The sequence below is a fragment of the Paracoccus sp. NBH48 genome, assembly GCF_015390265.1.
Taxonomy (GTDB): Bacteria; Pseudomonadota; Alphaproteobacteria; order Rhodobacterales; family Rhodobacteraceae; genus Paracoccus; species Paracoccus marcusii.
In genome coordinates this window covers 113,321-169,506 of the sequence record NZ_VUOJ01000004.1, presented here as the reverse complement: position 1 = coordinate 169,506, position 56,186 = coordinate 113,321, and the positions used below count along the sequence as shown (strand labels likewise).

Below are 56,186 nucleotides of genomic sequence, written 5' to 3'. Positions count from 1 at the left end.
GGGGCAGGACCGCGCGCACCGCGTCCAGATCGAAGGGGGCGGCGGAATAGATCACGCGCGCGCCCTGCGCCTGCGCCGCGCGGGCGGCGGCGACCTGGCCGTTCGTCTCGTTCTGGATCAGCAGCGTATCAGTGGGGGTCAGCGCGGACAGGGCCTGCGTCAGGGCATCCTCGTCGATCGCGCGGTTCGCGCCGGGATGGATGACGATGGCGTTTTCCGCATCGGCATCCAGCAGGATGATCGCGTGGCCCGTCGCCTGATCCGCAAGCCGGGCGACATGGCCCATGTCCACGCCCGCCTGCGCCAGCCGGTCGCGCACCCAGTCATCGCCCGTGCCCATCGCGCCCAGGTGATGCGTGACCGCGCCCGCGCGCGCCGCGGCGACCGACTGGTTCGCGCCCTTGCCGCCCAGACCCTGCGCATAACCGCGCGAGGCCAGCGTCTCTCCGGGCTTGGGCAGGCTCTCCAGCCGATAGACATGGTCGATGTTGATCGAGCCCAGGTTCCAGATTGCCATGCATGCCTCCGCCGTTTGGCGGCCATGTGACCGGGCGGGCCGGGCCTTGTCCAGATGTGAAAAGACGCGCCCGTTGCGGGGCGCGTCCTGTCATGTCGACCTGTCGTGCAGGATCAGGCGGGCAACTTGCCCTTGTGGGGCGCCCACAGCCGCTTGTTCACGACATAGAGCAGCGCGCTGAGCAGCACCAGGAACAGCACCGCGACCAGGCCCACGGACTTGCGGTCCATCATCTTGGGCTCGGCGGTCCACATCAGGAAGGCCGCGATGTCCATCGCCATCTGGTCGACGGTCGCCTCGGTGCCGTCCTCGTAGGTGACCTGACCGTCGGACAGCGGAGCCGCCATGCTGATCCAGCCGCCGGGGAAGGCGGTGTTGCCGTGCAGCAGCGTGCCGGCCTGTTCCTGGTCCTCGCCGGTATAGCTGGTCAGCAGGGCGTGGATGTATTCCGGACCGCCCATGCCGTTGACCAGCTGGCTGAGGCCGGTGCCGAAGGGGCCGTGAAAGCCCGCGCGGGCCTTGGCCATCAGCGACAGGTCCGGGCCCATGCCGTCACCCGAGGTCGCCGGGAAGTGATCGGTGATGGTGCGCGGACGCTCCTCTCCGATCGCGTCGTCGAAGACCGGCAGCAGTTCGGCCGCATAGGCGCGGACCTGATCCTCGGGCAGGCCAGGGCCGCCTTCATCCGCCAGGGTGCGGATGGCGACGTATTTCAGGCCGTGGCAGGCCGAGCAGACCTCGGTATAGACCTGCAACCCGCGCTGCAGTTGGAACTGGTCGTATGCGCCGAACGGACCCTCGTGCGGGAAGGCGACATCCTCGATGTGCCCGCCTTCGCCTGCGGCCATCGCCGGTCCGGACAGGCCAACGGCCGTGACGGCGGCGATCGCTAGTGCTTTCAGCATGATCCTTGGTCCTCTCATTCGGCCGGCTGCGTCAGGCTGGTTCCACCAACCTTGGGCGCGTAGTGTTCGTTGAAATCTTCCTCGATCGTGGCGGGCATGGGCTCCGGCTTCTCGATCACGCCCAGCAGCGGCAGGATCACCAGGAAGTAGCCAAACCAGTAGGCCGCGGCAGCCAGCGCGATGTAGGGATAGGGCCCCTCGGTGGGCATGGCACCGACCCAGGTCAGCACGACGAAGTCGACCGCCAGCAGCCAGAACCACCACTTGAACTGCGGACGATAGCGGCCCGAGCGCACGCGGCTGGTGTCCAGCCAGGGCGCCAGGCCCATCACCACGATGGCGCCGAACATCGCCAGCACGCCGAAGAACTTGGCGTCGACGATGCCGAAGGTCACGAACTGGACCAGCTGGACCAGCCACACCTCGGCGTCGAAGGCGCGCAGGATCGCGTAGAAGGGCAGGAAGTACCATTCGGGCACGATATGCGCGGGCGTGGCCAGCGCGTTGGCCTCGATGTAGTTGTCCGGGTGGCCCAGGTAGTTGGGCATGAAGCCCACGATCGCGAAGAACACGGCCAGGATGACGGCCAGCGCGAACAGGTCCTTGATGACGAAGTAGGGCCAGAAGGGCAGGGTGTCCTTGGCGGCCTCCTCCTTGCTGGTGCGACGCACCTCGATGCCGGTCGGGTTGTTGTTGCCCGTGGTGTGGAAGGCCCACACGTGGACGATGACCAGGCCCGCGATGATGAAGGGCAGCAGGTAGTGCAGCGAGAAGAAGCGGTTCAGCGTCGCGTTGCCGACCGCGGGTCCGCCCAGCAGCCAGGTCTGCAGCGTTTCACCCACGCCCGGAATGGCGCCGAACAGGCCGGTGATCACGGTCGCGCCCCAGAAGGACATCTGACCCCAGGGCAGCACGTAGCCCATGAAGGCGGTGGCCATCATCAGCAGGTAGATCAGCATGCCGATGATCCAGGTGACCTCGCGCGGGGCCTTGTAGCTGCCGTAGTAGAGGCCGCGGAAGATGTGCAGGTACACGGCCACGAAGAACAGCGACGCGCCGTTCATGTGGATGTAGCGCAGCATGTAGCCGCCGTTGACGTTGCGCATGATGTGCTCGACGCTGGCGAAGGCCATGTCGACATGCGGGGTATAGTGCATCACCAGGACGATGCCCGTGACGATCTGCAGCACCAGGCAGAAGACCAGCACGATCCCCCAGATCCACATCCAGTTCAGGTTCTTGGGCGTGGGGATCATCAGCGTGTCGTAAAGCACGCCGGCGACGGGCAGGCGGCGGTGAAGCCAGCGTTCGAAGCCCGACTTGGGCTCGTAATGGTCGTGCGGAATTCCGGCCATGATAACCCTCCTTAACCCAGCTGAATGGTGGTGTCGTTCACGAACGACGCCAGCGGAATATGCATGTTCTGCGGCGCGGGCCCGCGACGGATGCGGCCTGCGGTGTCGTAATGGCTGCCGTGGCAGGGGCAGAACCAGCCCCCGAAATCGCCCGCGCCGTCACCGATGGGCACGCAGCCCAGGTGGGTGCAGACGCCGATCTGGACCAGCCATTCGCCGGTCTCGTCCAGCGCGCGGTTCGCGTCGGTGGCGGGCGATCCGTCGGCCAGATTGGGGTTCTGGGCGTTCTGGTCGGGCAGCTCGCTCAGCTCGACCGCACGTCCGGCCTCGATCTCCTCGGGGGTCCGGCGGCGGATGAACACGGGCTTGCCCAGGAACAGCACGGTGATCTGCGACCCGGCGGCGACGCCGCTGACATCGACCTGGATCGAGGCCAGCGCCTGCACGTCGGCCGAGGGGTTCATCTGATTCACAAGGGTCCAGGCGGCGGCACCGGCGGCCACCGTGCCTGCGCCCGCCGTGGCATAATAGAGGAAATCCCTCCGGGTGCCTACGTGGTCATCTGCGTGGGACACGGGTCATACTCCAATTCGGGCCGTCAATGCAGGCCGATACGACATTCCGGGCCGCGTCCGAAACGCAGCCTTCGCGGGGCGGTTCTAGCCCTCAATTCCTCGTCAGTCCAGATGATAAGCCGTCGCGGCCCGTTGCAATTCGACGCATCGGGCACAAATGCTGCACCCCCCGCGGGGATCAGAGCAGGCCCTCGGACCGGAACGACAGTTCGCGCGACTTGCCGATGATCAGGTGGTCGTGGATGGTGATTCCCATGCTTTCCGCGGCCTGCCCGATGCGTGCCGTCATGGCGATGTCGCTGTCCGAGGGCGTCGGATCGCCCGAGGGATGGTTGTGCACCAGGATCAGCGCCGAGGCGTTCAACTCCAGCGCGCGGCGGATGATCTCGCGCGGATAGACGGGGACGTGGTCCACCGTGCCGCGCGACTGCTCCTCATCCGCGATCAGGACGTTCTTTCGGTCCAGGTACAGCACGCGGAACTGCTCGATCTCGCGATGCGCCATCGCGGTGTGGCAGTAATCCAGCAGCGACTGCCAGCTGGACAGGACCGGGCGGTGCATGATGCGGGCGCGGGCCATGCGCTGCGCCGCGGCCTCGACGATCTTCAGTTCGGTAACGACGGCGGGTCCAACACCGTCGACCGCCTGCAGGCGGGCGGGCGGCGCGGTGACCACGCGGTTGAAATCGCCGAAGGTCTCGATCAGGCGGCGGGCCAGCGGTTTGACGTCCTGGCGCGGGATGGCGCGGAACAGCACCAGCTCCAAAAGCTCGTAATCGGGCATCGCGGTCGCGCCGCCCTGCAGGAACCGTTCGCGCAGCCTTGCCCGATGATCGGCCAGATAGGAGGGTGCAGCCTTGCCGGCCGGCACCACGTCATCCGCGGCCGGGCTGAACAAAGGCAGGGGCATTTCGCCAAAGGAACGATTCGGGTCCATGTGCGGAACATGAACCCGAATCGGTAAAGGAACGGTTAACCCTTAACGGGTCATCCCTTCCCAGAACCCCTTTACCTTGTCGAAGAAGCTGTCCGATTGCGGGCTGTTGTCGGCCTTCTCGGCCTCGAACTCTCGCAGCAGCTCCCGCTGGCGGGGCGTCAGGTTGACCGGCGTCTCGACGGTCAGCTCGATCAGCATGTCGCCGAAATCGCCCTGCGCGCCGGGGCCGTGGCGCAGGGGCGGCATGCCCTTGCCGCGCAGGCGCATCTGCCGACCCGTCTGGCTGCCGGCGGCGACCTTGACGCGGGCGCGCCCGCCGTCGATGGTCGGCACCTCGACCTCGCCGCCCAGGGCGGCGGTGGCCATGCTGACCGGCACCTGGCAGGCCAGCGTCTTGCCGTCGCGCAGGAAGATCGCGTGGTCTTGGACCTCGATGAAGATGTACAGATCCCCGGCCGGACCGCCACGCAGCCCCGCCTCGCCCTCTCCGGCCAGCCGGATGCGGGTGCCGGTCTCGACACCGGCGGGAATGTTCACCGACAGCGCGCGGTCTCGTTCCATCCGGCCCGCACCGTGGCAGGCCTTGCACGGGTTCTTGACGATCTGGCCCGCGCCGCCGCAGGTCGGGCAGGTGCGCTCGACGGTGAAGAAGCCCTGCTGGGCGCGGACCTTGCCCATGCCTGCGCAGGTCGGACAGGCGGCGGGCTGGGACGCGCCCTCGGCCCCGGTCCCGTCGCATTCGCCGCAGGCGACCGAGCCGCGCACGGTGATCGGCTTTTGCACGCCGACATAGGCGTCCTCAAGGCTGACGCGCAGGTTGTAGCGCAGGTCCTGCCCGCGCTGCGCCCGGGCACGCCCGCCACCGCCACCGCCGCGACGGCCCATCATGTCGCCGAACAGATCCTCGAACACGTCGGCGAACGCCGCGCCGAAATCGCCCGGATGCTGGCCACGGCCACCGCCGCCGCCGCCCATGCCACCCTCGAAGGCGGCATGGCCGAAGCGGTCATAGGCGGCCTTCTTGGTGTCGTCCTTCAGGCAGTCATAGGCCTCGTTCGCTTCCTTGAAGCGGGCCTCGGCTGTCGCATCGTCCTGGTTGCGGTCGGGATGCAGCTCTTTGGCCTTGGTGCGGTAGGCCTTCTTGATCTCGTCGGTCGAGGCCCCGCGCGTGACCCCGAGCACTTCGTAGTAACAACGCTTGCTCATGTGTCGTCCTGTTCAGCTGTCCCCATGAAACAGGCCGGCCCGCGGGAAAGGCGGGCCGGCCCGGTCAGGGGATGCGGCCCCGATCAGCCGCGCTTCTTGTCGTCGCCCAGATCTTCGAAATCGGCGTCCACGATGTCGTCGTCGACATCACGCGGAGTGTCGCGGTCCGACGGATCGGAGTCCTCGGCGCTCTGCTGGTTCTTGTAGATCGCCTCGCCCAGGCGCATGGACGCGTCCATGACGTTCTGGATGCCCGACCGGATCTTGCCCGGGTCCTCGGACTTCAGCGATTCCTCCAGCGCGCCGATGGCCAGCTCGATCGCCTCGACAGTCGAGGCGTCGACCTTGTCGCCATGCTCGGACAGCGACTTGTTGGTCGAGTGGATCAGGCTTTCAGCCTGGTTCTTCGCCTCGACCAGCTCGCGGCGGGTCTTGTCGGATTCGGCGTTCGCCTCGGCATCCTTGACCATCCGCTCGATGTCCTCGTCGGACAGACCGCCCGAGGCCGCGATGGTGATGGTCTGCTCCTTGCCGGTGCCCTTGTCTTTGGCGGCCACCGACACGATGCCGTTGGCGTCGATGTCGAAGGTCACCTCGATCTGCGGCATGCCGCGCGGCGCGGGCGGGATGTGCTCCAGGTTGAACTGGCCCAGCATCTTGTTGTCCGCGGCCATCTCTCGCTCGCCTTGGAACACGCGGATCGTCACGGCGCCCTGGTTGTCCTCGGCGGTCGAGAAGATCTGGCTCTTCTTGGTCGGGATGGTCGTGTTGCGGTCGATCAGGCGGGTGAACACGCCACCCAGCGTCTCGATGCCCAGCGACAGCGGCGTCACGTCCAGCAGCACGACGTCCTTGACGTCACCCTGCAGCACGCCGGCCTGGATGGCGGCGCCAAGGGCCACGACCTCGTCGGGGTTCACGCCCTTGTGGGGCTCCTTGCCGAAGAACTCGGTGACCTCGGCCACGACCTTGGGCATGCGAGTCATGCCGCCGACCAGGACGACCTCGTCGATGTCGCCCTTGGAGCAGCCGGCATCCTTCAGCGCGTCTTGGACGGGCTTCATGGTGCGTTTGATCAGGTCAGCGACCAGGCTTTCCAGCTTGGAGCGGGTCAGCTTGACGACCAGGTGCAGCGGGGTGCCGCTGTTCTTGTCCATCGAGATGAACGGCTGGTTGATCTCGGTCTGACTGGAGGAGGACAGCTCGATCTTGGCCTTTTCCGCGGCTTCCTTTAGGCGCTGCAGGGCCATCTTGTCCTTGGACAGATCGACGCCGTGTTCCTTTTTGAACTCGTCGGCCAGATAGTTCACGATCCGCATGTCGAAGTCTTCGCCACCCAGGAAGGTGTCGCCGTTCGTGGACTTCACCTCGAACAGGCCGTCGTCGATCTCCAGGATGGTGATGTCGAAGGTACCGCCGCCAAGGTCATAGACCGCGATCGTCTTGGTTTCCTTCTTGTCCAGACCATAGGCCAGCGCGGCCGCGGTCGGCTCGTTGATGATGCGCAGCACTTCCAGGCCGGCGATCTTGCCGGCGTCCTTGGTGGCCTGGCGCTGGGCGTCGTTGAAATAGGCCGGAACGGTGATCACGGCTTGGGTCACGGTCTCGCCCAGATAGGATTCGGCGGTCTCCTTCATCTTCTGAAGGATCATCGCGCTGACCTGCGCGGGGGAGTACTTCTCACCCTGCACCTCGACCCAGGCGTCGCCGTTGCCACCATCCGCGATGGTGTAGGGGACCATCTTGCGGTCCTTCTCGACGGCCTCGTCGCCCATGCGGCGCCCGATCAGGCGTTTCACGGCAAAGACGGTGTTGGTCGGGTTGGTCACGGCCTGGCGCTTGGCAGGCTGGCCGACCAGGCGTTCACCGTCCTTGAAACCCACGATCGAGGGCGTGGTGCGCGCGCCTTCGCTGTTCTCGATGACCTTCGGCTGGCTGCCGTCCATGATGGCGACGCAGCTGTTGGTGGTGCCGAGGTCGATGCCGATGACTTTTGACATATGTGTTTAACCTTCTCTTGCGGCGATATCTTGGACTGCGGGTCCGTTGCGGCCCCCGAGGCCCGATCCCTTGACGAACGGGCCGGAACCTCCGGACCGCTTCGGGGGTGTATATAGGGATGCAATTCAGCCCCGCAAGCACTGCCGCAGCGCAAAATCGGTGGTTTGGGCCCGCGAAACCGGGGCCATGACGCTACTGCGCGGCGCTCCAGCTGATGGATTCGTACTTGCGGGTCGTGAAGTTGATCAGCAGCCCCACCATCAGCGCCGCGATCGCGAACCACAGGGGGTAGAACAGCATCGTGCGATGGGGCGAATAGTTGATGAACAGGAAGCCGCGTTCCTGGTCGATCAGGTGGAACAGCGGGTTCCACGCGAACCACGGCAGGATGAAGCTGGGAATCATGTTGGCGACGAAGAACTTGCCCGACGCGAACATGTTCACGCGCTGATAGACCATCGTCAGCACCTTGCAGGCCTGCGGGGACCAGGGGCGGATTCCCAGAAAGATCAGCCCGATCGCGCAGCCGGTGAACCAGGACACCACGAACAGCGACCCGGCGCCGACAGGGTCCTCGATCGTGATCGGCTGGAAGACCATGTGGTAGACCGACAGGATCACCAGACAGCTGATCGTCTGGCGGTACAGCACCGCCAGCGCCGCCCCCGAGATCAGCACCGCCGCGTTCAGAGGTTCGTGCTTGATGATGCCCGACGACACCGAATGGCTGCCCGCGACCGCGCCCACGGCCTGCACGTGCAGCATGAAGATGAAGATCCCCGACATGATGTACAGCAGGAAATCCCCGCGGATCTGCGACCCGCCGATGCCGATCAGCGTGTACATGCCCAGAAACACCACGACGAAGACGACGCTTTGCATCATGGTCATGACCAGGCCCAGCACCGCGTTGCGGTGTTCGGTGCGCAGGTTGTACACCGTCTGGTGATAGATCAGCGCGAAGGTGGTGAAGGCGGCCTGGAACAGGTTCCGGTTCTGGCGCTGCTTGAACAAGGGCGGTGCTCCGTCACTGGCGGCCCGGCGCTTGCCGATGGACCCGCCGCACATCATAAGAGGCGCAGCACCCCCGCACAATCGGGCAGCGGCCGCAGGCCTCTGGCAGGGAAAGGAAAGTGAATGCAATTCGACCGACTGATCACCGAAATGCGGCGCCTGGCCCTGCAGGCCGGCGACCGGATCATGCAGATCTATGAGGCCGACGATTTCGATGTCCGCGCCAAATCCGATGATTCGCCCGTCACCGCCGCGGACGAGGCCGCCGATGCGCTGATCTCGGCCGGGCTGCGCGAGGCGTTCCCGGACACGCCCCTGGTGACCGAGGAGCAGGCCGACACCCACGGCCAGAGCCTGCGCACCTTCCTGATCGTGGACCCGCTGGACGGGACCAAGGAGTTCGTCCAGCGCCGCGGCGATTTCACCGTCAACATCGCCTATGTCCAGGACGGCGTGCCGGTGCGCGGCATCGTCTACGCCCCCGCCAAGGGGCGGCTGTTCTACACCACCGCCGACGGGCGGTCCGTCGAGGAGACGGGCCCCTTCGGGGACGCGCCCGGAGAGGTCCGCCCGATCGGCGTGAATCCGATGCCCGACAACCGCGGCCTGATGGTGGTCGCCTCCAAGTCGCATCGCGACGCGGCGACCGACGCCTATATCGACCGCTACGGCGTGCGCGACATGACCAGCGCGGGCAGCTCGCTGAAGTTCTGCCTGGTCGCCACGGGCGAGGCTGACCTGTATCCGCGCCTGGGCCGGACGATGGAATGGGACACCGCCGCAGGCGACGCCGTCCTGCGCGGCGCCGGCGGAGAGGTCGTGCGGTTCGACGACCACAGCCCCCTGGCCTATGGCAAGCCGGGGTTCGAGAACCCGTTCTTCATCGCCTACGCGCCGGGCGTCCTGCTGGTGAAGGAGTGACCATGTCGGTCGTCATCGTCATCCCCGCCCGTTTCGCCTCGACCCGCTATCCGGGCAAGCCGCTGGTCGAGCTGCGCGGCGCGGGGGGACAGGCGCGCAGCCTGATCCGGCGCAGCTGGGACGCGGCCGTCGGCGTGCGCGGGATCGACCGCGTGATCGTTGCCACCGACGACGACCGCATCCGCGACCACGCCCTGGCCTTCGGCGCGGAGGTGGCGATGACCAGCCCCGACTGCCGCAACGGCACCGAGCGCTGCGCCGAGGCGGTGGCGACCTTGGGCCTGACCCCCGAGATCGTGGTGAACCTGCAGGGTGACGCGCCGCTGACGCCTGCCTGGTTCGTCGAGGATCTGGTCGCCGGCCTGCGTGCCGATCCCGACGCGCAGGTGGCGACGCCTGTCCTGCGCTGCACCGGGGCGATGCGGGCCGACCTGATCGCCGACCGCCATGCGGGGCGCGTGGGCGGGACGACGGCGGTTTTCGGCCATGAGGGCCGTGCGCTGTACTTTTCCAAGGAGGTCATCCCCTTTGTTCCGGGCGACGTGGCCCCCGACGCGCCAAGCCCGGTCTTTCATCACGTGGGCGTCTATGCCTATCGCCCGGCGGCGCTGGCCGAATACGCCACCTGGCCCGAAGGCGCCCTGGAACGGCTGGAGGGGTTGGAACAGCTGCGTTTTCTGGAACGCGGCCGCCATGTGCGCTGCGTCGAGGTCGAGGCACGCGGTCGGCAATTCTGGGAACTAAACAACCCTCAGGATGTTCCGCGTCTGGAGCAGATGATGCAGGACATGGCGATGATGTGATCGCCTGCCCCGCAGCGTTTGATCTTTGTGAATTTGCAGCGAATTCTCGACATTTGCTTGGCGACAAGCTGCCGAGAGCCTAACCTGCCCATTGAAGTCAATGTCGCTGCTGCACTAGGCATCGACGCCATTGCGGCGGGGACTGGTCCCGCCGAGCCATACAAAAGGTATCCGTCATGGGTCGCAAGGTTACAAAAGCCATCTTTCCGGTCGCTGGACTGGGAACACGATTCCTGCCCACCACCAAGAGCATCCCCAAGGAAATGCTGTCGCTGGTCGACAAGCCGCTGATTCAATACGCCATCGACGAGGCGCGCGCGGCAGGCATCAAGGAATTCATCTTCGTGACCTCGCGCGGGAAGGGCTCGCTTGAGGACTATTTCGACCACGCGCACGAGCTGGAATCCAGCCTGAAGAAGGCCGGCAAGACCGAGCTGCTGGAGATTCTGCGCGCGACGAACATGGATTCGGGCGCCATCGCCTATATCCGCCAGCACAAGGCCCTGGGCCTGGGCCATGCGGTCTGGTGCGCACGTCGCCTGCTGTCGGATGACGAGCCCTTTGCGGTCGTGCTGACGGATGACGTCATCCAGGGCGAGCCCCCCTGCCTGCAGCAGATGATCGAGGCTTATGGCGAGACCGGCGGCAGCATGGTCGCCACGATGGAGGTCGCGCCGGAAAAGGCCAAGGCCTATGGCGTTCTGGACGTGGCCGAGGACATGGGCGCGATCGTGCGCGCCAAGGGCATGGTCGAAAAGCCCGCCACCGGCACGCAGCCGTCGAACCTGGCGGTGATCGGCCGCTATATCCTGGCGCCGACGGTCATGAAGAACCTCAACAAGCTGAAGCAGGGCGCCGGTGGCGAGATCCAGTTGACCGACGCCATCGCCGAGGAGATCCAGGCGGGCCGCGACGTGTTCGGCCTGCGCTTCCGCGGCCAGCGTTTCGATTGTGGTTCCAAGGCAGGCTTCCTGCAGGCGACCGTGGCCTTTGGCCTGGAGCGCGACGAGCTGAAGGACGAGTTCGCCGAGTACCTGCACGAGGTGATGTCCATGCGCCGGGCGGCCGAATAATCCATGTCGGATACGGTTCTGGTGACGGGCGGCGCGGGCTATATCGGCTCGCACGCCTGCAAGGCACTGGCGGCGGCGGGGTTCACCCCCGTCACGCTGGACAATTTCTCCACCGGCTGGCGCGATGCGGTCAAGTTCGGTCCGGTGGTCGAGGCCGACCTGATGGACCGTGCCGCCCTTGACGCGGCCTTCGCCGAACATCGGCCCGTGGCGGTGCTGCATTTCGCGGCCCTGTCCCAGGTCGGAGAGGCTATGGCCGAACCGGGCCTCTACTGGCGCAACAACGTCGCGGGTTCGCTGAACCTGATCGAGGCCGCGGTGGCCGCGGGCTGTCTGGATTTCGTCTTCAGCTCGACCTGCGCGACCTATGGTGACCGCGACGGCGAGATCCTGGACGAGGACACCCCGCAGGCGCCGCTCAATGCCTATGGTGCCTCCAAGCGCGCGATCGAGGACATGCTGACGGATTTCGGCGCGGCCCACGGCCTGCGTTCTGTGATCTTCCGGTATTTCAACGTCGCGGGCGCCGATCCCGACGGGCAGGTCGGCGAATTCCACCGCCCCGAAACGCATCTGATCCCGCTGATCCTGGATGCGGTCGATGGCAAGCGCGCGGCGCTGACCATCCACGGCACTGACTATCCCACCGCCGACGGCACCTGCATCCGCGACTATGTTCATGTAATGGACCTGGTCGACGCGCATGTGAAGGGTCTGGAATGGCTGCGGGCGGGACGCGAAAGCCGGGTTTTCTGCCTGGGTACCGGTGACGGATTCTCGGTCCGCGAGGTGGTGGACGCGACGCGCTCGATCACCAACCGCGAGGTGCCGATGCTGGACGGCCCGCGCCGGGGCGGCGACGCGGTCAAGCTGGTCTGCGGCAGCACGCGTGCCAAGGCCGAACTGGGCTGGTCGCCCGACCGATCGACCATGCCCCAGATGATCGCGGATGCCTGGCGCTGGCACCAGACGGGCGATTACAGGCAGTGATACCGCGCGCGGCGTGGCAGGCCTATCGCCTGCGCTGGAAACGCCGCGAACTGATCTGGCGCGCCCTCAGGGCGCGCCATCTGCTGCAGCCGGTCGCCGACCGTACCGCTGCCATCCGCCCCGCCGACATCCTAGCCGTAACCACCCTGCGCAACGAGATCGCGCACCTGCCGGGGTTTCTGGACCATTATCGCCGCTTGGGCGTCGCGCATTTCCTGATCGTCGACAATGCCGGCACGGACGGGTCGGACCGGTTTCTGGCCGCCCAGCCCGACGTGTCGCTGTGGCGTTGCGACGCCAGCTATCGCGAGGCGCGGTTCGGGCTGGATTGGGCAGGCGCGCTGCTGTGGCGGTTCGGGCGGGGGCATTGGTGCGCGACCGTCGATGCCGATGAGCTGCTGGTCTATCCCCATCACGACACCCGGCCGCTGCCCGATCTGACGGCCCATCTGGACCGGATCGGGCAGCCGGGGCTGGGGGCGGTGATGCTGGACTTGTATCCGTCGGGGCCACTGGGCACCGCCGACGCCCCGCCGGAGGCGCCGCTGACACGGCGTCTGCCGTGGTTCGACGCGGGGCCATGGCGGTCCAGCCGGGCGGTGCCGCGCCAAAACCTGTGGTTGCAGGGCGGTGTCCGCGACCGGGTGTTCTTTGCCGATGCCCCGCGGCGCGCGCCCACGATGAACAAGCTGCCGCTGATGCGCTGGACCGGGCGGGCCGTCTATGTCAACTCGACCCATTCGATCCTGCCGCCCCGGCTGAACCTGATCTATGACGGGCCGGGCGATGCGCGGCTGTCGGGCGCGCTGCTGCACGGCAAGTTCCTGCCCGACATTGTCGCCAAGTCGCATGAGGAACTGGGCCGGCGCCAGCATTTCGCGGACCCCGATGCCTATGCCGCCTATCACCGCGCGGTGGCGGCCGGGCCGCGGCTGCACGGGCCGGAATCGGTGCGATTCACGGGGTGGCGGCAGCTTGTCGACCTTGGCCTGATGGGCACAGGCGACTGGCCGCGTTGACCAAAGCGCTGAATGGGCTTGCCAAAACGGGGTGTCCTGCACATTGCTAGGGCATGACGTCGCGCCGCACATCTTCTGCCGATCGCCGGTCCGCGTGATGCGCATGGGCCGGTTCCCGATCCCCGATCGCCTGCGGCGCAGGGCCGAACGGCAGTACCTGATCGCGCGCGCGTTCAACCGGCGGCGGGCCCTGCGGCCCGTGGTCAACCGCACTGCCCAGATCCGCAAGAATGACATCCTGGCCCTGGTGACGATGCGCAACGAACGGGTGCGGCTGCCATTCTTTCTGAACTATTACCGCAACCTGGGCGTGAATCATTTTCTGTTCGTGAACAACGACAGCGATGACGGCAGCGGCAATTATCTGGCCGAACAGCCCGACGTGTCGCTGTGGTGGACCAATGCCGGCTACAAGCGGTCGCGGTTCGGGATGGACTGGATCAACAGGCTTCTGGCGAAGTACGGCCACGGGCATTGGTGCCTGACCGTCGATCCGGACGAGTTCCTGATCTATCCGCATTGCGATTCGCGCCCGCTGCCCGCCCTGACTGACTGGCTGGAGGCTTCGGGGCGGCGCAGCTTTCCGGCCATGCTGCTGGACATGTACCCCCGCGGCCATATCGAGGACGAACCTTATGCCGAGGGGACGGACCCGTTCACCATCGCCCGATGGTTCGATCCGGCGAACTACACGATCAGCAAGAACCCCTATTACGGCAACCTGTGGATCCAGGGCGGTCCGCGCACGCGCAAGTTCTTCACTGCCGAACCCCTGTCCGGCCCGGCGCTGAACAAGACCCCGCTGGTCAGGTGGGACTGGCGCTATGCCTATGTCAGTTCGACCCACATGCTGCTGCCCCGCCATCTTAACATGGTCTATGACGAGGCCGGCGGAGAGATGGCATCGGGCTGCCTGCTGCACGCCAAGTTCCTGTCCACCTTCGCCGACAAGTCCGCCGAGGAGCTGGACCGTCGCCAGCATTATGCCAACAGCAAGGAATACAAGGCGTATCACGCTGGGCTGCGCGGAGGCACCGACCTGTGGTGCAGCGAATCGCGCGAATACGCCGACTGGCGCCAGCTGGAGGATCTGGGGCTGATCTCCCGGGGGAACTGGGCATGACGGACCCGGTGGAGGTGCGCCGCGTCAGGCTGGGGGTGGTGCTTCTGTGCCATGCGCGCCTGGACGTGGCGGCCCACATGGCGCGGATCTGGGTCCAGGGCGGGGCACGGGTGGCGATCCATGTCGATGCCAAGGCCTCGGCCCGGTCGGTGGCGCGGATGCAGGTCGAACTGTCCGACCTTCCCGGCATCGTCTGGTCGCGGCGCCACACCTGCGACTGGGGCCGCTTCAGCCTGGTGCGCGCCACCCAGGATGCGGCGCGGCTGCTGCTGGACAGCTTTTCCGACGTCACCCATGTCTATCTGGCATCCGGGGGCCTGCCTGCCGCTGCGCCCGGTGCGTGACCTGACGGCGTTCCTGGCGCAGGACCCCGACCGCGACCATATCGAAAGCGTCAGTGCGCTGGACGTCGGCTGGACCGTCGGCGGGCTGAACGAGGAACGCTTTACCCTGTTCTATCCGCTGGACTGGCGCAGGCGGCGCTGGCTGTTCGACCGCCTGACCGAGTGGCAGCGCCGTCTGGGCATCCGCCGCAGGCTGCCCAAGGGGCTGACCCCGCATCTGGGCGCGCAATGGTGGTGCCTGACGGTGACGACGTTGCGCGCGATCTTGGACGATCCGCGCCGGGCCGAGTTCGACCGCTATTTCCGCATGGTCTGGATCCCGGACGAAAGCTATTTCCAGACGCTGGCGCGGCGCCACGCGACCCGCATCGAAAGCCATTCGCTGACCCTGGCCAAGTTCGACCATGACGGCAGGCCCTATCAGCTGTACGACGACCACGCCCTGATGCTGGAGGAGTCGCGCTGCTTCGTGGCGCGCAAGGTCTGGCCCGAGGCCGCGCATCTTCTGGCGCATTTCCCGCGTCCGGCCGGTGCCCGCCCCGATCTGTCCGCGCCCCAGCCCCAACGGATCGAACGTCTGATCAACCGGACGGTCCGCCGCCGCCTGCTGGGGCGGCCCGGCCTCTACATGCAGTCGCGCTTTCCGCGCAAGGATGCCGAGAACGGCAAGACTTCGGCCCCCTATGCGATGTTCCAGGGCTTTTCCGACATCTTTCCCGGCTTCGAGGGGTGGCTGTCCGCGCAGGTCGATGCCGATGTCCACGGCCACCTGCTGGGCCCCGAGACGGTGGAATTCGGCGGCCGCCCGCAGATCGGACCGGGGGCGATCTCGTCCAGCACGCTGATCCGCGACCGCGACCCGCACGGGTTCCTGACCGCGCTGATCCGCATCACCACGCGGATGCAGGTGTTCCAGTTCAGCCCGCGCGACAACCAGGCGCTGAACTGGTTCATCGCCACGGACCCGAACGCCCATATCCATGTGGTCACCGGGGCCTGGATGCTGCCGCTGCTGCGATCGGACATGCCCTTCGACGACATCCGCCGGGTCACGGCCCTGCTGCAGCGGGCCGAGATCGCGCAGATGGACGTGCTGAATTCGGTCTGGGTCAAGGCGCGCGTGCATGTCCATGAACTGTCCGATTTCCTGGCCCGCCCCCAGGAGATGCTGTTCCAGTCCCTGGCCCAGCTGCCGCGCCTGGCGGACGCGCCCACCGACATGCCGCAGATGCGCGACCTGCACGGGCTGCCCGAGCTGCTGCGGCGGCTGCGCAATTCCGGGCTGCGTCCGCGCATGTTCGGCGACGGCCTGCCCATGCCGGACATCCCCCTTCCCGAAAGGACCGCCGCCGAATGACCGTTCCGTTCCGCCGCTTCGTCATCTTCGCCGAGATGCGCACGGGCTCGAACCTGCTGGAGGCGACGCTGAACGCGCTGCGGGGCGTCACCTGCTTTGGCGAGGCGTTCAACCCCTACATGATGGGCTGGCCCGACAAGGATGAATTGCAGGGCGTCACCCGCGCCCAGCGCGAGGCCGACCCGATGGTCCTGCTGGACAGGCTGTTCGACCGGCCCGGACACCTGCCGGGCTTCCGCTATTTCCACGATCACGATCCGCGGGTCTTCGACGCGATCATGCATGACCCCGAATGCGCCAAGATCGTGCTGACCCGCAACCCGCTGGACAGCTATGTCTCGACCCAGCTTGCGCGTGAGACGAACCAGTGGAAGCTGAACGAGACAGAGACTCCGATCCCCGCCGCGATCACCTATGACGGGCCAGAGTTCCGCGACACCATCGCGGCTGTCGAACGGTTCCAGCTGCGCGTGATGCACCGGTTGCAGGTGACCGGGCAGACCGCCTTCTGGCTGGGATACGAGGACCTGCGCGACCCCGAGGTGATGACCGGGCTGGCCCACTGGCTGGGCCGCACCGACATCGCACGGGTCGAACCCGCCAGCGACCAGGTGCCCCAGAACCCCCGCGAACTGGCCGACAAGGTCCGCAATTTCGACGAGATGCAGGCGGACCTGGCGCAGATCGACCCGTTCATGTTGCGCCGCATCCCGAATTTCGAACCGCGTCGTGGCCCCTCCGTGCCCAGCTTTTCCGCGGTCGAGGCGGGGCAGGGGCTGATCTTCATGCCGGTCCGCTGCGGGCCGGGGGATGCGGTGCGCGACTGGATGGCGACACTGGGCGCGGTGTCGGGCGATTTCACCCAGACCAGCCTGCGCCAATGGAAACGCCAGCATCCCGGCCATCGCAGCTTTGCGGTGCTGCGCCACCCGCTGCACCGGGCCTGGACGGCGTTCCGGCAGCTGCTGACCGACAGCCGCCCCGAACTGCGTCAGCTGATGCGCGACGTCCATCGCGTGGCGCTGCCGCCGGACGCGGCATTGGCGGGGATGGATCGTCAGGCGCAGCTGGAGCTGTTCGCACAGTTCCTGGCCTTCCTGAAACGCAACCTGAACGGCCAGACCACGCTGCCCACCCATGCCGGTTGGGCCAGCCAATCCGAGGTGATCGCCGGGTTCAGCCGCGTGGCCAGCCCCGACATGCTGATCCGCGAGGACCGCATCGCCGACGAACTGCCCACGCTGGCCCGCGCGGCAGGGATCGACGAGGCGCGCCTGGCGGGGCTGAAGGTTCAGCCGATGCCCGATTTTCTGCGCGACAAGGCCCTGCTGCAGGCCGCGCGTCAGGCGTACCTGCGCGACTACATCGCCTTCGGGTTTTCGGACTAGGAGGCGGGCCTTTCGGCCCGCCTGCCCGTCACGCCTTGAGCAGCGCCGCCAGTTCGGCCTGCTTTTCGCGCACCAGCGCCGCGTCGCCGTCGGATTCGACGTTCAGGCGCACCACCGGTTCGGTGTTCGACTTGCGCAGGTTGAACCGCCACTTGCCAAAGTTCAGCGACACCCCGTCCAGGTCGTCCCGGCTGTCGGCCTGCGGCTCGTAGGTTTCGATCAGGCGCGCGATGGCCGCATCCGGGTCCGAGATGGTGTAGTTCGTCTCTCCGGACGACGGATAGAGGCGCATCCGCTCCTCCAGCATCTCGGCCAGGGTCATGCCCTTGCGCGACAGCAGTTCGATCATCAGCAGCCACGGGATCATGCCGCTGTCGCAATAGTAGAAGTCGCGGAAATAATGATGCGCCGACATCTCTCCGCCATAGATCGCGCTGACATCGCGCATCTTGCGCTTGATGAAGGCATGGCCGGTCTTGGACACCACGGCCTCGCCGCCGGCCTCTTCGATCATGGCACGGGTGTTCATGATCACGCGGGGGTCATGGACGATCTTCTCGCCGGGCGACTTCTCCAGGAATGCCGCGCCCAGCAGGCCCACGATGTATTCCCCGGGAATGAAGCGCCCGTTCTCGTCGAAGAAGAAGCAGCGGTCGAAATCGCCATCCCAGGCCACGCCCAGGTCGGCCTTTTCTTCCTTCATCCGCGCGACGGTGGGGGGCTGGTTCTCGTCCAGCAGGGGGTTGGGAATGCCGTTGGGAAAGCTGCTGTCGACGTTATGGTGCATCCGAACGAAGGTCAGCGGCGCGCCCCGACGCTCCAGCTCCTCGGCGATCGCGTCGAAGGTCGGGCCCGCGGTGCCGTTGCCGGCATTCACCACGATCTTCATCGGGCGCAGCGCGGCCACATCGACGAAATCGGCCATGCGCGATGCGTATTCGGCGCGGGCATGGCTGAAATCGGTGACGCTGCCCTTGGTGGTGGGGGCGAATTCGCCGTTGGTGGCCAGATCGACGATGGGCGGCAGTTCGGTCGCCGGGTCCAGCGGCGCCGAGCCGCGACCCACGATCTTCATGCCGTTGTAGTTGATCGGATTGTGCGAGGCCGTGACCTCGATGCCGCCATCGGTGTCCTGGTTGCCGGTGTGGAAATACACCTCCTCGGTGCCGGCCAGGCCCAGGTCCAGCACGTCGGCGCCGCCGTCGGTCAGGCCCTCGATCAGCGCCGCGGCCAGTTCGGGCGAGGATTCGCGGCTGTCGCGACCCACGACGACGCGCTTGGCGCCGCGCGCCTGCGCAAAGGCGCGACCGATGCGATAGGCGACGTCCGCATCCAGGTTCTTGCCCAGCTCTCCGCGCACGTCATACGCCTTGAAGCAGGTGATCTCGCGCTTGCCCAGCTGATCGCGATTGTCCATGAAGTCCTCCGGTTCCTGTTTGCATCAGCGCTAACAGGTTCAAACCGTTTTTCAAGGCCGCCGGGGCCGGATTGGTTCCCTCGGACCTTGGGATCAGGTGACGGCGCGCGTTCGGCACGCTAGCCTTGCGCAAAAGCAAGGAGACCCTGATGGATGCCAAGGCCCTGATCGCCGCCTATTACGACGCCTTCAACGCGGGGCGCACCGACGACATGCTGGCGCTGCTGCATGACGACGTCGAGCACCACGTGAACGAGGGCAAGATCCGCCGCGGCCGCGCGCTGTTCGCGGAATTCAACGCCCACATGACCGAAAGCTATCAGGAAAACCTGACCGACATGGTCATCATGGCCAACGAGGCGGGCGACCGCGCGGCGGCGGAATTCGTCGTGAACGGAACCTATCTGAAGACCGATCCCGGCCTGCCCGAAGCCCGCGGCCAGACCTATCGCCTGCCTGCGGGCGCGTTCTTCACCATCCGCGACGGCCGCATCGCGCGGGTGACCACCTATTACAACCTGGCCGACTGGATGGCCCAGGTCGGCGCATGAGCGTCGCGGTCCGCGTCCTGACCGGCGATGCGCTGGCCGAGGCGCTGCCCGACGTGGCGCGCCTGCGCATCGACGTGTTCCGCGACTGGCCATACCTGTATGACGGCGACGCCGATTACGAACGCGACTATCTGCGCGCCTACCAGTCGCCCGGCGCGGTCGTGGTCGCCGCGATGGACGGGGACCGGATCGTGGGGGCGGCCACGGGCGCGCCGATGTCGGATCACGCCGCCGATTTCGGCGCGGCATTCGCGGATCGCCCCGAACCGCTGTCCGACATCTTCTATTGTGCCGAATCGGTGCTGCTGCGGGCCTATCGCGGGCACGGGCTGGGCCATGCGTTCTTCGACGCGCGCGAGGATCACGCCCGCGCCCTGGGCGCACGCTGGTCGGCCTTCTGCAGCGTGATCCGTCCCGCGGATCACCCGATGCGTCCGGCCGAGTACTGGCCGCTGGATGCGTTCTGGCGCAAGCGCGGTTATGCGCCCCTGCCGGGCGTCGTCGCGCAGTTCGCCTGGAAAGACCTGGGCATGGCCACCGAGACCGAAAAGACCCTGCAATTCTGGATGAAACCGCTGTGAAGATTGCCGCCGCCGCCTATCCGATCGACTGGTTCGACAGCTTCGACGCCTATGCCGCCAAGCTGACACGGTGGGTCTCCGATGCTGATGCCGATCTGTTGGTCTTCCCCGAATACGGCGCGATGGAGCTGGCATCCCTGTCCGGGCGCGCGGTCGCCGGCGATCTGGAGGCCAGCCTGCATGCCGTGGCGGCGCTGGACCCGCAAGTCCGGGCGCTGCATGCGGACCTTGCGGCGCGGCACGGCTGTCACATCCTGGGCGCGTCGGGGCCGGCCTTCGACGGCGCGCGCCCGGTCAACCGTGCGGTGCTGTATGGCCCCGATGGGGTGGTCGGCCACCAGGACAAGCAGATCATGACCCGGTTCGAACGCGAGGAATGGCATGTCACCGGCGCGCCCGGCCTGCGGATCTTCGACACGACCCTGGGGCGGATCGGCATCCTCATCTGTTATGACAGCGAGTTTCCGTTGCTGGGACGGGTGCTGGCGCAGGCCGGGGCGCATCTCCTGCTGGTGCCCAGCTGCACCGACACGGTCGCGGGGTTCAGCCGGGTGCGCATCGGCGCGATGGCCCGCGCGCTGGAAAGCCAGTGCGTCGTGGTCCAGGCGCCCACCGTCGGCCCCTGCGACTGGATGCCCGCGCTGGACGAGAACCGGGGCCGCGCCGCGATCTATGGCCCGCCCGACGGTTTCTGGCCCGAGACCGGGATCATCGCCGAAGGAGAGATGGACGCACCGGGATGGGTGCGCGCGACCGTCGATCTGTCCCGCGTCGATGTCAGCCGCAGGGATGGCGCGGTCCTGCCCTTCGCGCATTGGCCGGAACAGGAACCCTGTCGCCTGATCTGACGACAATCGGAATTTACACTGTATTAACCGGTTTGCGCTTTAACTGACCCCGGATCGCGCCATATCCTGAAGGTCATGCTGCATGTCACCGAAACCATCGCCATCCAGGAATGGGAACTGTCCGAACAGTTCACCCGGTCTCAGGGACCGGGCGGGCAGAACGTGAACAAGGTCGAGACCGCGGTCGAGCTGCGGTTCGAGGCCGCGACATCCCCCAGCCTGCCCGACCCGGTCAAGCGGCGGCTGCAGCGGCTGGCCGGGCGGCGCTGGACGCAGGACGGGGCCGTCCTGATCCTGTCCCAGGAAACCCGCAGCCAAGCCCGAAACCGCGAACTGGCCCGCGAACGGCTGGCCGACCTGATCCGCCAGGCCCTGGTCGCGCCCAAGCGCCGCATCGCCACCCGCCCCACCCTGGGCAGCCAGCGCCGCCGCCTGAAGGCCAAGTCGGTGCGCGGAGAGGTCAAGTCCCTGCGCGGCAAGGTGGAGGACGAATGAGCGTCTGGCGCCGGACCCTCGATCTGCTGCTGGGGCGGCGGCCGGTGCTGATGCAGGTCGGCGCGATCTGCCGCGACCCGGCCAGCGGCAATGTCCTGCTGATCACCAGCCGCGACACGGGCCGTTGGGTCATTCCCAAGGGCTGGCCGATGGAGGGGCGCACCCTTCCCGGCGCCGCAGCCCAGGAGGCCTGGGAGGAGGCCGGCGTGCGCGGGCGCATCCGCCCGGCCGAACTGGGCCGCTTCCGGTACAGAAAGCAGCAGGACCAGGGCTATGCCGTCCCGGTCGAGATGCGGGTCTATCTGCTGTCCGTGGACAGCGTGTCAGACCGGTTTCCCGAGGACCGGCAGCGCAAGCGTCGCTGGTTCGCCCCGGTCGAGGCCGCCCGCATGGTGGTCGAACCGGGGCTCAAGCAGATCCTGGCCGGTCTGGACCGCCCCGATGCCGCCTGACCCGGCATGACGCACCGCCCCGGCTTTCGCGCGCTGGACAAGGATCTGGGCCGCATCGGCCATGCCGAGGTCGCACAGATGCATGCCTTCCGTCCCGTCTGGCGGCTGGGGCTGGCGGTGCTGGCGCTGGTGGGCGGGTTGCTGATGGTCATGGCGCTGTCGGGTGCCGCGCCCGGCATGCTGGCCATCGGGGCGGGGCTGGTGGTCGCGGCCTGGCTGGGCGTGGCGATCGGGGCGAACGACGTCGCGAACTCACTGGGTCCGGCGGTCGGGGCGGGGGCCATCGGACTGCTGCCCGGGCTGGCGCTGGTCGCCGTCGCGGGCGTGGCGGGGGCGGTGCTGGCCGGGGGCGCGGTGTCGGCCCGTCTGGCGGGCGGCATCGTCCAGCTGGCACCCCTGGCCGAGGGCGGGCGCGCCCCGATGATGATGGTCGCGGCGCTGATCGGGGCGGCGGTCTGGATCACCTTGGCCACGGGCATCGGCCTGCCGGTCAGCACGTCGCATTCCATCGTGGGTGGCATCGCGGGGGCGGGGGCGGTGGCCTTGGGCCTGTCGGCGGTGGCCTGGGCGACGCTGGCGATCATCGCATCTGTCTGGATGGTGACGCCGGTGGTGGCGGGGGGCTTGGCCGGCGGTCTGCTGATCCTGCTGCGCCTGAAGGTGGTCGAGGCGCCGGACCGCGCCGGGGCGGCGCTTTTGTGGCTGCCGCTGCTGGTCGGCCTGATGGCGGCGCTGTTTTCGGCCTATGTCGTGGTGCTGCTGGACCTGGGACCACTGGCTGCCTGTGCGGCGGCCGCGCCGACCGGGGCGGGCGCGCTGTGGCTGACGCGGCGCAGCGTGCTGCGCGAACTGGCACGCCATCCGCGTAAACCAAGCACCAAGTCTCTGCTGCGCCCCGCGCTGGTGATGTCCGTGCTGATCCTGGGCTTTGCCCATGGCGCCAATGACGTGGGCAACATCGCGGGACCGCTGTCGGTGGTCCTGCGCGGACAGGGGATGTCGACCGCGATCGGCGTGGTCCCGGTGCTGGTGCTGGCGGGCGGGGGGCTTGCCATCGCCACCGGCACGCTGCTGTTCGGGCGCCGCCTGGTCCACATGGTGGGCAGCGGCATCACCAAGCTGAACGCGGGGCGCGCCTTCTGCGTGTCGCTGGCCACGGCCGTGACGGTGCTGGGCGCATCGGCCCTGGGCCTGCCGGTATCGACCACCCATGTGGCGGTCGGCGGCATCTTCGGCGTGGGCTTTGCGCGCGAATGGCTGGACCGCCGCCGCGGCAGCCGGTCCGAGGCCCTGCCCGCGGACGAGACGCGCCGCCGCATCCTGGTGCGGCGCAGCCATGTCGTGACCATCACCGCCGCCTGGCTGGTGACACTGCCGATCACGGCATCGCTTGGGGCGCTGGCCTGTCTGCTGGTGCTGTGGGCGACCGGGGTCTAGACCGTGACCGACAGCGCCTGCTGGACGCCCACCCCGAAGACGCGCTTGTAGCGTTCGATCTCGGCCGCGGGGCCGGTGGCCTTGGCGGGGTTGTCCGACAGCTTGACCGTGGGCCGCCCGTCGGCCGCCACCGCCTTGCAGACCAGGCTGAACGGCGCCAGCCCGTCGCCCGGCACCAGCCCGCGAAAATCGTTCGTCAGCAGCGTTCCCCAACCGAAGCTGACCTTGACGCGCCCATGGAACTGACGGTGCAGGGCCAGGATCTTGTCCACGTCCAGCCCGTCGGAAAAGATGATCAGCTTGCCGCGCGGGTCCTCTCCGCGTGACTGCCACCAGCGGATCGCGGTCTCGGCGCCCGTGGCCGGGTCGCCGCTGTCGATGCGGATGCCGGTCCAGCCCGCCAGCCAGTCCGGCGCGCCCGCCAGGAACCCCTCCGTGCCATAGGTGTCGGGCAGGATGATGCGCAGGTTGCCGTCATGCTCCTCGTGCCAGTCGGCCAGCACGTCATAGGGCGCCCGGCGCAGAGCCGCGTCGCCATCCGCCAGGGCCGCGCGCACCATGGGCAGCTCATGCGCATTGGTGCCGATCGCCTCGATGTCGCGGCGCTGCGCGATCAGGCAGTTCGAGGTGCCGGTGAAGCGGTCGCCCAACCCCTCGATCATGGCCTGCACGGCCCAGTCCTGCCACAGGAAGCTGTGCCGCCGGCGGGTGCCGAAATCGGCGATGCGCAGGTCGGGCAGGGCGCGCATGGCCTGGATCTTCTCCCACAGGCGGGTCATGGCGCGGGCATAGAGGACCTGCAGCTCGAACCGGCCCATATCCTTCAGCACCGCGCGGGACCGCAGCTCCATCAGGATCGACAAAGCCGGGATCTCCCACAGCATCACCTGGGGCCAGGGGCCCTCGAAGGTCAGCTCGTACTGGCCGTCGCGCTTGTCCAAGTGATAGGCGGGCAGGCGCAGCCCCTCCAGAAACTCCATGAAGTCGGGGCGAAACATCTGCCGCTTGCCATAGAAGGTGTTGCCGCGCAGCCAGGTGCTCTCTCCGCGGGTCAGGGACAGCGACCGCACATGGTCCAGCTGCTCGCGCAGCTCGCCCTCGTCGATCAGGTCGGCCAGGCGCACGTCCTTGCTGCGGTTGATCAGACTGAAGGTGACGGTGGTGTCCGGGCTGTTGCGGAACACCGACTGGCACATCAGCAGCTTGTAGAAGTCGGTGTCGATCAGCGACCGGACGATCGGGTCGATCTTCCATTTGTGATTGTAGACCCGCGTGGCGATATCGGCCATGACGCTGTTTCCTTGACCATTTCGCCCTTGGTGCCTTGATCCGCGCGGGGGCGCAACCCTCAGGCCAGCGTGACGCCCGCCTGGCGCATCGCCGCGCGCGCGGCGGCCAAGCTGCCATCCAGGTCGATCGCACGGCACGCATCCTCCGCCACGCGGGCGGCAAAGCCCAGGCGGGCGGCGTCCATCGCGCTCCACGCGACGCAAAAATCATGGGCCAGCCCGACAAGGGTCAGGTCGGTGATGCCGCGGTCGCGCAGATAGCCGGCAAGACCGGTGGCGGTCGTGCGGTCGTTCTCGAAGAACGCGGAATAGCTGTCGATGCCGGCGCAGAACCCCTTGCGCAGCACCAGATCGGCCCGGTCCACCTGCAGATCGGGGTGGAACTCCGCCCCCGGCGTGCCGATCACGCAATGGGCGGGCCACAGCACCTGCGGGCCATAGGGCATCTGCGTCATCGAAAAGGCGGCGGCGCCCGGGTGGTTGTCGGCAAAGCTGGCATGGTCGGCCGGATGCCAGTCCTGCGTCAGGACCACTGCGTCGAAATCGGCCATCATCGCGTTGATCGGCGCCACGATCTGGTCGCCCCCGGCCACGGCCAGCCGACCGCCGGGGCAGAAGTCGCGCTGCATGTCGATCACGATCAGGGCCTGGGTCATCCGGTCCGCCTTGGCTTCGGTGCGGCGCCACTAGACCGCCGGGCGGGGCCGGTCGTCAAGGGTGGTCGCGGACCCGGTTTTGCCATACCCTGACCGCAAGAAGATGTCGCACGAAAAGGGAGGACACGATGGGGATACAGGACGATCTGCACCACCCCGGTGAATATGACGAGAACGAGGTCCCGACCCGCTCTGCGCAGATGATCTGGGTGCTGCGGGCGCTTGGGGTGGTGATGGCCGGCATCGTCTGGCTGCTGCTGGGCGGACAGGAGGGGCTGTCCGAGGATGCACGCATCGTCGCGGCCGTCGGCACGCTGATGGCCATCTGGTGGATGACCGAGGCGATCCCGCTGTCGGCCACCGCGCTTCTGCCGATCGTGCTGATCCCGGCGCTGACGGAAACGACCGTCGGCCAGGCGACGCAGCCCTATGCGTCGTCGATCGTGTTCCTGTTCCTGGGCGGCTTCCTGATCGCCATCGCGATGGAGAAATGGCACCTGCACACGCGCATCGCGCTGCTGACGCTGCGCAAGGTGGGTGTGGCGCCCCGGCGGATCGTCCTGGGCATGATGCTAGCAACCGGCTTTCTGTCGATGTGGGTGTCCAACACCGCCACCACGCTGATGATGCTGCCCATCGGCCTGTCCGTCCTGTCCCTGGTGGTCGAACGCGGATCGCGCCAGGACGGCGCCGCGGCCGAGGATGCGATGAAGGCCGGCGGCACCATCACCGACGTCGTCAAGGACCCCAACATCAGCGCCTTCGGCGTCTGCCTGGTGCTGTCGATCGCCTGGGCCGCGTCGATGGGGGGCTTGGGCACGCTGCTGGGCAGCCCGCCTAATGCCATCGTCGCGGGCTATGCCTCGGACGAGCTGGGCCGCAACATCGGCTTTCTGGAATGGATGGTTCTGGGCACGCCGCTGGCCTTCATCTTCATCTTCATCGCTTGGTTCCTGATGACCCGCGTCCTGTACCGGTTCGACCTGCCCGAGATCCCCGGCGGCAAGCAGATGATCGAGGATCAGGTCCGCGACCTGGGCGCGCTCAGCCAGGGAGAGAAGATGGTCCTGGCCGTGTTCCTGGGCGCGGCGTTCCTGTGGATCGTGCCGGGCCTTCTGACCTCGATCCCGGCGATCGAGGCTGCGGCACCCTGGCTGGGCAACCTGGATGACACGGCCATCGCCATCGGCGCGGGCCTGGCCATGTTCCTGCTGCCCGGCAAGGGCCGCGACAAGATGGTCCTGGACTGGAAGGATGCCGAGGCCGGGCTGCCCTGGGGCGTCCTACTGCTGTTCGGCGGCGGGCTGTCGCTGGCCTCCGCCGTGGCGTCGTCCGGGCTGGACAGCTGGTTCGGCCAACAGGTCACAGGCCTGGGCTCGCTGCCGACGATCCTGCTGGTCGCGGCCGTGGTCACGATCATCTTGTTCCTGACCGAGATCACGTCGAACACCGCCACCGCCGCGACCTTCATCCCGATCCTGGGTGGTGTTGCCCTGGGCATCGGGGCCGATGCGATGACGCTGCTGATCCCCGCGGCGCTGGCCGCGACCTGCGCCTTCATGCTGCCGGTGGGCACGCCGCCCAACGCCATCGTGTTCGGCACCGGGACCGTCACCATCGCCCAGATGGCCAGGGGCGGGTTCGTGCTGAACGTTGTGGGCATCCTGCTGATCACCGGCCTGACCTATCTGCTGGGCGGCCTGGCCCTGGGGCTGACCTTCTAGGGTCTGCGTTCTGATCTTGCGCCAAGGGGCGTGGCCGCGATAAGGCCACGCCCATGCTGCCCAAAACTTCCCTGACCGTCGCCGCACTTTATCACTTTGCCCGTCTGGCCGATCCGGCGGCCCGGCAGGGACCGTTGCTGGACCTGTGCCGCGCGCAGGGCCTGTGCGGCACGCTGCTGCTGGCGCCCGAGGGCGTGAACGGCACCATCGCAGGCCCGCGCGCGGGCATCCTGGCGGTCCTGGACCACATCCGCGCCTGGCCCGGTTTCGCGGGCCTCGACTGGAAGGAGAGCGCCGCCGACGCGCCCCCCTTTGCCCGCATGAAGGTCCGGCTCAAGGCCGAGATCGTGACCATGGGCCAGCCCGACATGGACCCGGCCACCACCACCGGCCATTACGTGGCACCGCGCGACTGGAACGCGCTGATCGCCGCGCCCGACGTGGCCGTGATCGACACCCGCAACGATTACGAGGTCCAGATCGGCACCTTCCAAGGCGCCGTCGACCCCGGCACGAAAAGTTTTCGCGATTTTCCGGCTTGGTGGACCGACAACGCGCATCGGTTCCAGGGCAAGCGCATCGCGATGTTCTGCACCGGCGGCATCCGCTGCGAAAAGTCGACCAACTACCTGATCTCGCAAGGCGTCGATCAGGTCTATCACCTGCAGGGCGGCATCCTGAAATACCTGGAGGACGTCCCCCAAAAGGACAGTGCTTGGCAGGGCGAATGCTTCGTCTTCGATCAGCGGGTCAGCCTGACGCATGGGCTGGCGCAGGGGCGGCACGGTCTGTGCCATGCCTGCCGCCGCCCCTTGGCTCCCGAGGACCGCGCCCGCCCGGAATTTGAGGATGGCGTCAGCTGCCACCGCTGCGCCTACGAATATTCCGACGCCGACCGCGCCCGGTTCCGGGAGCGGCAGCGCCAGTTCGACCGCAACGCCTGAACGTCTCCTTTGCCCAAATACCCCCTTCGGCGCGCCCTCAGCCCTGCGCGCCGACCCCGCCCGCGGCGATGGCGGCCATGTTCAGGATGTCGCTGACGGTCGAGTTGGTCGAACAGATCTGGATCGGGCGCGCCACGCCCGTCAGGATCGGACCGATGACGGTCGCGCCCGCCATCTCCTGCATCAGCTTGACCGAGATAGAGGCCGAATGCCGCGCCGGCACCACCAGCACGTTCGCGGGCGCGGTCAGGCGGCTGAAGGGATAGCGCGCGGCCGCGTCCATGTTCAGCGCCACGTCCACGGTCATCTCGCCCTCGTATTCGAAATCGGCACCGCGTCGGTCCAGGACGGTGGCGGCCTGGGCCATCTTGATGGCGCGTTCGCTGACCGGATAGCCGAAGTTCGAGAAGGACAGGAAGGCCACGCGCGGCTCCAGCCCCAGGTTGCGGGCGACGGCGGCGCCGCGGGCGGCGATGTCGGCCAGATCCTCGGGTTCGGGCCATTCATGGACCAGCGTGTCGCCGATCAGCACGATCCGGCCCCGGTGCAGCACGGCGGTGATGCCCACCGCCCCGTCCTGCGGGCGCACGTCGAAGACATGGCCGATCTGTGCCAGCACCGGCGCGTTCTTGCGCGTGGCGCCGGTCACCAACCCGTCGCCATGCCCATGCGCCAGCATCAGGGCCGCAAAGATGTGGCGGTCGCGGTTGGCCAGCTTGAACGCATCCTCGCGGTCGACGCCCTTCCGTTGCAGGCGCTGGTACAGGAACTCGTGATAGCTGTCCAAATGCCGGGTGTTGGCGGCGTTCACGACGCTGATCTCGCGGAACGCCTCGCCCATGCCCAGGGCCTCCAGCTCGGCCTTGACCTCGGCCTCGCGGCCCACGACCAGCGACTGGCCCATGCCGGTGCGCTGCCAGGCGACGGCGGCGCGCAGGACGCGCGGATCGTCGCCCTCGGCAAAGATCATCCGGGCCTGGGCCTGGCGCGCGCGGGCATGGATGCCCTGCAGGATCGCGGCGGTCGGGTCCATCCGGTTCTTCAGCGTCTGGACATAGCCCTCCATGTCGATGATCGGGCGCCGCGCGACGCCCGTGTCCATCCCGGCCTTCGCCACGGCGGGCGGGATCACGTGGATCAGCCGCGGGTCGAAGGGCGTCGGGATGATGTAGTCGCGCCCGAACTGCAGCTTGCGGCCATAGGCGACGGCGACCTCGTCGGGCACATCCTCGCGCGCCAGGCGGGCCAGGGCCTCGGCGCAGGCGATCTTCATCTCGTCGTTGATGGCGCGGGCGTGGATGTCCAGCGCGCCGCGGAACAGGTAGGGAAAGCCCAGGACGTTGTTCACCTGGTTCGGATAATCGCTGCGGCCCGTGGCCACGATCGCGTCGGGGCGCACGGCATGGGCGTCCTCGGGCGTGATCTCGGGGTCGGGGTTCGCCATGGCGAAGATCACCGGGTTGTCGGCCATGCTGACGACCATGTCCTGGGTCACCGCCCCCTTGGCGCTGACGCCCAGGAAGACGTCGGCGCCTTTCATGGCCTCCTCCAGCGTGCGGGCGGTGGTCACGACCGCATGGGCTGATTTCCACTGGTTCATGCCCTCGGTCCGGCCCTGATAGATGACGCCCTTGGTGTCGCACATGATGCAGTTCTCGTGCCGCGCGCCCATCGACTTCAGCAGTTCCAGACAGGCGATGCCTGCAGCCCCCGCGCCGTTCAGGACGATCCGCACATCCTCGATCTTCTTGCCCGACAGCTCCAGCGCGTTCAGCAGGCCCGCGGCGCAGATCACCGCGGTGCCGTGCTGGTCGTCGTGGAAGACCGGGATGTCCATCAGCTCCTTCAGGCGCTGCTCGATGATGAAGCATTCCGGCGCCTTGATGTCCTCCAAGTTGATGCCCCCGAAGGTCGGGCCCATCAGCTTGACGGCGTTAATGAATTCGTCCGCGTCCTCGGTGTCCAGCTCCAGGTCGATGGCGTTCACGTCGGCAAAGCGCTTGAACAGGACCGCCTTGCCCTCCATCACCGGCTTGGAGGCCAGCGCGCCCAGGTTCCCCATCCCCAGGATCGCCGTCCCGTTCGAGATCACCGCGACCATGTTGCCCTTGGTGGTATAATCGTATGCCGTCTCGGGGCGGTCGGCGATGGCCTGGACGGGCACCGCGACGCCCGGCGAATAGGCCAGCGACAGGTCGCGCTGCGTGGTCATGGGGGTCGAGGGCGTGATGTCGTATTTGCCCGGCCGCGGCTCCAGGTGATAGGCCAGCGCCTCTTCGGGGGTGATGCGGCTGCGGCTGGTCTTGTCGGTCATGATGTCCCCCGAAGATGATGCTGGGGACTGCTTAACGGCTTGGCAGGACTGCTTCAACGCGGATGCGGTCCGGCTTGCGCTAACAGCTGCGGGTCAGATGCTGACCTTGACGAAGCTGTCGCGCAGCGCCGCGGACCAGGCCGCGCTCATCTGCATGAAGTCCGGATCGCCGTCCAGGATGCGGCGGCGCGTGGTGACCGCACAGGCATCGGCGCCGATCACCGCCAGGTCCAGCGGCATCCCCACCGACAGGTTCGACCGCAGCGTCGAATCCATCGACAAGAGAACCGCCTTTTGCGCGTCGGCCAGGCTGGTCGCGGGGGTGACCACCCGGTCCAGGATCGGCTTGCCGTACTTGTGCTCTCCGATCTGCAGGAAGGGCGTGTCCTCGGTCGCCTCGATGAAGTTGCCTTCGGGATAGATCAGGAACAGGCGCATGTCGCCGCCCTTGCGCTGTCCCGCGACGATCATGCTAGCGGATGCCTGCTGCTTGAGGTCGCGGCACTGTTCGGCGATCTCGCGCCGGGTGCGGCACAGCGTGTCGCCGATGATCGTGGCCACGCGCAGCATGGTCGGCGCCTTGAGGATCGAGGTCGTGTCGTCTGCCAGCTCATCCTCGATCGCCTCCTCCAGGCGGGCGATGGTGGTCTGGGTCACGGACAGCGACCCGGCGGTCATGATCGCGATGATGCGTTCGCCCGGCGCCTCGAAGAAGAACATCTTGCGATAGCACGAGATATTGTCCAGCCCGGCATTCGTGCGGGTATCCGACAGCAGCACAAGCCCGGCATCCAGTTTCAGTCCGACGCAATAGGTCACCGGCACATCTTTCCGTTGCATTCCGCAGGGCAGACTAGGACCGGGGGGCGTGGGCTGCAATCGCTCGTTTGCGGGTCGCGTCATGAAACTTTGGGTCGCCTTGGCGCGCCGAATCGCACATCGTGCAGGTTCCACCACCCAAGGACGAACATGATGACCCATCCTCTTGCCCTCAGCCGCCGCGGTTTCCTGACATCGGGGGTGGCCGGCCTGGCGCTGGTCGCGCTGCATCCCTATTCCGCACGGGCCGAGGCGGGGCAGGCGCATCTGCGCATCATGGAGACGACGGACCTGCACGCGCATGTCTGGCCCTACGACTATTACGCGGACACGGCGACCGACACCCTGGGCCTGGCGCGGACCGCGGCCCTGGTCGGTGCCGTGCGGGCCGAGGCCACGAACGCGCTGCTGTTCGACAACGGCGATTTCCTGCAGGGCAACCCGATGGGCGATTTCATTGCCTATGAGCGTGGCATGGACGGGGACGCGACCCACCCGGTGATCCAGGGGATGAACGCCCTGGGCTATGACGGCGGGACCCTTGGCAACCACGAATTCAACTATGGGCTGGAGTTCCTGGGCGCCAGCCTGGCGGGCGCGGGCTATCCCGTCGTCTGCGCCAACGTGGTGACCGAGGCCGGCGCCACCCCGGACCAGGACCGGACCCTGGTGCCGCCCTATGCGGTGATCGACCGGGACCTGACCGACGGGGCGGGCGCCACCCATCCGATCCGTATCGGCATCATCGGCTTCGTGCCGCCGCAGATCATGCAATGGGACCGCGCGCATCTGGAGGGGCAGGTCACCGTCCGCGACATCGTCGAGGCGGCCCAGGCCTGGGTGCCCAAGCTGCGTGCCGAGGGGGTGGACCTGGTCGTGGCGCTGGCCCATTGCGGCATCGGCGGGCAGACCGCCGAACCGGGGATGGAGAACGCGGCCATTCCGCTGGCGGCCATCGACGGCATCGACGTCATCCTGACCGGGCATTCGCATTCGGTCTTTCCCGGCCCCGACTACGACGGCGTGGCCGGGGTGGATGCCGCGGCCGGCACCATCGGCGGCAAGCCCGCGGTGATGGCCGGGTTCTGGGGGTCGCATATGGGTCTGGTCGATCTGCTGCTGGAGCGGCAGGGCGACGGCTGGACCATCGTCAGTCACCAAGTCGAGGCGCGCCCGATCTATCAGCGCGACGACGAGGGCGTGGTGATCCCCCTGGTCGAGAGCGTACCCGCCATCGAGGAGGCGACCGCCACCGAACACCAGCAGACGCTGGATTATGTCCGCCGACCCGTTGGCCAGACCAGCGCCGCGCTCTACAGCTATTTCGCGATGGTGGCGGATGATCCGTCGGTCCAGATCGTGTCGAACGCGCAAAGCTGGTACATCGCGCAGATGCTGGCCGGGACCGAGCACGAGGGGCTGCCGATCCTGTCGGCGGCGGCGCCCTTCAAGGCCGGCGGGCGGGGCGGGCCGGATTACTTCACCGACGTGCCGCCGGGCGACATCGCCATCCGCAATGTGGCCGACCTGTATCTGTATCCCAACACCATCCGCGCCGTGCGCGTGACCGGCGCGCAGGTCAAGGACTGGCTGGAGCGCAGCGCGGGGGCCTTCAACCGGATCGAACCGGGGCAGGCGGACCAGATGCTGCTGAACCCCGACTTCCGCAGCTACAACTTTGACGTGATCGACGGGGTGACCTATCGGATCGACCTGTCGCAGCCCTCGCGGTTCGACGCCGACGGGGCGCTGGCCGACGCGGACGCGAACCGCATCGTCGATCTGGCCATCGACGGACAGCCGGTCGATCCGGCGGCCGAGTTCATCATCGCCACCAACAACTATCGCGCCACCGGCGGCGGGTCGTTCCCCGGCGCGGATGGCTCGACCGTGGTGTTCGAGGGGCCGGACACCAACCGCGACGTGATCGTCCGCTATATCCTGGACCAGGGGACGATTAACCCCTCGGCCGATGGAAACTGGTCGTTCGCGGCGCTGGACGGCGCGACGGTGCTGTTCGACACGGGGCCGGGGGCCGCCGCCTATCTGCAGGACGTGACCGCCCTGACCATCGAACCGGCGGGCGACGCGCCCGAAGGCTTTGCCCGCTATCGCATCACCCTGTGACGACAGCTGGACCGGGGGTGCTGCCCCCGGTTCCTACTGGGCCATCTCCTCGACCCGGACGCTGACATCCATGTCCTCGGACCCGGTGCCCAGGGCCACGCCCCGGATCGGGGCCGCGTCCGCCGCGTCCAGGCCCGACCCCAGACGGACATAGCGTTCGTCCGGGCAACAGCGGTTGGCGGCGTCGAACCCGACCCATCCCAACCCCTCGACATGGATCTCGGCCCAGGCATGGGCCGCGTCATGGGCCTGCCCGTCGATGGTCGAATGCAGATAGCCCGACACATAGCGCGCCGGCAGGCCGCGCAGGCGGGCGATGGCGGTCAGGGCGTGGGTGTGGTCCTGGCAGACGCCCTCTCCCAGGGTCAGGGCCTCGGATGCGGTGGTGCCGGTATGGGTCACGCCGGGGCGGAACGCGATCCGGTCGCTGACCGACATCGACAGCTGATGCGCCAGGTCCAGCCGGTCGGTGCCCTCGACCGACTGCGCCAGATCGCGCAGCGCATCGTCGGGACGCGTGGCGGGACTGTCGCGCAGATAGGTCAGCGGGTGGATCATCTCGCGGTGGCCGCGCAGGACTCCTGCCGTGTCTCGGGTGTCGATGCGTCCGCTGATGCGCACGGTCACATGATCGACCGGACCGCGCACGGTCCAACCCTCGATCCAGTCGCCGGCGCCGTCGCGGAACCCCGGCCCCTTGACGCCGCCCGACACGTCGATCTGCCATTCATGGGTCTTCTGTCCCTCGAACACCGACGGCGTCAGGCGCAGGCTCTGCACCAGGTTCCGGATCGGCTGGCCATAGCGATAGACCGTCTCGTGAGAGATCTTCAGGCGCATGGGTCACACCCCTCCAAGCAGGTAATCCTGGTGCACCAGGTTGGAAATCTCGGACAGTTCCAGAATGAACCAGCTGAGGAACTCGTGCAGCCCCTCATCGAAGATCATCTCGATGTCGCGTGCCTGCAGGGCTGCCAGAACCTCGCGCGCCTTGTCGCGGGCGCTGGTCGGCACCCCGTCGCCATAGCGCCGCGCCAGCCCTTCAAGGTGCCACACGGTCTCATACAGCGACGTGATCAGTGCGCGGGGGCTTTCCCCGTTCAGGATCAGGAAATCGGCCACCTGGCCCGCGGTGATGTCGCCGCCATAGGCCCAGTGATATGCCCGGTGCGCTGACAGCGCGCGCAGGATCACCTGCCACTGATAGGTGTCCAGGCCCGATCCCACGAACTCGATCCGCGGCAACAGGACGAAATACTTGACGTCCAGCAGGCGCGCAGTCGCGTCGGCGCGTTCCAGCCCGTATCCCAGGTTCATGAAGTGCCAGCCGTCGTTCCTCAGCTGCGTCGCGTTGATCGCGCCGCGCACGGTCGAGGTGTGGCCGGTGGTGAAATCGGTCAGCCCTGCGGTGTCCAGCTTTGCGCGCGGCTGGCGTTCGATCCGGCGCAGCTCCTGGAAGGCCACGTTCAGCGCGTCCCAGACCTGGCTGGTCAGCGCGGTGCGCACGATCCGACCGGCCTCGCGCGCCTTTTCAAGGCAGCTGGCCACCGATGACGGGTTGGCGCGGTCGAAGAAGATGAACTCCTCGATGTTCTCCTGGGTGATCTCTCCGTATTTCTGCGCGAACAGGTCCGAACTGCCTGATGCCTGCAGCAACGAGTTCCATTCGTTCTGGTACCCGGCCTCGGTGTTGGGAAGCAGCGTGATGCGCTGTCCCACGTCCAGCAGGCGCGCGGCGGTTTCGGCACGTTCCAGATGGCGGCCCATCCAGAACAGGTTCGAGGCGGTGCGGCTGAGCATCGTGTTACGTCCCCTCATTCCGACAACACCCAGGTGTCCTTGACACCCCCGCCCTGGGACGAGTTCACCACCAGCGACCCCTCGCGCAGCGCGACACGCGTCAGCCCGCCCGGCACCAGCTCGATCCGGTCGCCGCACAGGCAATAGGGGCGCAGGTCGACGTGGCGCGGCGCGATGCCCTCGTCCACGAAGGTCGGGCAGGTCGACAGTGCCAGCGTGGGCTGGGCGATGTAGTTCGACGGATTGGCCTGGATCTTGGCGCGGAACGCCTCGATCTCCTCCCTGGTCGACTTGGGACCGACCAGCATGCCGTAGCCGCCCGATCCGTGGACCTCCTTGACGACCAGTTCGGGCAGATGCTCCATCACATAGCGGTAATCGTCGTCCTTCCACAGCGTCCAGGTCTGGACGTTGTTCAGGATCGGCTCCTCTCCCAGATAGAAGCGCACCATCTCGGGGACGAAGGTATAAATGGCCTTGTCATCGGCCACGCCCGCGCCGGGTGCCGAACAGATCGACACGCCGCCAGACCGGTACACGTCCATCAGCCCCGGAATGCCCAGCATCGAATCGGGGCGGAAGCACAGCGGGTCCAGATAGGGATCGTCGATCCGGCGATAGATCACGTCCACGCGCTTGGGCCCGGTGGTCGTGCGCATATAGCAGAATTCGCCATCTACGAACAGATCCTGCCCTTCGACCAGCTCGACCCCCATCAGGTTGGCCAGGAAGCTGTGTTCGTAATAGGCGCTGTTGTAATGGCCCGGCGTCAGGATCACGCAGGTCGGCCGGTCGCTGCATTTCGCGGGCGCCACCGATTCCAGCGTGCGGCGCAGAAGGTCGGGATACTGGTCGACGGGTTCGATGCGGTTGCCGCGGAACAGGGCCGGGAACATGCGCATCATGATCTCGCGGTTCTCCAGCATGTAGCTGACGCCCGACGGCGTGCGACAGTTGTCCTCCAGCACATAGAACTCGTCCTTGGCGGTGCGGACCAGGTCGATGCCGATGATGTGGGAATAGACGCCGCGCGGGGGCACGAACCCCACCACCGACTTCTCGAACGCCTCGTTCTGATAGACCAGGCGGGCGGGGATGCGTCCGGCGCGGATGATTTCTCCGCGGCCATAGACGTCGCGCAGGAAGGCGTTCAGCGCGCGGGCGCGCTGCTTGATGCCGCGTTCCAGGCGGCGCCACTCGGCTTGCTCGAACACGCGGGGCATCATGTCGAAGGGGATCAGCCGGTCCGGGTCGCCCCCCTCGCCATAGACGGCGAAGGTGATGCCGATGCGGCGGAACAGCGCCTCGGCCTCGGCCTGCTTCATCTGGCGGAAATCGTCGGGCATGGTCTCGACCCATTCCCGCAGGCGGGCATAGGGGTCGCGGACGCTGTCGCCCTCGTACATCTCGTTATAGTAACTCATCACTCCCCCACTGACTGACGCAACGCTTCCGGGTCTTTCCTTGGATCGATGATCCGCGCCCGGTTCCGGTAAGTCCACAGCAGAACCGCCGGATTTGCCCATTGGTTCCGCAGCTTGGCGCCGTGGCGGGGGCGCCGCTGCCGGCGCCCGGGGCAGCCTGCCGGTTTGGCAGGCAGATCAGCACAGTTCGACCGCCAGCGCGGTTCCCTCGCCGCCGCCGATGCAGATCGCGGCCACGCCCCGGCGCAGCCCCCGCGCCTGCAGCGCATGGATCAGCGTGACGATGATCCGCGCCCCCGACGCGCCGATCGGATGGCCCAGGGCGCATGCTCCGCCATGCACGTTCACGCGGTCATGGGACAGGCCCATCCGCGCCATGAAGGCCATCGGCACGACGGCAAAGGCCTCGTTCACCTCCCACAGATCGACGCTGTCCCTGTTCCTGTCCCATCCGATCCGCGCCAGCAGCTTTTCGGCGGCGGGCACGGGCGCGGTGGGGAACTGGCCGGGGGCCTGGGCGTGGCTGGCATGGCCGACGATGCGCGCGACGGCGCCCTGCGCCCGACCTCCCAGCACCAGCGCCGCCGCCCCGTCCGAGATGGACGAACTGTTGGCCGCCGTCACGGTGCCCCCGTCGCGGAACGCGGGTTTCAGCAGCGGGATCTTGTCGGGGCGGGCCAGGCCGGGCTGTTCGTCGGTGTCAACCACGGTGATCTTGCCGCGGCCGGGCACGGTGACCGGTGCGATCTCGGTCGCGAACGCGCCGCCGGCGATGGCCTCCTGCGCGCGCGTCAGGCTGGCCAGGGCATAGTCGTCCTGCGCCTGGCGGGAAAAGGCGAACTCCGCGGCGCAATCCTCGGCAAACGTGCCCATCAGGCGGCCCTTGTCATAGGCATCCTCCAGCCCGTCCAGGAACATGTGGTCCAGCGCCTGTGCATGACCCAGGCGCGCCCCGGCGCGCATTTTGGGCAGCAGGTAGGGGGCGTTCGACATGCTCTCCATGCCGCCCGCGACGACGATCCCGGCGCTGCCGGCGCGGATGGCATCGGACGCCATCATCACCGCCTGCATCCCCGACCCGCACATCTTGTTCAGCGTCGTTGCCGGCACCTCCTGCCCCAGCCCCCCGGCAAAGCCCGCCTGCCGCGCCGGGGCCTGGCCCTGGCCCGCGGGCAGGACGCAGCCCATGAACAGCGCATCGACCGCGGGCCCGCCCGCGCGCGCCAGTGCCGCGGCGATGGCCGCCCCACCCAGATCGGCCGCGGACACCCCCGACAGCGCGCCCATCAGCCCGCCCATCGGCGTGCGCGCCGCCCCCAGCACGTAGATGTCCTGAATTGTCATGATCTTTCCCCCCGATCTGTCCTCGCGCTTACCGGATCGTAACCTTTGGGGTCTAGTCAAGGATGCAGATGCGCAAGGAAGGCCCGGAATCATGCAGTTCATCGTCGAAGACGCCGAATCCCATCTGAACATCACGGTGACGGAACCCCGGATCGACGCGGCGATTGCGACCCTGTTCAAGGACAAGCTGCGCGAGATCGTGGTCAAGAACCGCAAGCCGGTGCACATGGACATGGCCGCGGTGGACTTCATGGACAGCTCTGGCCTGGGGGCGATGATCGCCGTCCGCAAGAGCCTGCCCGAGAACCTGGCGCTGGTGCTGTTCGCGCTGACGCCCAATGTCGAACGCGTGTTCCGCCTGACGCGGATGGACAGCGTGTTCGACATCCAGCCCCGCACCGCTCAGCCCCGTACCGCTCAGAAGGAGCAACGAGAATGACACCCAGTGAACGCTCCGATCCGGGCATCGGAAACCGTGCATCCGCACTGACGCAGCCGATGTTCCACCGCGTCCTGAACGCCCATCCGATGATCGTGCGCGACACCCTGCAGGACGTCCGCCAGCGTTTCCGCGGAGAGGTGGGCGACGACACCCTGGGCCGGCTGGAACTGGTCCTGGCCGAAGTGATGAACAACGTCGCCGAACACGCCCCGCTGGGCCAGGCGGAACAGGCGCGGCTGCCGGTGATCCACCTGTGCATCGTGCGCCACAGTTCGGGCCTGGCCTGCGCGCTGACCGATGACGGGATCTCGCTGCCCGACGACTGCCTGCTGCCGCGCAGCCTGCCGCCGATGGTCGCGGACGATCTGCCCGAAGGCGGCTTCGGCTGGTTCCTGATCCAGGACCTGACGCAGGCCCTGTGCTATTACCGCGAGGAAAGCCGGAACTATCTGGCCTTCAGCATCCCCTTTGCCCAGATGGAGGTCGACGCCTAGTTGACCGGTCCCGCCAGGAAATAGCGGCCGTCCTGAAAGGCGCTGAACATGTCCCCGACCTCGGGGTGGTCCAGCGGTTCGCCCGACACGTCCAGTTCAAGGTTCTGTTCGGACACATAGGCCACGTAGTAGGTCGCCTCGGTCTCGGCGAACAGATGATAGAACGGCTGGTCGCGATCGGGACGCGAATCCTCGGGGATGGATTCGTACCATTCCTCGGTATTCGCGAATTCGGGATCAACGTCGAAGATCACGCCCCGGAACGGCCGCGAACGGTGCCGGACGACCTGTCCCAGGCTGTATTTCGCGTGGCGGCTTTGGGCCTGCATCCGGGCGGTATCCATCGTTCGTGTCAGGGATCAACAAAAGTCAGCGCGCCTTCTAGCGCGCCGCGACGGTCCTGTCCACCGGCAGGCGATCAGGGGGCGATGTCGTCCGCCGTCAGGGGCACGGTCGCCATCGACATCTTGGCCGACCCCTCGCTGACCTGGTTGGCATGGGCCAGATAGACCAGCACGCGGTTGTCGGCGTCATAGATGCGCTGCACCCGCAGCGACTTGAACACCAGCGAACGCCCCTCGCTGAACACGTTCTCTCCCTCGCCGGGGGTCAGGGCGCTGACGTCGATGGGCCCGGTGCGGGTGCACTGGATCGCACTGTTGGACGGATCCTCGAACCAGTTGCCTTGGCTCAGCCGGTCCAGGACCGAGCGGCTGAAATAGGCCAGATGGCAGGTCACGCCCGGCACCTCGGGGTCCTTGATCGCCTCGATGACGACATCGTTGCCGACCCAGTCCACGCCGACGCGGCCGACCTCCTCGGCCTGCAACGACAGGGGGGCAAGGGTCAGGGCAAGGGTCAGGGCAAGGCGCATGGTCTACTCCGGCAACAGGGGCTGGCGGCCCGATTCGGTCAGTAGGTGCACGGCACCCGGTTCGATGACGGCGGCGGACAGCGGCCGGCCATAGGCGGCGCCCCCGTCCAGGTTCAGGCGGTTTGCGTACAGGGCGGGGGCCTCCAGCGCGGTGTGCCCGTGCACGACCAGCGGCCCGAAATCGACGTCGCTGTCCAGGAACCCCTGGCGGATCCAGACCAGGTCGCCCTCGGCCTGGTCCTGCAGGTCGATGCCCGGGCGGATGCCCGCATGCACGACCAGCGCTAGCGGATGCAGATACCACAGCGGCAGCGCCGCCAGGAACCGCGCGTGATCCGCAGGAACCGCCGCCCGCGCATCGCGCAGCAGCGCATCGCGCGGCTGATCCGGGTCCACGCCATAGGACCGCAGCGTCGCGGCCGCGCCCAGACCCGGATGGTCCACCCAATGCTGTCCGGACGACAGGCCCGGGTCGATCCAGTCCGGCTGGTTCAGAAACGCGGGCAGAAAGCGGTCGTGATTGCCGCGGGTGACGATCCAGGGCCGCCCCGCCTGCTGGCCGCGCAACAGGTGGTCCACCACGCCGCGCGAATCGGGACCGCGGTCGATCAGGTCGCCCACATGGGCGATGACCGCATCAGGCCCGCCGTCGTCGAAGATCCGCTGATGCGCGGCCTTCAGCAGGTCCAGCTGTCCGTGAATGTCGCCGATCGCATAAAGTCGCATCTGTCACCTGGCCGTGGCGCGCGGCAGGGAGGGTCCGCACGCCCCTTGGGTAAGGGCGTGCGGGGCCGAGGTCAAACCTCGAACTGCAGCCGGCGGGCCTGCAGGAACTTGCCGGTGTTCTGCAGCGTGGCCAGGGCCTCGTCGCTGATCGCCTCATCCAGGTACAGGATCGCGATGGCATCCGCCCCGTTGGCGGCCCGCCCCAGGGTAAAGTTCGCGATGTTCACGCCCAGATCGCCCAGGGTCATCCCAAGCGCGCCGATGACGCCGGGAACGTCCTTATTGCGGGTGTACAGCATGTGGCTTCCCACCTCGGCGTCCACGTTGATCCCGCGGATCTGGATGAAGCGCGGCTTGCCATCGCTGAACACCGTGCCCGCGATCGAGCGCTCGCGCGTCTCGGTCACGCAGGTGACCTTGACGTAACCCTCATAGGCGCCGGCCTTGTCCTGCTTGGTGGTGGACACCTGCACGCCGCGATCCTTGGCCATGACCGGGGCCGACACCATGTTCACGTCCGGGTTCGACGCCTTCATCACGCCGGCGATCACCGCCGCGTTCAGCGCGTTCAGGTTCATTTCGGACACGACGCCGTCATACAGCACGTTGATCGCCTTGATCGGCTCGTCGGTCATCTGGCCCACGAAGGCGCCCAGATGCGCGGCCAGCTTGATCCAGGGGCCCATCACCGCGGCCTCCTCGGCCGTGACCGAGGGCATGTTCAGCGCGTTCTGCACCGCGCCCGTCAGCAGATAGTCCGACATCTGCTCGGCGACCTGCAGGGCGACGTTCTCCTGCGCCTCGGTCGTGGCGGCGCCCAGATGGGGCGTGACGACGACGTTGGGCAGGTTGAACAGCGGGCTTTCCGTCGCGGGCTCGACGGCAAAGACGTCGAATGCGGCACCCGCCACGCGCCCGTCCTTCAACGCCTCGGCCAGCGCCTCCTCGTCGACCAGGCCGCCGCGGGCGCAGTTGATGATGCGCACGCCCTTCTTCAGCTTGGCGATGGCCTCGCGCGACAGGATGTTGCGGGTCTTGTCGGTCAGCGGCACGTGGAAGGTGATGAAGTCGGACTTGCCCAGCAGGTCGTCCAGCTCGACCTTGGTCACGCCCAGTTCCTTGGCGCGATCCTCGGACAGGAAGGGGTCATAGGCCAGCACCTTCATGTGCAGACCCAGGGCGCGGTCGATCACGATGCCGCCGATGTTGCCCGCCCCGATCACGCCCAGGGTCTTGTTGAACAGCTCGACCCCCATGAAGCGGTTCTTCTCCCACTTGCCGGCATGGGTGCTGACGCTGGCCTCGGGCAGCTGGCGCGCGACCGCGAACATCATCGCGATGGCATGCTCGGCCGTGGTCACGCTGTTGCCGAAGGGCGTGTTCATCACGATCACGCCCTTCTTGCTGGCGGCCGGGATGTCGACATTGTCGACCCCGATGCCGGCGCGGCCGATGACCTTCAGGTTGGTCGCGCCTTCCAGCAGCTTGTCGGTGACCTTGGTCGCCGACCGGATGGCCAGCCCGTCATACTGCCCGATCACCTCGGCCAGCTTCTCCTTGTCCTTGCCCAGATCGGGCAGGTAATCCACCTCGACGCCGCGATCGCGAAAGATCTGGACGGCGGTTTCCGACAGCTTGTCCGAGACGAGAACCTTCGGCATGTCATTCATCCTTGCAGGGGCATCGGGGCCAGGCCTCGCCGACGCCATGTTTCTTCGTTGGAGAAATACCAGGGTGGGTCCGGGGGACTGGCCCCCGGTCCGCTTGGCTTATTGCGCGGCCAGTTCGGCGCGGTACGCCCATTCGATCCACGGCATCAGTGCCGCGACATCGGCGGTCTCGACCGTCGATCCGCACCAGATGCGCAGGCCCGCAGGCGCGTCGCGATAGGCGCCGGCGTCCAGCGCCACGCCTTCCTTCTCTAGGCGCTTGGCCACGGCCTTGGCAAAGGCCGCGCCGTCCCTGATCGCCGGATCGGTGAACTTCAGGCAGACGCTGGTCGTCGACGCGGTGGCCGGGTCCTCGGCCAGATCGGCGATCCAGTCCTTGTCCGCGATGAAATCGCGCACCGCGCCCGCATTGGCATCCGCCCGCGCGATCAGCGCCGTGAGCCCGCCCAGAGATTGCGCCCATTTCAGCGCGACCAGGTAATCCTCGACGGCCAGCATCGAGGGCGTGTTGATCGTCTCGCCCTTGAAGATGCCCTCGATCAGCTTGCCGCCCTTGGTCATGCGGAAAATCTTGGGCAGCGGCCAGGCGGGGACATAGGTCTCCAGCCGCTCGACGGCGCGCGGCGACAGGATCAGGACGCCATGCGCGCCCTCGCCGCCCAGCACCTTCTGCCAGCTGAAGGTCACCACATCCAGCTTGTCCCAGGGCAGGTCCATGGCGAAGGCCGCGCTGGTCGCGTCGCAGATGGTCAGGCCCGCGCGGTCGGCGGGGATCGCGTCGCCGTTCGGCACGCGCACGCCGCTGGTGGTGCCGTTCCAGGTGAAGACGACGTCCTTGTCGAAATCGACCTCTGCCAGATCGACGATCTTGCCGTAATCGGCCTTGCGGACCGTGGCGTCCAGCTTCAGCTGCTTCACGGCATCCGTGACCCAGCCTTCGCCAAAGCTTTCCCAGGCCAGCATCTCGACGGGGCGGGCGCCCAGCAGGGTCCACATCGCCATCTCGACCGCGCCGGTGTCGGAGCCGGGGACGATGCCGATGCGGTAATCGGCCGGCACACCCAGGACCGCACGGGTCAGCTCGATGGCCTCGGCCAGTTTGGACTTGCCGACGGCGGCGCGATGCGACCGGCCCAGGGGCGCGTCCGACAGCATGTCCAGCGAATAATGGGGGATCTTGGCGCAGGGGCCCGAAGAAAAGCGCGGGTTTTCCGGCCGCGCAGCCGGGATCGCATGATCGGTCATGTGGCTAGCCTTCCAGCTAAAAAGCCCCTCGTTGGGGAGGGGTGTCCCACCGACCGACCTAAGGCCCCTCCCGCTCTGGCGCAAGAAAAAACTTTGTCCTACACCCGCAGGCAACCGCACAAGGACCGCGCCCATGTTCACCGTCTCGCTGATCGCGGCGCCTGCCGCAGCCAATCTGGATGATGCCTTGCCCGGCGGTCTGGCCGACCGATGGGGTGGCGACGTGACGCGCTGGCTGTCGCCGGGCGTGGCCGCCGAATTCGACATCGCGGTGCTTCCGGGCGATTCGGATCAGGTCTGGTCCGACCTGCAGGCCATCGGCATCGACCTGGCGATCCAGCCCGCGGGCGGGCGGCGCAAGCGCATCCTGATCGCTGACATGGATTCGACCATGATCGATCAGGAATGCATCGACGAACTGGCCGACATGGCGGGTTTCGGCCCCCGCGTGGCCCAGATCACCGCCCGCGCCATGAACGGAGAGCTGGACTTCAACGCCGCGCTGACCGAACGCGTGGCCCTGCTGGCGAACCTGCCGGAGGCGGTCATCGCCCAGGTCCTGGCCGAACGCATCACCTATGCCGCGGGCGGGGCCGTGCTGGTGGCGACCATGCGCGCGCACGGGGCCTATACCGCGCTGGTTTCGGGGGGCTTCACCAGCTTCACCCGGGCCGTGGCCCAGACCCTGGGCTTCGACGAACACCGTGCCAACACGCTGTTGGCGCAGGACGGCGTGCTGACCGGGCAGGTCGCCCTGCCCATCCTTGGGCGCGAGGCCAAGGTCGATGCCCTGACCCAGATCGCCGCCCGCCTCGGCACCACGCCCCAGAACGCGATCGCGGTGGGCGACGGCGCCAACGACCTGGGCATGATCCAGCTGGCCGGTGCCGGGGTGGCGCTGCACGCGAAACCCGCGGTCGCCGCCCAGGCCCAGATCCGCATCAACCACGGCGACCTGACCGCGCTCTTGTACCTGCAGGGCTTCGCGGACGAGGATTTCGTCACCCCCTGATTTCTCCTTTGTTCAAATACCCCTGCGACGATTGCCCCACCGAAAGTCCCGATGATGTTCGAACTGACCGCCGACCTGGTGATGCTGCTGATGATGGCGGCCTTTGCCGCAGGCTTCGTCGATGCCATCGCGGGCGGGGGCGGGCTGATCACGCTGCCCATCCTGATGCTGGCGGGACTGTCGCCCGCGCAGGCGCTGGCCACGAACAAGGTGCAGGGCGTCTTCGGCGCGGGGACGGCCGCGCTCAGCTATGCGGCGCGGGGGCTGGTCGATCTGCGCAGCCAGTGGAAATCCGCGCTGATCGCGGGGGCGGCGGGGGCCGCGGGGGCGGTGCTGGTCAGCGCGATCCCCACCGACGGGTTGCGGCTGATCCTGCCGGTCATCCTGATCGGCATCGCGTTGTTCTTTGCGCTGAAACCCGGACTGAACGACCTGGACCGCACGCGCCGCCTGACGCCCTTGGTTTTTGCGGCGACGGTGGTGCCGTTCGTGGGCTTCTATGACGGGCTGATCGGGCCGGGGGCCGGGGCCTTCTACATGATCGGGTTTGTCACGCTGGCCGGATACGGGGTTCTGAAGGCCACGGCCCATACCAAGCTGCTGAACTTCGCCTCGAACCTGGGCGGGCTGGGGGCCTTCGCGCTGGTCGGCCAGCCGCTGTGGCTTTTGGGCATGGTGATGGGGGCGGCGCAGATCGCGGGGGCGATGCTGGGCGCGCGGCTGGCCTCGCGCATCGGCGCGCGGCTGATCAAGCCGCTGCTGGTCGTGACCTCGACCCTGCTGGCGGGTCGGCTGATCTGGCAGATGATCTGAGACCGCGCATCCGGCGCCCGCTCTGCCAAGGGGCGCCGGTTCGGGGCACGGGAACGGGACGGGGGCATCCCGTGCCGTACAGTAAAGCACGGCTCCATGTCGGGGATGTGACGGCCCTCAGGCGGGAAAGCCCGGCGCGCGGCGCAGGTTGCCCGTGACCATGCCGCGACAGTTCAGGATCGGTCCGTCCAGAAGCGCCTGCGCCGCAGGATGGGCCGCATCCAGAACGCCTAGGTGAATCAGCAGCGCGGTGATCGCGGCCTCGCTGGCGCGGGTGCCGCCATCGGTGATCTTCAGCGCGACGCCCAGGCCCTGGTCGGGCAGGATCGCAACGAACACCGCCTCGGCCCCGGTCTTGATCGCCGCGACGCCCCCCATCGCGCGCATCAGCTCGGTGCAGGACCGACCCTCGCCCGCGACCATCTCGGGGTGGCTGCGCATCGCGTCCACCAGCCGCCGCATGGCCATGCCGCGCCTGTCCGTTCCGGGATTGGCGAACCGTGCCATCGCGCGGGCCAGCCCCTCGACCGTGCAGGCCCAGTTCGGGGCCGAACAGCCGTCGATGCCGAAACCGGGGCTCTCCTCGTCGGTGACCGCCTCGAAGGCCTCCTTGACGGCACGCTGGACCGGGTGGTCGGGCTCTACATAATCCGGCCCGCCCTTCAGGTGGCGGTTCAGCGTCAGAAAGCCCGCATGCTTGCCCGAACAGTTGTTGTGCAGCTGGCAGGGCGCGCTGTCCGAACAGGTCAGGCGGCGGTTCTCCTCCGGGTCGCGGGGCATGTGGCTGCCGCAGCGCAGGTCGGGCTCGCCTAGGCCCAACCCGGTCAGCCAGCTGTCCACGGCCGTGACATGCATCGCCGCCCCCGAATGGCTGGCGCAGGCCAGGGCCAGCTGGCGGTCGGTCAGACCCGCCCCATCGGCGGCCCCGCTTTCCATCAGCGGCAGCGCCTGGATCATCTTGCACGACGACCGCGGATAGATCACCTGCCCGGGTCGCCCCCAGGCCTCGACCACGCCATGGGCGTCGCAGATCACGGCATGGCCGGCATGCAGGCTTTCGCGCATGTCGCCGCGCCACAGTTCGATCATTTCTGCGGACCGCATGTTTTCTCCCTGACAATTGCGCGATTGTGCTTGCGCAGCCTTTAACGGGCGGCGATTTTCGCTATCCTGACGACAGATGGTTGAAAAGACCACAGCAATCAGGAAGAACGCCGGGCGAAGCGGCGAATTGAATTGGCAGGAGGCCAGAGCATGATTACCACCACCCTGCGCGGCATGGGCGCCAGCCTTGTCCTGATCGCCGGACTGGGCACGGCGGTTGCGCAAGAATCCAGCAACGTCGTGGCGACCGAAGGGGACTGGACAGTCTTCGCGGCCGACAACCCGCGCGAATGCTGGGCAGTCTCGCCCCCGAAATCCACGCTGAACACCCGCGACGGTCAGCCGACCGAGGTGACGCGCGGCGACATCCGCCTGTACGTCGCCTATCGTCCCGGCCAGAACGGAGAGGTCAGCTTCAGCGGCGGCTATCCCTTCGCCCCGGATTCGACGGTCGAGGTCGATGTGGGCGGCCGCACGTTCAACCTGTTCACCGAGGGCGAGAGCGCCTGGACCGGCAGCCCGTCCGACGACGAGGCGATGATCGCGGCCCTGCGCGGCGGCTCGTCGGCGGTCGTGACCGGCCGTTCGGCACGCGGCACCACGACCAAGGACACGTTCAGCCTGTCGGGCATCACCGCCGCGACCAACAGCGCACGCGAGCGCTGCCAGTAACCGCAAGGTTGCAGTCCTGACGGAACCAGGGGGCGGGCCGGTTGATTTCGGGCCCGCTTTCGCATATGTGGCTGTCTTTCGCCCCTTGGGCCGTTCCAACACCGGTGATCTTCATGACCGATCAGACCCCGTCTGCGCCGATCACGCAGGACGTGATGACGCTTCCGCGCAAGCTGCCCCAGGGCGGGCTGACGAACATCGTCGGCCTGACGCGTGCGCAGCTGCTGGACGCCCTGGTCGCGGCGGGCACGCCCGAGCGTCAGGCCAAGATGCGCGTGGGCCAGGTTCTGGCAGTGGGTCTATCACTGGGGCGTGCGCGATTTCGCGCAGATGACCAACCTGGCCAAGGATTACCGCGCCCTGCTGGCGGCCAATTTCGAGATCACCCTGCCCGAGATGGTGACCCGTCAGGTCAGCAGCGACGGCACGCGCAAGTATCTTGTCCGCATCGCCGGCGGCCACGAGGTCGAGGTCGTCTACATCCCCGAGGAGGGCCGCGGCACGCTCTGCGTCAGCAGCCAGGTGGGCTGCACGCTGACCTGTTCGTTCTGCCATACCGGCACGCAGAAGCTGGTGCGCAACCTGACGCCCGGGGAAATCGTCGGCCAGCTGATGCTGGCGCGCGACGATCTGGGCGAATGGGCCCGTCCAGGGCGCCCCCAAGGACGAGACGCGGCTGATCAGCAACATCGTCCTGATGGGCATGGGCGAGCCCTTGTACAATTTCGAGAACGTCCGCGACGCGATGAAGGTCGTGATGGACAACGAGGGCCTGTCCCTGTCGCGCCGCCGCATCACCCTGTCGACCAGCGGCGTCGTCCCCGAGATCGCGCGCACCGCGCAGGAGATCGGCTGCCTGCTGGCGGTCAGCTTCCACGCCACGACGGACGAGGTCCGCGACCGCCTGGTCCCCATCAACAAGCGCTGGAATATCGAGACGCTGCTGGCCGCGCTGCGGGACTATCCCCGCCTGACCAACAGCGAGCGGATCACCTTTGAATACGTGATGCTGGCGGGCGTGAACGACAGCGACGAGGACGCGCACCGCCTGGTCAAGCTGATCGAGGGCATCCCGGCCAAGATCAACCTGATCCCGTTCAACGAATGGCCCGGCGCCCCCTACAAGCGGTCCAGCAACAACCGCATCCATGCCTTCGCGAACATCATCCACAATGCGGGCTATGCCAGCCCGATCCGCACCCCGCGCGGAGAGGACATCATGGCCGCCTGCGGTCAGCTGAAATCAGCGACAGAACGCGGCCGGAAGTCCCGCGCCCAGATCGCGGCGGAAACCGCCTAGAACAGCCCGTCTGAACCTGGCGCGGGGCCGGTCACGGCACCTGCCACCGGCAGGCTGCTCGACGGCGACCTCCTGTGCGGATGGCACGCTCTACAGTGCGTTTGGCGGTGATCGCCGCCGCGGCGTAACGGGTGTTTTTGCCCGTCGACCGGTCCAAAGGCCTGTTTGCGATGCGTTTGGCCTCGCCACGCACAAACAGTTTTGGCGCGTGACCCTTGGCCCTGTTCGTCGTATTTTCAGTGTGGCTTCATCGGCGACCTGAGCCATCGTGATGCAGGATGCGGCCTATGTGCTTGGCTGTTCGACGACGCTTGCAGCAACAACGGCTGCCCAAACCGGGAAACGTCCGCCAGGGGACGACCTCTCCCCCAGCGCGTGCAACATGATTGCGGGAGCAGTGATCATCAGCGCCGCCTGCCGCCGCGGGGCAGGGTGGTGCGGTTGCCGCGGGGTCCGGTCTGGACCGGGGTGTTGTCGCGGTTCTCGTCGTGCAGCTTGCGCCAGCGTTCCAGACGGTCCGCGTCCAGCGTGCCGGCGCGCACGGCCGCCTGCACCGCGCAGCCCGGTTCATGCGCATGGGTGCAGTCGCGGAACCGGCAATGGGGGGCCAGTTCGGTGATCTCGGCGAACAGCATCTCGATGCCCACGGCGACATCGGCCACGTGCAGCGTGCGCATGCCGGGCGTGTCGATGACCCAGCCCCCGCCCGCCACCGGATGCAGCGACCGCGCAGTGGTGGTGTGCCGCCCCTTGGCGTCCGATTCGCGGATCTCCCCGGTGGCCTGGGCATCGCGGCCCGACAGCGTGTTCAGCAGCGTCGATTTGCCCACCCCGGACGAACCCACCAGCGCGACCGTCCGCCCCGGTCCGCACCAGGGTGCCAGCACCGCGGCCGCATCGGGCGACTTGGCGTTCAGCGCCACGACCTGCAGCCCGCGCTGCAGGGTGCGGGCGCGGTCGACCCAGTCCGACGGGTCGTCGACCTTGTCGATCTTGTCGATCTTGGTCAGCACGATCACCGGGTCCGTCCCGGCCTCGTTCGCCAGGGCCAGATAGCGTTCCAGCCGCGCCGGGTTGAAATCGTCGTTGCACGACGTGACCACGAACAGCGTGTCCACGTTGGCGGCGATCAGCTGGCGGGCATCCGCCCCCTCGGTCCGGCGACGCAGCAGGGCGCGGCGGTCTAGCAGGCGGGCCACCACGCGCGTGTCGCCCTTGGCCAGCACCCAGTCGCCCACCGCAAAGTCTGCGGTCGTGGCATGCAGCGGCAGGTCCAGCCGGACCTGGCCCGCCCCGGTTTCGGCCATCAGCCGCGACCGGTGCACCGCGGCGATGCGCATGGGCACCAGCCCCGCATCGTCATCGGTGACCTGATCGGCAAAGAAGGGCCCCCAGCCCAGATCGTCCAGCGCGCGTGTCATGCGATCTGCATGATCGGGCCACGGGCGCGATGCAAGCGTTTCATTCCGGCGACCAGGCGTCGATGATCGCCACGGCCTCGTCCGCCGTCTCGACATAGCGGATCAGGTCCAGGTCGGACGCGCTTGATCGTGCCGGCGCGGGCCAGGGCCTGCCAGTTGATGATGCCGTCCCAGAACTCGGCGCCGAACAGCAGGACCGGGATGCGGGCCATGCGGCCGGTCTGGATCAGGGTCAGCGCCTCGAACAGCTCGTCCAGGGTGCCGAAGCCGCCGGGGAAGACCGTGATGGCGCGGGCGCGCATCAGGAAATGCATCTTGCGGATCGCGAAATAGTGGAAGTTGAAGCACAGGTCCGGCGTGACATAGGGGTTGGGGCGCCTGCTCGTGCGGCAGCACGATGCCCAGGCCGATCGACTGGCCGCCGACCTCCTGCGCGCCCAGGTTGCCCGCCTCCATGACGCCGGGGCCGCCGCCGGTGCAGATGACCAGGTCCTTGCCGCCCTGCACCAGGCTGCGTTCGGTCATCAAGCGGGCGAACAGGCGCGCCTCGGTATAGTATTTCGACAGTTCGGCCAAGGCCGGGCTGCGGGCGTCGCGGGCCGCGCCGTCGGGCGCCGGGATGCGCGCGCCGCCGAACATCACCACGGTGGATTCGATGCCGTGTTCGTCCATGATCATCTGGGGCTTCAGCAGTTCCAGCTGCAGGCGGACGGGGCGAAGCTCCTCGCGCAGCAGGAAGTCGCGGTCGCTGAAGGCCAGCTGATAGGACGGCGCACGGGTCTGGGGCGTGTCGGGCACATGCCGGGCGCGCGCCGCGTCGCGGCTGCTGGCGGGCAGGGTATGGGCGCGGTCCTGTTCGGTCGTATCGGTCATCAAGGCCTCGGGGTGGGGGATGCGCGGATTGCGCGGGCATTGGTTGATGCTTATAGCCCACAGGCAACAGTTTTCCACCCGGACGCGACAGCAGCAAGAGGCCAAGATGACCCAAGACCTGGAACAAGCCATCGAAACCGCGTGGGAGGCCCGCGCCGAGATCACCCCCGACACGCAGGGCGCCGCCCGCGAGGCCGTGCGCGAGACCCTGCACCAGCTGGACAGCGGCGCCCTGCGCGTGGCCGAAAAGCGCGGCGCCGACTGGCACGTGAACCAGTGGGCGAAAAAGGCGGTGCTGCTGTCCTTCCGCCTGAACGACATGGAGGAGATGGCCGGCGGTCCGCAGGGCACCTCGTGGTGGGACAAGGTTCCCGTCCAAGTTCCACGGCTGGACCCAGGACGACTGGCGCCGCGCGGGGTTCCGCGCCGTGCCGGGCGCGATCGTGCGGCGGTCGGCGTTCATCGGCAAGGGCGCGGTTCTGATGCCGTCCTTTGTCAACCTGGGCGCCCATGTGGGCGAGGGCGCGATGATCGACACCTGGGCCACCGTCGGGTCCTGCGCGCAGATCGGTAAGAACGTCCACCTGTCGGGCGGCGTCGGAATCGGCGGCGTGCTGGAGCCGCTGCAGGCGGGGCCGACGATCATCGAGGACGACTGCTTCATCGGCGGCGCGTTCGGAGGTGGTCGAGGGCTGCATCGTGCGCGAGGGATCGGTCCTGGGGATGGGCGTCTATATCGGCCAGTCGACCAAGATCGTCGACCGCGAGACGGGCAGCGTGACCTATGGCGAGGTTCCGGCGGGGTCGGTCGTGGTGTCGGGCACGATGCCGTCCAAGAACGGCGTGAACCTGTACTGTGCGGTGATTGTCAAGCGGGTCGACGCGCAGACGCGGTCCAAGACCTCGATCAACGAGCTGCTGCGCGACTGATGACCACGCTGTTCATCGATGCGGATGCCTGCCCGGTCAAGGCCGAGGCCGAGCGGGTGGCCGTCCGCATGGGTGTGCCCATGGTGCTGGTCTGCAACGGGGGCCTCAGGATGCCCACGCATCCGCTGGTCCGGCTGCAGATCGTGTCCGCGGGCCCGGACGAGGCCGACAAGTGGATCGCCGACAGCTGCGGTCCCGGCGACGTGGTGGTGACAGGCGACCTGCCGCTGGCGGATCGCTGCATCAAGGCGGGGGCGGCGGTGCTGACCCATGCCGGAGAGGTGCTGGACGTGCGCAACATCGGCCCACGGCTGGCCACGCGCGACCTGATGGCCGACATCCGCGCGGCGGACCCGTTCCACAAGGGCGGCGGGGCGGGGTTCGGCAAGGCCGACCGGGCACGGTTCCTGCAGTCGCTGGACCGGCTGCTGACCGCCGCACGCCGCGCGGGCTGAGCGCGGACCCCGTTACGCGTCAATGCGTTGCACCCCCGACAAGCAGGAGAATGCGATGAGCGATGACACCGTCATCACCGATCTGGTCGGCCGCGTGCGCAAGGGGGCCGAGGGCGACAAGGTCAGCGTCGGACAGATCGCCGAGGCCCTGGGCCAGGATTCGCTGCCCCCCAACCTGATGATCCCGGCCTTTGCGGTGGCGTCGCCCCTGTCGGGCGTGCCGCTGTTCTCCAGCATCTGCGGCCTGCTGATCGCGCTGGTGTCGGCGCAGATGCTGATCGGTCGCGATCACGTCTGGCTGCCGGGCTTCCTGATGCGGCGGCAGGTGTCCGGCGACCGGTTGCGCAAGGCACTTGACTGGATGGAGAAGCCCGCGCGGTTCCTGGACCGGGTCAGCCACGAGCGGCTGACCCCGCTGGTGCGCCGGCCCATGCGCTGGATCGTGCAGGGGATCTGCCTGTGCTGTGGGCTGGTGATGCCGCTGCTGGAATTCATTCCTTTCACCTCGTCGCTGATGGGCGTGGTGGTCAGCCTGCTGGCGTTCGGCCTGCTGGCGCGGGACGGGGTCTTCGTGCTGCTGGGGTTCCTGGCGATCGGCGGGGTGGTCACGCTGGTCCTGACCCTGATGCCCTGAGCGAGGAGCGGTCGGCCGGGGCATCGAGCCCCGGCCGACCGCTGCCGCGGCACGGGCCCAAGGCCCGCGACGCGACATGGCGCCCCTGTCAGACGGGCTTGATCTTGTCCGCGGTTCCGCCGGCGAAGGCCGCCAGCCTGTCGCGGGCCGCGGCTTGGGTGTTCACGACGCCGGCCACGGCGGCCTCGGCATAGGGCGGCGTCCAGCGCGCTCATGTTCTGCATGTGGCTGATGGCCGAGCAGATGGCGAAGTTCGACAGCGGCGGGTTCTGTGCCGCCTTGCGCGCGATCTGCAGCGCATGGGCGGCCGGGTCGTCGACCATGTATTGGCATAGCCCCACCGACACGGCCTCGTCCCCGCGATAGAGGCGCCCGGACAGCATCATGTCGATCATCCGCGCCTTGCCGATCAGGTCGGCCACGCGGATCGTGGCGCCGCCGCCCGTGAACAGGCCACGCTGCCCCTCGGGCAGGCCGAAATAGGTGCCGGGCCCCGCCACGCGGATATGCGCGGCGCTGGCCAGTTCCAGCCCGCCGCCCACGACCGCCCCCTGCAGGACGGCGATGACCGGCACGCCGCCATATTCCATCCGGTTGAACGCATCGTGCCAGCGCAGGCAGACCTGCATGAAATCGGCGGCGCTGCGATCCTCGCGGTGATGTTCCACCAGGTCCAGCCCCGCGCAGAAATGATCGCCCGCCGCGTCCAGGATCGCGGCGCGCACGCCCGCGCGGGGCAGGGTGGTGAAGATGTCGATCAGCTCCTCGATGGTGGCCAGGTCCAGCGCGTTGCGCTTGGCCGGGCGGTTCAGGGTGACGCGGGCGATGCCTCGTCGTCCACCGCCAGCAGGATGTTCGACAGCCTCAGATCCGCGATGTCGCGCATGTCCGGTTCCCTCCCTTGAACGTGCGCGTCCGGGGATAGCCCGCCCCGCCGCCTGCGTCGAGGCGAAGTTCGCCGTTGGCAAACGCGTGCGAAAGGATCACCCTTGGACCATCCATCCAGGGAGGGATGCACCATGAAGGACCTGACCGACGCCGCGACCAACGCGGCAACCGCCGCCCGCCGCCGCGCCGCCATGGCCCGCGGCGTGGGCGTGATGACCGACCCATTTCGCGGCACATGCCGAGAACGCCACCGTCACAGACATCGAGGGCAACCGCCTGATCGATTTCGCTGCCGGTATCGCGGTCGTGAACACCGGCCACCGCCACCCCCGCGTGATCGATGCCGTGCGCGCTCAGCTGGACGCGTTCACGCATACCTGCCACCAGGTTCTGCCCTATGAGAACTATGTCCGCCTGGCCGAGCGACTGAACGACGCGACCCCCGGCGATTTCGCCAAGAAGACGATCTTTGTCACCACCGGGGCCGAGGCCTGCGAGAACGCGGTCAAGATCGCCCGCGCGGCCACGAAGCGCGATGCGGTCATCGCCTTCACCGGCGCGTTCCACGGGCGGACCTTCATGGGAATGACGCTGACCGGCAAGGTCGTCCCCTACAAGAAGGGCTTCGGCGGCATGATGCCCGACGTCTTCCACGCGCCCTTCCCCTGCCGCTGCATGGGGTCACCACCGAGGACAGCCTTGCCGCCATCGACAAGCTGTTTAAGGCCGACCTGGACCCCGCCCGCGTCGCCGCCATCGTGTTCGAGCCGGTGCAGGGCGAGGGGGGCTTCTATCCCGCGCCCACCGATTTCGTCGTGGCGATCCGGGCGCTGTGCGACCGGCACGGCATCGTGATGATCGCGGACGAGGTGCAGACCGGCTTTGCCCGCACCGGTCGCCTGTTCGCGATGGAGCATCACGGCGTCGCGGCCGATCTGGTGACCATGGCCAAGGGTCTGGGCGGCGGGCTGCCCATCGCCGCGGTCACCGGCCGGGCCGAGATCATGGACGCGGCCGAGCCGGGGGGTCTGGGCGGCACCTATGGCGGCAACCCCTTGGGGATCGCTGCGGGCCTGGCGGTGCTGGACGTGATCGAGGAGGAGGGCCTGTGCGAACGCGCCGACCGCCTGGGCGTGGCGCTGAAGGCGCGGCTGGAGGCGATCCGGCCGCAGATGCCGGAACTGGCCGACATCCGGGGGCCGGGCTTCATGGTCGCGGCCGAGTTCATCGGGCCGGACGGGCCCGATGCGGGCCTGACCGCGCGGGTGCGCGAACAGGCGCTGGCGCGGGGGCTACTGCTGCTGACCTGCGGGGTGCATGGCAACGTGATCCGCTTCCTGGCGCCGCTGACCATCCCGGACGACCAGTTCGCGCAGGCGCTGGATATCCTGGAGGAGGCGATGCTGGCTGCGCGGACCTAGGCCCCGATCAGCAGGATCAGCGCGGGGATGGTCAGGATGCTGGCCGCGGTCGAGATCAGGATCGCGGTCGACACCCGCTGCTGCGCCAGCCCGAAATGCTGGGCCAGGATATAGACGTTGCCCGCGACCGGCAGGCCCGCCGCGACCACCATGACTCCTGCCGACACGGGATCCACCCCGAAGGCCCAGGCCGCCAGACCCACCGCGGCCGGGTGCAGGACCAGCTTGGCCCCCGACAGCCAGGCCGAGGGCGCCAGCCGCGCCAGGCTGCGCCCCGGCCAGGCTGGCGCCGATGGCGAACAGCGCGCCCGGCGTGGCGGCGGCGCCCAGGATCGACAGGAACTCGTCCAGGGGGCCGGGCATGGGCAGGGCCAGCCCGCCCCAGGACAGGCCCGCGACCATCGCCAGGATCATCGGGTTGGCCGCGATCCCCCGCAGCACCGGCACAATCGCGGCGACGCCGACCCCGCCATTGCGCGAGGCATGCACGATCAGCGTGATCAGCGTGGAAAAGACCAGCATGTCGATGATCAGCACCATCAGCACCGGCCCGATCGCCGCTGGGCCCAGCAGCACGACCAGCATCGGCACGCCCAGAAAGCCGGTGTTGCCGATCATGCAGCACTGCGCCTCCATCGCGGCCTCGGCCAGGCCCAGGCCGCGGGCGCGCGCGACCCACAGGCCCACCGCCCAGACCGCCGACGATCCCGACAGATAGGCCAGCACGAAGCGCAGATCGAACAGCTGGCCCAGATCGACCCCCGCGGCAAAGCGGAACAGCATCGCCGACAGCGCGAAATAGAACACGAACTTCGTCAGCCAGACCGCGCCCTGGGCGGGAAAGAACCGCGTGGCGGCGGCGACCCAGCCCAGCCCGATCAGGGCAAAGAAGGGCAGGGTCTTGAGCAGGATCTCGGTCATCTGGCCCCCGGGCGGGGGCCGTCAGCCCGATCCGATCAGCACCCCAACGGCCAGCACCAGACCACCGCCCACGACGACTTGCAAGACGGCCCGCCAGAAGGGCGTCTGCATCCAGCGGTTCTGGATCCAGGCGATGGCCCACAGCTCGACGAAGACGACGATGATGGCGATGGTGGTGGCGGTCCAGAAATCCGGGATCAGATAGGGCAGGGCGTGCCCCATCCCGCCCACGGTGGTCATCACCCCCGACGACAGTCCGCGCTTCAGCGGCGATCCGCGTCCCGACACCACGCCGTCATCGGATGCGGCCTCGGTAAAGCCCATGCTGATGCCTGCGCCGATGCTGGCGGCGGCGCCCACCAGGAAGGTCGTCCAGGGGTTCTGCGTGGCGAAGGCCACCGCAAAGATCGGCGCCAGGGTCGACACGCTGCCGTCCATCAGCCCCGCCAGCCCCGGCTGGACCCAGGTCAGGACGAAATCGCGATGGGCGACGGCATCTTCCTCGGCGCGGGCATCGGCGGGCAGAAGCTGTTCGGTCAGC

Annotated in this window: 50 protein-coding genes and 6 pseudogenes (2 of these 56 running past the window's edge); 28 read left to right on the top strand and 28 right to left on the bottom strand. The window is 67.7% G+C overall.

The window, feature by feature from the left end:
• The 8 genes from F1642_RS07705 to F1642_RS07670 form a co-directional block, all read right to left on the bottom strand.
• Positions 1 to 517, bottom strand: partial view of a ribokinase gene (locus F1642_RS07705; protein ID WP_194885932.1) — the 5' portion only. 362 nt of this gene lie to the left of the window's left edge; only the first 517 of its 879 coding nucleotides appear in the window; it begins with the start codon at positions 515 to 517; its stop codon lies beyond the left edge, outside the window.
• A gap of 113 nt (positions 518 to 630) precedes the next feature.
• A complete protein-coding gene (locus F1642_RS07700; RefSeq protein WP_194885931.1) occupies positions 631 to 1,422 on the bottom strand; it encodes a cytochrome c1 in 792 nt (263 codons plus the stop codon).
• A 14-nt stretch (positions 1,423 to 1,436) separates the two neighbouring features.
• On the bottom strand, positions 1,437 to 2,777 hold the full coding sequence (gene petB, locus F1642_RS07695) for a cytochrome b (RefSeq protein WP_045982685.1): 1,341 nt from the start codon (positions 2,775 to 2,777) through the stop codon (positions 1,437 to 1,439).
• Between the two features lie 11 nt (positions 2,778 to 2,788).
• Positions 2,789 to 3,352 (bottom strand): ubiquinol-cytochrome c reductase iron-sulfur subunit, encoded by a 564-nt coding sequence (gene petA / locus F1642_RS07690; protein WP_045982684.1) that lies wholly within the window; start codon positions 3,350 to 3,352, stop codon positions 2,789 to 2,791.
• Between the two features lie 178 nt (positions 3,353 to 3,530).
• Positions 3,531 to 4,289 carry a DNA repair protein RadC gene (gene radC / locus F1642_RS07685; protein ID WP_194885930.1) on the bottom strand — a complete coding sequence of 253 codons (759 nt, stop codon included), beginning with the start codon at positions 4,287 to 4,289 and terminating at the stop codon, positions 3,531 to 3,533.
• Between the two features lie 42 nt (positions 4,290 to 4,331).
• A complete protein-coding gene (dnaJ, locus tag F1642_RS07680) occupies positions 4,332 to 5,495 on the bottom strand; it encodes a molecular chaperone DnaJ (protein WP_045982682.1) in 1,164 nt (387 codons plus the stop codon).
• 83 nt (positions 5,496 to 5,578) lie between these two features.
• Positions 5,579 to 7,495: a molecular chaperone DnaK gene (gene dnaK, locus F1642_RS07675; RefSeq protein WP_046000443.1), complete on the bottom strand. Its 1,917-nt coding sequence runs from the start codon at positions 7,493 to 7,495 to the stop codon at positions 5,579 to 5,581.
• A 193-nt stretch (positions 7,496 to 7,688) separates the two neighbouring features.
• The gene (locus tag F1642_RS07670; RefSeq protein ID WP_045982680.1) at positions 7,689 to 8,510 is read right to left on the bottom strand and encodes an ABC transporter permease; all 822 of its coding nucleotides are present in this window, start codon (positions 8,508 to 8,510) and stop codon (positions 7,689 to 7,691) included.
• A gap of 123 nt (positions 8,511 to 8,633) precedes the next feature.
• Between F1642_RS07670 and cysQ the strand changes: the two genes are divergently transcribed.
• The 9 genes from cysQ (at position 8,634) to F1642_RS07630 (ending at position 17,528) form a co-directional block, all read left to right on the top strand.
• Positions 8,634 to 9,431, top strand: coding sequence for a 3'(2'),5'-bisphosphate nucleotidase CysQ (cysQ, locus tag F1642_RS07665; protein ID WP_194885929.1), 798 nt, complete (start codon positions 8,634 to 8,636; stop codon positions 9,429 to 9,431).
• A 2-nt stretch (positions 9,432 to 9,433) separates the two neighbouring features.
• Positions 9,434 to 10,234 carry a 3-deoxy-manno-octulosonate cytidylyltransferase gene (locus tag F1642_RS07660; protein ID WP_127897482.1) on the top strand — a complete coding sequence of 267 codons (801 nt, stop codon included), beginning with the start codon at positions 9,434 to 9,436 and terminating at the stop codon, positions 10,232 to 10,234.
• 176 nt (positions 10,235 to 10,410) lie between these two features.
• Positions 10,411 to 11,307 carry a UTP--glucose-1-phosphate uridylyltransferase gene (locus F1642_RS07655; protein WP_045982677.1) on the top strand — a complete coding sequence of 299 codons (897 nt, stop codon included), beginning with the start codon at positions 10,411 to 10,413 and terminating at the stop codon, positions 11,305 to 11,307.
• 3 nt (positions 11,308 to 11,310) lie between these two features.
• Positions 11,311 to 12,297 (top strand): UDP-glucose 4-epimerase GalE, encoded by a 987-nt coding sequence (gene galE, locus F1642_RS07650; RefSeq protein WP_127897481.1) that lies wholly within the window; start codon positions 11,311 to 11,313, stop codon positions 12,295 to 12,297.
• Entirely contained in the window at positions 12,294 to 13,316 is a 1,023-nt protein-coding gene (locus F1642_RS07645; RefSeq protein ID WP_194885928.1) for a glycosyltransferase family 2 protein, read from the top strand. The genes galE and F1642_RS07645 overlap by 4 nt, the downstream gene beginning before the upstream one ends.
• A gap of 103 nt (positions 13,317 to 13,419) precedes the next feature.
• A complete protein-coding gene (locus F1642_RS07640; protein WP_045982691.1) occupies positions 13,420 to 14,439 on the top strand; it encodes a glycosyltransferase family 2 protein in 1,020 nt (339 codons plus the stop codon).
• Complete coding sequence (locus F1642_RS15700; protein ID WP_255522254.1) at positions 14,436 to 14,783, top strand: hypothetical protein; 348 nt, start codon at positions 14,436 to 14,438, stop codon at positions 14,781 to 14,783. Before F1642_RS07640 ends, F1642_RS15700 begins: the two co-directional genes overlap by 4 nt.
• Entirely contained in the window at positions 14,734 to 16,140 is a 1,407-nt protein-coding gene (locus F1642_RS07635; protein ID WP_255522253.1) for a glycosyl transferase, read from the top strand. Before F1642_RS15700 ends, F1642_RS07635 begins: the two co-directional genes overlap by 50 nt.
• A complete protein-coding gene (locus F1642_RS07630) occupies positions 16,137 to 17,528 on the top strand; it encodes a hypothetical protein (protein WP_194885927.1) in 1,392 nt (463 codons plus the stop codon). The genes F1642_RS07635 and F1642_RS07630 overlap by 4 nt, the downstream gene beginning before the upstream one ends.
• Before the next feature lie 28 nt (positions 17,529 to 17,556).
• Here F1642_RS07630 and F1642_RS07625 read toward each other — a convergent pair whose 3' ends face one another.
• The gene (locus F1642_RS07625) at positions 17,557 to 18,945 is read right to left on the bottom strand and encodes a phosphomannomutase/phosphoglucomutase (protein WP_045982672.1); all 1,389 of its coding nucleotides are present in this window, start codon (positions 18,943 to 18,945) and stop codon (positions 17,557 to 17,559) included.
• A 149-nt stretch (positions 18,946 to 19,094) separates the two neighbouring features.
• Here F1642_RS07625 and F1642_RS07620 point away from each other — a divergent pair, with 149 nt between their 5' ends.
• The 6 genes from F1642_RS07620 to F1642_RS07595 all read left to right on the top strand — a co-directional run bounded on the left by F1642_RS07620 (position 19,095) and on the right by F1642_RS07595 (position 23,309).
• Positions 19,095 to 19,496: a ketosteroid isomerase-related protein gene (locus tag F1642_RS07620; RefSeq protein WP_194885926.1), complete on the top strand. Its 402-nt coding sequence runs from the start codon at positions 19,095 to 19,097 to the stop codon at positions 19,494 to 19,496.
• Positions 19,493 to 20,077 (top strand): GNAT family N-acetyltransferase, encoded by a 585-nt coding sequence (locus F1642_RS07615; RefSeq protein WP_194885925.1) that lies wholly within the window; start codon positions 19,493 to 19,495, stop codon positions 20,075 to 20,077. Before F1642_RS07620 ends, F1642_RS07615 begins: the two co-directional genes overlap by 4 nt.
• On the top strand, positions 20,074 to 20,925 hold the full coding sequence (locus tag F1642_RS07610; RefSeq protein WP_194885924.1) for a carbon-nitrogen hydrolase family protein: 852 nt from the start codon (positions 20,074 to 20,076) through the stop codon (positions 20,923 to 20,925). Before F1642_RS07615 ends, F1642_RS07610 begins: the two co-directional genes overlap by 4 nt.
• Before the next feature lie 75 nt (positions 20,926 to 21,000).
• On the top strand, positions 21,001 to 21,420 hold the full coding sequence (gene arfB / locus F1642_RS07605; RefSeq protein ID WP_046000435.1) for an alternative ribosome rescue aminoacyl-tRNA hydrolase ArfB: 420 nt from the start codon (positions 21,001 to 21,003) through the stop codon (positions 21,418 to 21,420).
• Positions 21,417 to 21,872, top strand: a complete 456-nt coding sequence (locus F1642_RS07600) for an NUDIX hydrolase (protein ID WP_045982667.1) — start codon at positions 21,417 to 21,419, stop codon at positions 21,870 to 21,872. Before arfB ends, F1642_RS07600 begins: the two co-directional genes overlap by 4 nt.
• Positions 21,873 to 21,878: 6 nt before the next feature.
• Positions 21,879 to 23,309, top strand: a complete 1,431-nt coding sequence (locus F1642_RS07595) for an inorganic phosphate transporter (protein ID WP_194885923.1) — start codon at positions 21,879 to 21,881, stop codon at positions 23,307 to 23,309.
• Here F1642_RS07595 and pncB read toward each other — a convergent pair.
• Positions 23,306 to 24,598 (bottom strand): nicotinate phosphoribosyltransferase, encoded by a 1,293-nt coding sequence (pncB, locus tag F1642_RS07590; protein ID WP_194885922.1) that lies wholly within the window; start codon positions 24,596 to 24,598, stop codon positions 23,306 to 23,308. The two genes, F1642_RS07595 and pncB, sit on opposite strands and share 4 nt — an antisense overlap.
• Positions 24,599 to 24,657: 59 nt before the next feature.
• Positions 24,658 to 25,254, bottom strand: coding sequence for a bifunctional nicotinamidase/pyrazinamidase (gene pncA, locus F1642_RS07585; protein ID WP_194885921.1), 597 nt, complete (start codon positions 25,252 to 25,254; stop codon positions 24,658 to 24,660).
• 128 nt (positions 25,255 to 25,382) lie between these two features.
• Here pncA and F1642_RS07580 point away from each other — a divergent pair, with 128 nt between their 5' ends.
• Positions 25,383 to 26,978 (top strand): SLC13 family permease, encoded by a 1,596-nt coding sequence (locus tag F1642_RS07580; RefSeq protein ID WP_046000431.1) that lies wholly within the window; start codon positions 25,383 to 25,385, stop codon positions 26,976 to 26,978.
• Between the two features lie 53 nt (positions 26,979 to 27,031).
• Positions 27,032 to 27,922, top strand: coding sequence for a rhodanese-related sulfurtransferase (locus F1642_RS07575; protein WP_194885920.1), 891 nt, complete (start codon positions 27,032 to 27,034; stop codon positions 27,920 to 27,922).
• Positions 27,923 to 27,959: 37 nt separating this feature from the next.
• Here F1642_RS07575 and F1642_RS07570 read toward each other — a convergent pair whose 3' ends face one another.
• Together F1642_RS07570 and F1642_RS07565 are read right to left on the bottom strand one after the other, a co-directional pair.
• The gene (locus F1642_RS07570) at positions 27,960 to 30,236 is read right to left on the bottom strand and encodes an NADP-dependent malic enzyme (RefSeq protein ID WP_194885919.1); all 2,277 of its coding nucleotides are present in this window, start codon (positions 30,234 to 30,236) and stop codon (positions 27,960 to 27,962) included.
• Between the two features lie 93 nt (positions 30,237 to 30,329).
• Complete coding sequence (locus tag F1642_RS07565; RefSeq protein ID WP_045982660.1) at positions 30,330 to 31,055, bottom strand: proteasome-type protease; 726 nt, start codon at positions 31,053 to 31,055, stop codon at positions 30,330 to 30,332.
• Positions 31,056 to 31,208: 153 nt separating this feature from the next.
• Here F1642_RS07565 and F1642_RS07560 point away from each other — a divergent pair, with 153 nt between their 5' ends.
• The gene (locus F1642_RS07560) at positions 31,209 to 33,182 is read left to right on the top strand and encodes a bifunctional 2',3'-cyclic-nucleotide 2'-phosphodiesterase/3'-nucleotidase (protein WP_194885918.1); all 1,974 of its coding nucleotides are present in this window, start codon (positions 31,209 to 31,211) and stop codon (positions 33,180 to 33,182) included.
• Positions 33,183 to 33,215: 33 nt separating this feature from the next.
• Here the strand turns inward: F1642_RS07560 and F1642_RS07555 are convergent, their stop codons facing one another.
• From F1642_RS07555 to F1642_RS07540, 4 genes are all read right to left on the bottom strand, one after another.
• Positions 33,216 to 34,022, bottom strand: coding sequence for a transglutaminase family protein (locus F1642_RS07555; RefSeq protein ID WP_194885917.1), 807 nt, complete (start codon positions 34,020 to 34,022; stop codon positions 33,216 to 33,218).
• 3 nt (positions 34,023 to 34,025) lie between these two features.
• Positions 34,026 to 34,982 carry an alpha-E domain-containing protein gene (locus F1642_RS07550; protein ID WP_045982658.1) on the bottom strand — a complete coding sequence of 319 codons (957 nt, stop codon included), beginning with the start codon at positions 34,980 to 34,982 and terminating at the stop codon, positions 34,026 to 34,028.
• Between the two features lie 14 nt (positions 34,983 to 34,996).
• Positions 34,997 to 36,406, bottom strand: coding sequence for a circularly permuted type 2 ATP-grasp protein (locus tag F1642_RS07545; RefSeq protein WP_046000427.1), 1,410 nt, complete (start codon positions 36,404 to 36,406; stop codon positions 34,997 to 34,999).
• A 177-nt stretch (positions 36,407 to 36,583) separates the two neighbouring features.
• The gene (locus F1642_RS07540; protein WP_206692702.1) at positions 36,584 to 37,750 is read right to left on the bottom strand and encodes an acetyl-CoA C-acyltransferase; all 1,167 of its coding nucleotides are present in this window, start codon (positions 37,748 to 37,750) and stop codon (positions 36,584 to 36,586) included.
• A gap of 91 nt (positions 37,751 to 37,841) precedes the next feature.
• On the opposite strand from F1642_RS07540, the gene F1642_RS07535 reads away from it, so the two are divergent.
• A complete protein-coding gene (locus F1642_RS07535) occupies positions 37,842 to 38,189 on the top strand; it encodes an STAS domain-containing protein (RefSeq protein WP_045983052.1) in 348 nt (115 codons plus the stop codon).
• On the top strand, positions 38,186 to 38,686 hold the full coding sequence (locus tag F1642_RS07530; RefSeq protein ID WP_045983053.1) for an ATP-binding protein: 501 nt from the start codon (positions 38,186 to 38,188) through the stop codon (positions 38,684 to 38,686). The genes F1642_RS07535 and F1642_RS07530 overlap by 4 nt, the downstream gene beginning before the upstream one ends.
• Here the strand turns inward: F1642_RS07530 and hspQ are convergent.
• The 5 genes from hspQ to F1642_RS07505 form a co-directional block, all read right to left on the bottom strand.
• Positions 38,683 to 39,030: a heat shock protein HspQ gene (gene hspQ, locus F1642_RS07525; protein ID WP_369799424.1), complete on the bottom strand. Its 348-nt coding sequence runs from the start codon at positions 39,028 to 39,030 to the stop codon at positions 38,683 to 38,685. The two genes, F1642_RS07530 and hspQ, sit on opposite strands and share 4 nt — an antisense overlap.
• Positions 39,031 to 39,104: 74 nt before the next feature.
• Entirely contained in the window at positions 39,105 to 39,560 is a 456-nt protein-coding gene (locus F1642_RS07520; protein WP_139598662.1) for a CreA family protein, read from the bottom strand.
• Positions 39,561 to 39,563: 3 nt separating this feature from the next.
• Positions 39,564 to 40,286: a metallophosphoesterase gene (locus tag F1642_RS07515; RefSeq protein ID WP_194885916.1), complete on the bottom strand. Its 723-nt coding sequence runs from the start codon at positions 40,284 to 40,286 to the stop codon at positions 39,564 to 39,566.
• A 71-nt stretch (positions 40,287 to 40,357) separates the two neighbouring features.
• A complete protein-coding gene (serA, locus tag F1642_RS07510) occupies positions 40,358 to 41,947 on the bottom strand; it encodes a phosphoglycerate dehydrogenase (protein ID WP_045983056.1) in 1,590 nt (529 codons plus the stop codon).
• A 108-nt stretch (positions 41,948 to 42,055) separates the two neighbouring features.
• Positions 42,056 to 43,201 carry a phosphoserine transaminase gene (locus tag F1642_RS07505; RefSeq protein WP_194885915.1) on the bottom strand — a complete coding sequence of 382 codons (1,146 nt, stop codon included), beginning with the start codon at positions 43,199 to 43,201 and terminating at the stop codon, positions 42,056 to 42,058.
• Positions 43,202 to 43,334: 133 nt separating this feature from the next.
• Here F1642_RS07505 and serB point away from each other — a divergent pair, with 133 nt between their 5' ends.
• Entirely contained in the window at positions 43,335 to 44,213 is an 879-nt protein-coding gene (gene serB / locus F1642_RS07500) for a phosphoserine phosphatase SerB (RefSeq protein ID WP_148910586.1), read from the top strand.
• A 54-nt stretch (positions 44,214 to 44,267) separates the two neighbouring features.
• Positions 44,268 to 45,026, top strand: a complete 759-nt coding sequence (locus tag F1642_RS07495; RefSeq protein WP_194885914.1) for a TSUP family transporter — start codon at positions 44,268 to 44,270, stop codon at positions 45,024 to 45,026.
• Between the two features lie 117 nt (positions 45,027 to 45,143).
• Here the strand turns inward: F1642_RS07495 and F1642_RS07490 are convergent, their stop codons facing one another.
• Positions 45,144 to 46,130: an asparaginase gene (locus F1642_RS07490; protein ID WP_194885913.1), complete on the bottom strand. Its 987-nt coding sequence runs from the start codon at positions 46,128 to 46,130 to the stop codon at positions 45,144 to 45,146.
• 150 nt (positions 46,131 to 46,280) lie between these two features.
• On the opposite strand from F1642_RS07490, the gene F1642_RS07485 reads away from it, so the two are divergent.
• Together F1642_RS07485 and rlmN are read left to right on the top strand one after the other, a co-directional pair.
• Positions 46,281 to 46,802: an invasion associated locus B family protein gene (locus F1642_RS07485; protein ID WP_046000420.1), complete on the top strand. Its 522-nt coding sequence runs from the start codon at positions 46,281 to 46,283 to the stop codon at positions 46,800 to 46,802.
• A 113-nt stretch (positions 46,803 to 46,915) separates the two neighbouring features.
• Positions 46,916 to 48,102, top strand: a pseudogene (gene rlmN, locus F1642_RS07480) (23S rRNA (adenine(2503)-C(2))-methyltransferase RlmN).
• Between the two features lie 404 nt (positions 48,103 to 48,506).
• Here rlmN and rsgA read toward each other — a convergent pair.
• Positions 48,507 to 49,523: a ribosome small subunit-dependent GTPase A gene (rsgA, locus tag F1642_RS07475; protein ID WP_194885912.1), complete on the bottom strand. Its 1,017-nt coding sequence runs from the start codon at positions 49,521 to 49,523 to the stop codon at positions 48,507 to 48,509.
• Positions 49,524 to 49,563: 40 nt separating this feature from the next.
• Positions 49,564 to 50,396: pseudogene (locus F1642_RS07470) on the bottom strand (LOG family protein).
• 106 nt (positions 50,397 to 50,502) lie between these two features.
• Here F1642_RS07470 and dapD point away from each other — a divergent pair.
• The 3 genes and pseudogenes from dapD (at position 50,503) to F1642_RS07455 (ending at position 52,415) form a co-directional block, all read left to right on the top strand.
• A pseudogene (dapD, locus tag F1642_RS07465) lies at positions 50,503 to 51,326 on the top strand (2,3,4,5-tetrahydropyridine-2,6-dicarboxylate N-succinyltransferase).
• Positions 51,326 to 51,781, top strand: a complete 456-nt coding sequence (locus F1642_RS07460) for a YaiI/YqxD family protein (protein ID WP_046000417.1) — start codon at positions 51,326 to 51,328, stop codon at positions 51,779 to 51,781. The pseudogene dapD and the gene F1642_RS07460 overlap by 1 nt, the downstream one beginning before the upstream one ends.
• A gap of 55 nt (positions 51,782 to 51,836) precedes the next feature.
• Positions 51,837 to 52,415, top strand: a complete 579-nt coding sequence (locus F1642_RS07455; protein ID WP_046000416.1) for an exopolysaccharide biosynthesis protein — start codon at positions 51,837 to 51,839, stop codon at positions 52,413 to 52,415.
• An 88-nt stretch (positions 52,416 to 52,503) separates the two neighbouring features.
• Here F1642_RS07455 and F1642_RS07450 read toward each other — a convergent pair.
• Positions 52,504 to 53,301 (bottom strand): annotated as a pseudogene (locus F1642_RS07450) (crotonase/enoyl-CoA hydratase family protein).
• Positions 53,302 to 53,434: 133 nt separating this feature from the next.
• Here F1642_RS07450 and F1642_RS07445 point away from each other — a divergent pair.
• Positions 53,435 to 54,724 (top strand): annotated as a pseudogene (locus F1642_RS07445) (4-aminobutyrate--2-oxoglutarate transaminase).
• On the opposite strand, the pseudogene F1642_RS07440 reads toward F1642_RS07445, so the two are convergent.
• Together F1642_RS07440 and mbfA are read right to left on the bottom strand one after the other, a co-directional pair.
• Positions 54,721 to 55,645: pseudogene (locus F1642_RS07440) on the bottom strand (AEC family transporter). The pseudogenes F1642_RS07445 and F1642_RS07440 overlap by 4 nt on opposite strands.
• Before the next feature lie 21 nt (positions 55,646 to 55,666).
• Positions 55,667 to 56,186, bottom strand: the 3' portion of a protein-coding gene (gene mbfA, locus F1642_RS07435; protein ID WP_127899244.1) for an iron exporter MbfA. The gene runs 455 nt beyond the window's last position; the window shows 520 of its 975 coding nt (coding positions 456–975); its start codon lies off the right edge, out of view; the stop codon is at positions 55,667 to 55,669.

What these genes read in the sequence shown, in the direction of transcription:
- F1642_RS07700 (WP_194885931.1), bottom strand. Translation starts at nt 1,422, where the DNA reads ATGCTGAAAGCACTAGCGATCGCCGCCGTCACGGCCGTTGGCCTGTCC.
- petB (WP_045982685.1), bottom strand. Translation starts at nt 2,777, where the DNA reads ATGGCCGGAATTCCGCACGACCATTACGAGCCCAAGTCGGGCTTCGAA.
- radC (WP_194885930.1), bottom strand. Translation starts at nt 4,289, where the DNA reads ATGGACCCGAATCGTTCCTTTGGCGAAATGCCCCTGCCTTTGTTCAGC.
- dnaJ (WP_045982682.1), bottom strand. Translation starts at nt 5,495, where the DNA reads ATGAGCAAGCGTTGTTACTACGAAGTGCTCGGGGTCACGCGCGGGGCC.
- dnaK (WP_046000443.1), bottom strand. Translation starts at nt 7,495, where the DNA reads ATGTCAAAAGTCATCGGCATCGACCTCGGCACCACCAACAGCTGCGTC.
- cysQ (WP_194885929.1), top strand. Translation starts at nt 8,634, where the DNA reads ATGCAATTCGACCGACTGATCACCGAAATGCGGCGCCTGGCCCTGCAG.
- F1642_RS07660 (WP_127897482.1), top strand. Translation starts at nt 9,434, where the DNA reads ATGTCGGTCGTCATCGTCATCCCCGCCCGTTTCGCCTCGACCCGCTAT.
- F1642_RS07655 (WP_045982677.1), top strand. Translation starts at nt 10,411, where the DNA reads ATGGGTCGCAAGGTTACAAAAGCCATCTTTCCGGTCGCTGGACTGGGA.
- galE (WP_127897481.1), top strand. Translation starts at nt 11,311, where the DNA reads ATGTCGGATACGGTTCTGGTGACGGGCGGCGCGGGCTATATCGGCTCG.
- F1642_RS07640 (WP_045982691.1), top strand. Translation starts at nt 13,420, where the DNA reads ATGGGCCGGTTCCCGATCCCCGATCGCCTGCGGCGCAGGGCCGAACGG.
- F1642_RS15700 (WP_255522254.1), top strand. Translation starts at nt 14,436, where the DNA reads ATGACGGACCCGGTGGAGGTGCGCCGCGTCAGGCTGGGGGTGGTGCTT.
- F1642_RS07635 (WP_255522253.1), top strand. Translation starts at nt 14,734, where the DNA reads ATGTCTATCTGGCATCCGGGGGCCTGCCTGCCGCTGCGCCCGGTGCGT.
- F1642_RS07630 (WP_194885927.1), top strand. Translation starts at nt 16,137, where the DNA reads ATGACCGTTCCGTTCCGCCGCTTCGTCATCTTCGCCGAGATGCGCACG.
- F1642_RS07625 (WP_045982672.1), bottom strand. Translation starts at nt 18,945, where the DNA reads ATGGACAATCGCGATCAGCTGGGCAAGCGCGAGATCACCTGCTTCAAG.
- F1642_RS07620 (WP_194885926.1), top strand. Translation starts at nt 19,095, where the DNA reads ATGGATGCCAAGGCCCTGATCGCCGCCTATTACGACGCCTTCAACGCG.
- F1642_RS07615 (WP_194885925.1), top strand. Translation starts at nt 19,493, where the DNA reads ATGAGCGTCGCGGTCCGCGTCCTGACCGGCGATGCGCTGGCCGAGGCG.
- arfB (WP_046000435.1), top strand. Translation starts at nt 21,001, where the DNA reads ATGCTGCATGTCACCGAAACCATCGCCATCCAGGAATGGGAACTGTCC.
- F1642_RS07600 (WP_045982667.1), top strand. Translation starts at nt 21,417, where the DNA reads ATGAGCGTCTGGCGCCGGACCCTCGATCTGCTGCTGGGGCGGCGGCCG.
- F1642_RS07595 (WP_194885923.1), top strand. Translation starts at nt 21,879, where the DNA reads ATGACGCACCGCCCCGGCTTTCGCGCGCTGGACAAGGATCTGGGCCGC.
- pncB (WP_194885922.1), bottom strand. Translation starts at nt 24,598, where the DNA reads ATGGCCGATATCGCCACGCGGGTCTACAATCACAAATGGAAGATCGAC.
- pncA (WP_194885921.1), bottom strand. Translation starts at nt 25,254, where the DNA reads ATGACCCAGGCCCTGATCGTGATCGACATGCAGCGCGACTTCTGCCCC.
- F1642_RS07580 (WP_046000431.1), top strand. Translation starts at nt 25,383, where the DNA reads ATGGGGATACAGGACGATCTGCACCACCCCGGTGAATATGACGAGAAC.
- F1642_RS07575 (WP_194885920.1), top strand. Translation starts at nt 27,032, where the DNA reads ATGCTGCCCAAAACTTCCCTGACCGTCGCCGCACTTTATCACTTTGCC.
- F1642_RS07570 (WP_194885919.1), bottom strand. Translation starts at nt 30,236, where the DNA reads ATGACCGACAAGACCAGCCGCAGCCGCATCACCCCCGAAGAGGCGCTG.
- F1642_RS07560 (WP_194885918.1), top strand. Translation starts at nt 31,209, where the DNA reads ATGACCCATCCTCTTGCCCTCAGCCGCCGCGGTTTCCTGACATCGGGG.
- F1642_RS07555 (WP_194885917.1), bottom strand. Translation starts at nt 34,022, where the DNA reads ATGCGCCTGAAGATCTCTCACGAGACGGTCTATCGCTATGGCCAGCCG.
- F1642_RS07550 (WP_045982658.1), bottom strand. Translation starts at nt 34,982, where the DNA reads ATGCTCAGCCGCACCGCCTCGAACCTGTTCTGGATGGGCCGCCATCTG.
- F1642_RS07545 (WP_046000427.1), bottom strand. Translation starts at nt 36,406, where the DNA reads ATGAGTTACTATAACGAGATGTACGAGGGCGACAGCGTCCGCGACCCC.
- F1642_RS07540 (WP_206692702.1), bottom strand. Translation starts at nt 37,750, where the DNA reads ATGACAATTCAGGACATCTACGTGCTGGGGGCGGCGCGCACGCCGATG.
- F1642_RS07535 (WP_045983052.1), top strand. Translation starts at nt 37,842, where the DNA reads ATGCAGTTCATCGTCGAAGACGCCGAATCCCATCTGAACATCACGGTG.
- F1642_RS07530 (WP_045983053.1), top strand. Translation starts at nt 38,186, where the DNA reads ATGACACCCAGTGAACGCTCCGATCCGGGCATCGGAAACCGTGCATCC.
- hspQ (WP_369799424.1), bottom strand. Translation starts at nt 39,030, where the DNA reads ATGGATACCGCCCGGATGCAGGCCCAAAGCCGCCACGCGAAATACAGC.
- F1642_RS07520 (WP_139598662.1), bottom strand. Translation starts at nt 39,560, where the DNA reads ATGCGCCTTGCCCTGACCCTTGCCCTGACCCTTGCCCCCCTGTCGTTG.
- F1642_RS07515 (WP_194885916.1), bottom strand. Translation starts at nt 40,286, where the DNA reads ATGCGACTTTATGCGATCGGCGACATTCACGGACAGCTGGACCTGCTG.
- serA (WP_045983056.1), bottom strand. Translation starts at nt 41,947, where the DNA reads ATGCCGAAGGTTCTCGTCTCGGACAAGCTGTCGGAAACCGCCGTCCAG.
- F1642_RS07505 (WP_194885915.1), bottom strand. Translation starts at nt 43,201, where the DNA reads ATGACCGATCATGCGATCCCGGCTGCGCGGCCGGAAAACCCGCGCTTT.
- serB (WP_148910586.1), top strand. Translation starts at nt 43,335, where the DNA reads ATGTTCACCGTCTCGCTGATCGCGGCGCCTGCCGCAGCCAATCTGGAT.
- F1642_RS07495 (WP_194885914.1), top strand. Translation starts at nt 44,268, where the DNA reads ATGTTCGAACTGACCGCCGACCTGGTGATGCTGCTGATGATGGCGGCC.
- F1642_RS07490 (WP_194885913.1), bottom strand. Translation starts at nt 46,130, where the DNA reads ATGCGGTCCGCAGAAATGATCGAACTGTGGCGCGGCGACATGCGCGAA.
- F1642_RS07485 (WP_046000420.1), top strand. Translation starts at nt 46,281, where the DNA reads ATGATTACCACCACCCTGCGCGGCATGGGCGCCAGCCTTGTCCTGATC.
- rsgA (WP_194885912.1), bottom strand. Translation starts at nt 49,523, where the DNA reads ATGACACGCGCGCTGGACGATCTGGGCTGGGGGCCCTTCTTTGCCGAT.
- F1642_RS07460 (WP_046000417.1), top strand. Translation starts at nt 51,326, where the DNA reads ATGACCACGCTGTTCATCGATGCGGATGCCTGCCCGGTCAAGGCCGAG.
- F1642_RS07455 (WP_046000416.1), top strand. Translation starts at nt 51,837, where the DNA reads ATGAGCGATGACACCGTCATCACCGATCTGGTCGGCCGCGTGCGCAAG.